This window comes from Bradyrhizobium sp. RD5-C2 (assembly GCF_019972155.1).
In the GTDB taxonomy this organism is placed as follows: domain Bacteria; phylum Pseudomonadota; class Alphaproteobacteria; order Rhizobiales; family Xanthobacteraceae; genus Bradyrhizobium.
Map to the genome: position 1 here is coordinate 173855 of NZ_BOVL01000012.1, position 57254 is coordinate 231108.

At 64.3% G+C, this 57254-nt stretch carries 52 protein-coding genes (1 of these 52 cut by a window edge); 23 read left to right on the plus strand and 29 right to left on the minus strand.

The genetic code is table 11. From position 1 onward, the window contains the following. Positions 1-408 (minus strand): VOC family protein (locus BraRD5C2_RS15100; RefSeq protein ID WP_223969505.1); only part of this gene is annotated, 408 nt, incomplete at its 3' end. 285 nt (positions 409-693) lie between these two features. Between BraRD5C2_RS15100 and BraRD5C2_RS15105 the strand changes: the two genes are divergently transcribed. Then, positions 694-2655, plus strand: a complete 1962-nt coding sequence (locus tag BraRD5C2_RS15105) for a putative bifunctional diguanylate cyclase/phosphodiesterase (protein ID WP_223969807.1) — start codon at positions 694-696, stop codon at positions 2653-2655. Between the two features lie 15 nt (positions 2656-2670). Here BraRD5C2_RS15105 and BraRD5C2_RS15110 read toward each other — a convergent pair whose 3' ends face one another. The 3 genes from BraRD5C2_RS15110 to BraRD5C2_RS15120 are packed head-to-tail and all read right to left on the minus strand — an operon-like array spanning position 2671 to position 5468. Then, a complete protein-coding gene (locus BraRD5C2_RS15110) occupies positions 2671-3651 on the minus strand; it encodes a PDR/VanB family oxidoreductase (protein WP_223969506.1) in 981 nt (326 codons plus the stop codon). 12 nt (positions 3652-3663) lie between these two features. Continuing rightward, complete coding sequence (locus BraRD5C2_RS15115) at positions 3664-4410, minus strand: GntR family transcriptional regulator (protein ID WP_223969507.1); 747 nt, start codon at positions 4408-4410, stop codon at positions 3664-3666. Positions 4411-4418: 8 nt separating this feature from the next. Further along, positions 4419-5468, minus strand: a complete 1050-nt coding sequence (locus BraRD5C2_RS15120; RefSeq protein ID WP_223969508.1) for an aromatic ring-hydroxylating dioxygenase subunit alpha — start codon at positions 5466-5468, stop codon at positions 4419-4421. A 192-nt stretch (positions 5469-5660) separates the two neighbouring features. On the opposite strand from BraRD5C2_RS15120, the gene BraRD5C2_RS15125 reads away from it, so the two are divergent. Genes BraRD5C2_RS15125 through BraRD5C2_RS15160 form a run of 8 tightly spaced genes read left to right on the plus strand, consistent with a single transcriptional unit; the run spans position 5661 to position 12368 of the window. After that, positions 5661-6374: a GntR family transcriptional regulator gene (locus BraRD5C2_RS15125; RefSeq protein WP_223969509.1), complete on the plus strand. Its 714-nt coding sequence runs from the start codon at positions 5661-5663 to the stop codon at positions 6372-6374. A gap of 59 nt (positions 6375-6433) precedes the next feature. Then, the gene (locus BraRD5C2_RS15130; protein ID WP_223969510.1) at positions 6434-7399 is read left to right on the plus strand and encodes an ABC transporter substrate-binding protein; all 966 of its coding nucleotides are present in this window, start codon (positions 6434-6436) and stop codon (positions 7397-7399) included. A 1-nt stretch (position 7400) separates the two neighbouring features. Beyond that, positions 7401-8156, plus strand: a complete 756-nt coding sequence (locus BraRD5C2_RS15135; protein ID WP_223969511.1) for an ABC transporter permease — start codon at positions 7401-7403, stop codon at positions 8154-8156. Then, positions 8135-8941: an ABC transporter ATP-binding protein gene (locus BraRD5C2_RS15140; RefSeq protein WP_223969512.1), complete on the plus strand. Its 807-nt coding sequence runs from the start codon at positions 8135-8137 to the stop codon at positions 8939-8941. Before BraRD5C2_RS15135 ends, BraRD5C2_RS15140 begins: the two co-directional genes overlap by 22 nt. Before the next feature lie 7 nt (positions 8942-8948). Next, positions 8949-9749 carry an ABC transporter permease gene (locus BraRD5C2_RS15145; protein WP_223969513.1) on the plus strand — a complete coding sequence of 267 codons (801 nt, stop codon included), beginning with the start codon at positions 8949-8951 and terminating at the stop codon, positions 9747-9749. 11 nt (positions 9750-9760) lie between these two features. Continuing rightward, positions 9761-10426 carry a polysaccharide deacetylase family protein gene (locus BraRD5C2_RS15150; protein WP_223969514.1) on the plus strand — a complete coding sequence of 222 codons (666 nt, stop codon included), beginning with the start codon at positions 9761-9763 and terminating at the stop codon, positions 10424-10426. Then, positions 10423-11292, plus strand: coding sequence for a fumarylacetoacetate hydrolase family protein (locus BraRD5C2_RS15155; protein ID WP_223969515.1), 870 nt, complete (start codon positions 10423-10425; stop codon positions 11290-11292). The genes BraRD5C2_RS15150 and BraRD5C2_RS15155 overlap by 4 nt, the downstream gene beginning before the upstream one ends. 32 nt (positions 11293-11324) lie before the next feature. Beyond that, entirely contained in the window at positions 11325-12368 is a 1044-nt protein-coding gene (locus BraRD5C2_RS15160) for a uroporphyrinogen decarboxylase family protein (RefSeq protein ID WP_223969516.1), read from the plus strand. A gap of 60 nt (positions 12369-12428) precedes the next feature. On the opposite strand, the gene BraRD5C2_RS15165 is transcribed toward BraRD5C2_RS15160, so the two are convergent. The 4 genes from BraRD5C2_RS15165 to BraRD5C2_RS15180 all read right to left on the minus strand — a co-directional run bounded on the left by BraRD5C2_RS15165 (position 12429) and on the right by BraRD5C2_RS15180 (position 17261). Next, the gene (locus BraRD5C2_RS15165; RefSeq protein WP_223969517.1) at positions 12429-13388 is read right to left on the minus strand and encodes a DUF2778 domain-containing protein; all 960 of its coding nucleotides are present in this window, start codon (positions 13386-13388) and stop codon (positions 12429-12431) included. 290 nt (positions 13389-13678) lie between these two features. Continuing rightward, positions 13679-16060, minus strand: a complete 2382-nt coding sequence (locus BraRD5C2_RS15170; protein WP_223969518.1) for a putative bifunctional diguanylate cyclase/phosphodiesterase — start codon at positions 16058-16060, stop codon at positions 13679-13681. 146 nt (positions 16061-16206) lie between these two features. Beyond that, positions 16207-16617, minus strand: a complete 411-nt coding sequence (locus tag BraRD5C2_RS15175) for a DOPA 4,5-dioxygenase family protein (RefSeq protein WP_223969519.1) — start codon at positions 16615-16617, stop codon at positions 16207-16209. A gap of 23 nt (positions 16618-16640) precedes the next feature. Next, the gene (locus BraRD5C2_RS15180) at positions 16641-17261 is read right to left on the minus strand and encodes a class I SAM-dependent methyltransferase (RefSeq protein WP_223969520.1); all 621 of its coding nucleotides are present in this window, start codon (positions 17259-17261) and stop codon (positions 16641-16643) included. A 185-nt stretch (positions 17262-17446) separates the two neighbouring features. Here BraRD5C2_RS15180 and BraRD5C2_RS15185 point away from each other — a divergent pair, with 185 nt between their 5' ends. Next, entirely contained in the window at positions 17447-18151 is a 705-nt protein-coding gene (locus BraRD5C2_RS15185) for a hypothetical protein (RefSeq protein ID WP_223969521.1), read from the plus strand. Between the two features lie 228 nt (positions 18152-18379). Here BraRD5C2_RS15185 and BraRD5C2_RS15190 read toward each other — a convergent pair whose 3' ends face one another. Further along, positions 18380-19471 (minus strand): SphA family protein, encoded by a 1092-nt coding sequence (locus BraRD5C2_RS15190; RefSeq protein ID WP_223969522.1) that lies wholly within the window; start codon positions 19469-19471, stop codon positions 18380-18382. A gap of 429 nt (positions 19472-19900) precedes the next feature. On the opposite strand from BraRD5C2_RS15190, the gene BraRD5C2_RS15195 reads away from it, so the two are divergent. Then, a complete protein-coding gene (locus BraRD5C2_RS15195; protein ID WP_223969808.1) occupies positions 19901-20884 on the plus strand; it encodes a formylglycine-generating enzyme family protein in 984 nt (327 codons plus the stop codon). Next, entirely contained in the window at positions 20881-22596 is a 1716-nt protein-coding gene (locus BraRD5C2_RS15200; protein ID WP_374707996.1) for an arylsulfatase, read from the plus strand. The genes BraRD5C2_RS15195 and BraRD5C2_RS15200 overlap by 4 nt, the downstream gene beginning before the upstream one ends. Positions 22597-22837: 241 nt before the next feature. Here BraRD5C2_RS15200 and BraRD5C2_RS15205 read toward each other — a convergent pair whose 3' ends face one another. Further along, positions 22838-23254 carry a hypothetical protein gene (locus BraRD5C2_RS15205; RefSeq protein ID WP_223969523.1) on the minus strand — a complete coding sequence of 139 codons (417 nt, stop codon included), beginning with the start codon at positions 23252-23254 and terminating at the stop codon, positions 22838-22840. A gap of 445 nt (positions 23255-23699) precedes the next feature. On the opposite strand from BraRD5C2_RS15205, the gene BraRD5C2_RS15210 reads away from it, so the two are divergent. Next, positions 23700-26195: an arylsulfatase gene (locus tag BraRD5C2_RS15210; RefSeq protein WP_223969810.1), complete on the plus strand. Its 2496-nt coding sequence runs from the start codon at positions 23700-23702 to the stop codon at positions 26193-26195. A gap of 259 nt (positions 26196-26454) precedes the next feature. Further along, positions 26455-27753 (plus strand): TAXI family TRAP transporter solute-binding subunit, encoded by a 1299-nt coding sequence (locus BraRD5C2_RS15215; RefSeq protein WP_223969524.1) that lies wholly within the window; start codon positions 26455-26457, stop codon positions 27751-27753. A gap of 202 nt (positions 27754-27955) precedes the next feature. On the opposite strand, the gene BraRD5C2_RS15220 is transcribed toward BraRD5C2_RS15215, so the two are convergent. After that, on the minus strand, positions 27956-29140 hold the full coding sequence (locus BraRD5C2_RS15220) for an acyltransferase family protein (protein WP_223969525.1): 1185 nt from the start codon (positions 29138-29140) through the stop codon (positions 27956-27958). Positions 29141-29575: 435 nt separating this feature from the next. Then, entirely contained in the window at positions 29576-30226 is a 651-nt protein-coding gene (locus tag BraRD5C2_RS15225; protein ID WP_223969526.1) for a PilZ domain-containing protein, read from the minus strand. A gap of 409 nt (positions 30227-30635) precedes the next feature. On the opposite strand from BraRD5C2_RS15225, the gene BraRD5C2_RS15230 reads away from it, so the two are divergent. Continuing rightward, positions 30636-31448 (plus strand): enoyl-CoA hydratase, encoded by an 813-nt coding sequence (locus BraRD5C2_RS15230; protein ID WP_223969527.1) that lies wholly within the window; start codon positions 30636-30638, stop codon positions 31446-31448. A gap of 298 nt (positions 31449-31746) precedes the next feature. Here BraRD5C2_RS15230 and BraRD5C2_RS15235 read toward each other — a convergent pair whose 3' ends face one another. The 8 genes from BraRD5C2_RS15235 to BraRD5C2_RS15270 all read right to left on the minus strand — a co-directional run bounded on the left by BraRD5C2_RS15235 (position 31747) and on the right by BraRD5C2_RS15270 (position 39412). Then, the gene (locus BraRD5C2_RS15235; protein ID WP_223969528.1) at positions 31747-32529 is read right to left on the minus strand and encodes an SDR family NAD(P)-dependent oxidoreductase; all 783 of its coding nucleotides are present in this window, start codon (positions 32527-32529) and stop codon (positions 31747-31749) included. Between the two features lie 86 nt (positions 32530-32615). Continuing rightward, positions 32616-33539 (minus strand): DUF1932 domain-containing protein, encoded by a 924-nt coding sequence (locus BraRD5C2_RS15240; RefSeq protein ID WP_374707997.1) that lies wholly within the window; start codon positions 33537-33539, stop codon positions 32616-32618. Next, positions 33539-34408 (minus strand): hypothetical protein, encoded by an 870-nt coding sequence (locus BraRD5C2_RS15245; protein WP_223969530.1) that lies wholly within the window; start codon positions 34406-34408, stop codon positions 33539-33541. The genes BraRD5C2_RS15240 and BraRD5C2_RS15245 overlap by 1 nt, the downstream gene beginning before the upstream one ends. Positions 34409-34428: 20 nt before the next feature. Then, complete coding sequence (locus tag BraRD5C2_RS15250; RefSeq protein ID WP_223969531.1) at positions 34429-35175, minus strand: TetR/AcrR family transcriptional regulator; 747 nt, start codon at positions 35173-35175, stop codon at positions 34429-34431. A gap of 57 nt (positions 35176-35232) precedes the next feature. After that, entirely contained in the window at positions 35233-36111 is an 879-nt protein-coding gene (locus BraRD5C2_RS15255; RefSeq protein ID WP_223969811.1) for an SMP-30/gluconolactonase/LRE family protein, read from the minus strand. Between the two features lie 35 nt (positions 36112-36146). Further along, positions 36147-37217, minus strand: coding sequence for an aldose epimerase family protein (locus BraRD5C2_RS15260; RefSeq protein WP_223969532.1), 1071 nt, complete (start codon positions 37215-37217; stop codon positions 36147-36149). Between the two features lie 2 nt (positions 37218-37219). Next, the gene (locus tag BraRD5C2_RS15265; protein ID WP_223969533.1) at positions 37220-38149 is read right to left on the minus strand and encodes a Gfo/Idh/MocA family protein; all 930 of its coding nucleotides are present in this window, start codon (positions 38147-38149) and stop codon (positions 37220-37222) included. A gap of 237 nt (positions 38150-38386) precedes the next feature. Continuing rightward, positions 38387-39412: a histone deacetylase family protein gene (locus BraRD5C2_RS15270; protein WP_223969534.1), complete on the minus strand. Its 1026-nt coding sequence runs from the start codon at positions 39410-39412 to the stop codon at positions 38387-38389. A 151-nt stretch (positions 39413-39563) separates the two neighbouring features. Here BraRD5C2_RS15270 and BraRD5C2_RS15275 point away from each other — a divergent pair, with 151 nt between their 5' ends. Next, complete coding sequence (locus BraRD5C2_RS15275; RefSeq protein ID WP_223969535.1) at positions 39564-40175, plus strand: TetR/AcrR family transcriptional regulator; 612 nt, start codon at positions 39564-39566, stop codon at positions 40173-40175. 3 nt (positions 40176-40178) lie between these two features. Here BraRD5C2_RS15275 and BraRD5C2_RS15280 read toward each other — a convergent pair whose 3' ends face one another. Together BraRD5C2_RS15280 and BraRD5C2_RS15285 are read right to left on the minus strand one after the other, a co-directional pair. After that, positions 40179-41129: a fatty acid desaturase gene (locus tag BraRD5C2_RS15280; RefSeq protein ID WP_223969536.1), complete on the minus strand. Its 951-nt coding sequence runs from the start codon at positions 41127-41129 to the stop codon at positions 40179-40181. 14 nt (positions 41130-41143) lie between these two features. Beyond that, positions 41144-42175 (minus strand): alpha/beta fold hydrolase, encoded by a 1032-nt coding sequence (locus tag BraRD5C2_RS15285; protein WP_223969537.1) that lies wholly within the window; start codon positions 42173-42175, stop codon positions 41144-41146. Positions 42176-42388: 213 nt separating this feature from the next. Here BraRD5C2_RS15285 and BraRD5C2_RS15290 point away from each other — a divergent pair, with 213 nt between their 5' ends. The 6 genes from BraRD5C2_RS15290 (at position 42389) to garD (ending at position 50530) form a co-directional block, all read left to right on the plus strand. After that, on the plus strand, positions 42389-43726 hold the full coding sequence (locus BraRD5C2_RS15290; protein ID WP_223969538.1) for an MFS transporter: 1338 nt from the start codon (positions 42389-42391) through the stop codon (positions 43724-43726). Positions 43727-44057: 331 nt separating this feature from the next. Further along, complete coding sequence (locus tag BraRD5C2_RS15295; RefSeq protein ID WP_223969539.1) at positions 44058-44963, plus strand: LysR family transcriptional regulator; 906 nt, start codon at positions 44058-44060, stop codon at positions 44961-44963. Between the two features lie 127 nt (positions 44964-45090). After that, on the plus strand, positions 45091-46032 hold the full coding sequence (kdgD, locus tag BraRD5C2_RS15300) for a 5-dehydro-4-deoxyglucarate dehydratase (protein WP_223969540.1): 942 nt from the start codon (positions 45091-45093) through the stop codon (positions 46030-46032). A gap of 31 nt (positions 46033-46063) precedes the next feature. Then, entirely contained in the window at positions 46064-47419 is a 1356-nt protein-coding gene (gudD, locus tag BraRD5C2_RS15305; protein ID WP_223969541.1) for a glucarate dehydratase, read from the plus strand. A 17-nt stretch (positions 47420-47436) separates the two neighbouring features. Further along, on the plus strand, positions 47437-48885 hold the full coding sequence (locus tag BraRD5C2_RS15310; RefSeq protein ID WP_223969542.1) for an aldehyde dehydrogenase family protein: 1449 nt from the start codon (positions 47437-47439) through the stop codon (positions 48883-48885). 106 nt (positions 48886-48991) lie between these two features. Next, on the plus strand, positions 48992-50530 hold the full coding sequence (gene garD / locus BraRD5C2_RS15315) for a galactarate dehydratase (RefSeq protein WP_223969543.1): 1539 nt from the start codon (positions 48992-48994) through the stop codon (positions 50528-50530). A gap of 203 nt (positions 50531-50733) precedes the next feature. On the opposite strand, the gene BraRD5C2_RS15320 is transcribed toward garD, so the two are convergent. Beyond that, a complete protein-coding gene (locus tag BraRD5C2_RS15320; protein ID WP_223969544.1) occupies positions 50734-50991 on the minus strand; it encodes a hypothetical protein in 258 nt (85 codons plus the stop codon). Positions 50992-51195: 204 nt separating this feature from the next. Between BraRD5C2_RS15320 and BraRD5C2_RS15325 the strand changes: the two genes are divergently transcribed. Next, on the plus strand, positions 51196-51399 hold the full coding sequence (locus tag BraRD5C2_RS15325; RefSeq protein ID WP_223969545.1) for a hypothetical protein: 204 nt from the start codon (positions 51196-51198) through the stop codon (positions 51397-51399). Positions 51400-51452: 53 nt separating this feature from the next. On the opposite strand, the gene BraRD5C2_RS15330 is transcribed toward BraRD5C2_RS15325, so the two are convergent. The 6 genes from BraRD5C2_RS15330 to BraRD5C2_RS15355 form a co-directional block, all read right to left on the minus strand. Beyond that, complete coding sequence (locus BraRD5C2_RS15330; protein WP_223969546.1) at positions 51453-53612, minus strand: xanthine dehydrogenase family protein molybdopterin-binding subunit; 2160 nt, start codon at positions 53610-53612, stop codon at positions 51453-51455. Further along, positions 53609-54070: a (2Fe-2S)-binding protein gene (locus BraRD5C2_RS15335; protein WP_223969547.1), complete on the minus strand. Its 462-nt coding sequence runs from the start codon at positions 54068-54070 to the stop codon at positions 53609-53611. The genes BraRD5C2_RS15330 and BraRD5C2_RS15335 overlap by 4 nt, the downstream gene beginning before the upstream one ends. A 126-nt stretch (positions 54071-54196) precedes the next feature. Continuing rightward, positions 54197-55066, minus strand: coding sequence for a helix-turn-helix domain-containing protein (locus tag BraRD5C2_RS15340; RefSeq protein ID WP_223969548.1), 870 nt, complete (start codon positions 55064-55066; stop codon positions 54197-54199). A gap of 125 nt (positions 55067-55191) precedes the next feature. Next, on the minus strand, positions 55192-56064 hold the full coding sequence (locus BraRD5C2_RS15345) for an ABC transporter permease (RefSeq protein WP_223969549.1): 873 nt from the start codon (positions 56062-56064) through the stop codon (positions 55192-55194). After that, positions 56061-56894 carry an ABC transporter ATP-binding protein gene (locus BraRD5C2_RS15350; RefSeq protein ID WP_223969550.1) on the minus strand — a complete coding sequence of 278 codons (834 nt, stop codon included), beginning with the start codon at positions 56892-56894 and terminating at the stop codon, positions 56061-56063. Before BraRD5C2_RS15350 ends, BraRD5C2_RS15345 begins: the two co-directional genes overlap by 4 nt. Then, positions 56891-57254, minus strand: partial view of an ABC transporter substrate-binding protein gene (locus BraRD5C2_RS15355; RefSeq protein ID WP_223969551.1) — the final stretch only. It continues 698 nt past the right edge of the window; 364 of the gene's 1062 nt are visible here — the last part of the coding sequence; the start codon falls outside the window, past its right edge — the gene reads right to left on this strand; it ends in the stop codon at positions 56891-56893. The genes BraRD5C2_RS15350 and BraRD5C2_RS15355 overlap by 4 nt, the downstream gene beginning before the upstream one ends.

Sequence of the window (57254 nt, forward strand, 5' to 3'; positions counted from 1 at the left end):
GGTGATCATGCGCGGCTCGATCGGCATGGTCGCGCAGAACTCGAGCGGCGTGCCGGCCGGATCGGTGGCCTGCAGCGTGCGGCCCTGGTAGGGAGCCTCGGCCCAGGCGGCCGCGCAGCCATGCGCTTCGAAGAAGGCCTTGAGCCGGTCGAGGTCATCATCCCTGAACACCCGCAGGCCGAGCCGCGCGCAGACGGCGTCTCCGCCCTTGCGCAACACAAGGCTGTGATGACAGGCCTCCTCGACGCCGCGGAAATAGAGCGCATCGCCCTCCTCCGCGGTCAGGATTAGCCCGATCACCTCCTCATAGAACCGCCGGCTCGCTGCGAGGTCACGGACGGTCAGCACGACGTGGCTGGCCCGCGTGATCCGAAACCCGGGATCGTGGTTCGTGATCGGGAGGCTCATACGCACCTTCTGGTTCTTGCCGTTCGCGGGAACTCAAGTCATTGCGAAAAACCGGCGGAGGATCAAGCCGCGCAGGTCCCACCTTTGCTGGTCCGTGACACCGGTCACGGCCCGCCGTGATACCCGTCACGCATTTCTATCGATTTGTTAGCAATGCTGCCGGCGGGAACCAAAACGTGAGCCCGCCGTGGCACGGTTCGTTCCAATAGTTCATAGTTTGTCAAAGGTTTGCAGAGAATTCTTGGTCCCTGCGCATGGTCAAACCACGCAGGCAAATGTAGCGAGATGCGTATCGATCTCAGATCATATTTCGCGGCCCTGTTCGCGGGTGACCTCGCGGCCTTCGGCGCACCACCGACCGACGAAGCGCTTGCCGGCCACATCCGCGCCGAGCAGGTTTCGCTCGTGCTCGGCTATTCCTTCGGCATCATGCTGGCCAACGCCTGCAACGCGCTGGTGCTCGCGGCTGCGCTGTGGCAATCGCCGGATTGGGCCTTCGCGCTGGTGTGGGCCGCCGCCGTGAGCAGCGCGGCGCTGTTCTTCGGCCTGCAAGCGCGCGCCTCGCGCCGCATCGCCAAGCCGCAATTCGTATCGCGCCGAACCATGTACCGGCTGGTGCGCAACGCATTCGCGCTCGGCGCCGCCTGGGGCGTCGTGCCGGTCGCCTTCTTCGCCGGCGCATCGAGCGGCGCACAATTGGTGATCACCTGTCTCTGCGCCGGCATGCTGGCCGGCGGCGCCTTCGCTTTCTCCACCATCCCGATCGCCGCGATCGCCTTCACCGGGCCGATCTTCGTCGGCACCGCGATCTGCCTCGGCAGGGACGGCGACTTCATCTATCTCTTGATGGCCGTCCTCGTCCTGGTCTACGGCTCCGTGCTGCTGCGCGGCGTCTTCCTCAACGCATTCGAGTTCAGGCGCCGCATCATCGCCCAGCACGAGGCCGAACGGACGGTGCGGCAGGATCCGCTGACGCATTTGCCGAACCGCGTCGCCTTCAACGAGGCGCTCAATGGCGCGCTGAGCCGGCTGGAGCGCTCGGGCGAGGAATTCGCGGTGCTGCTGCTCGATCTCGATCGCCTCAAGGAGATCAACGACAGGTTCGGCCATCCGGCAGGCGACGAGCTCCTGGTGCAGCTTGCGGCCCGGTTGCAGCGCTGCACGCGCGCGGCCGAACATGTCGCACGGATCGGCGGCGACGAGTTCGCGCTGATCATGTCCAATTTGACGCGGCCCGAGGATGCGCTCGCGATCGCCGAGCGGTTCGTCGCGGCATTCGCCGATCCGTTTGCGATCGACGGGTTCGAAATCACCAGCGCCATCAGCATCGGCATCGTGCTCGCGCCGCGGGACGGCAACACCTCCCACGAACTGCTCAAGCATGTCGACATCGCGCTTTACCGGGCGAAGAAATCCGGTCCCGGCACGATCTGCTTCTTCGAGGCCAGCGACGACCAGTCGGCGCGGGACCGCCGCGCCCTGCAGCGCGACCTGGAACAGGCCATCGAGGCGGACCAGCTGTTTCTGGTCTACCAGCCATTCCTCGACATCCGCAAAGGCCGCGTCACCGGCTTCGAGGCGCTGTTGCGCTGGCAGCATCCGACGCGTGGTCTGGTCCCGCCAAGCGTCTTCATTCCGATCGCCGAGGAGAGCGGACTGATCCACCAACTCGGCGAGTGGGTGATCCGTCGCGCCTGCACGATGCTGTCACGCTGGCCTGACGACATCAGGATCGCGGTAAATTTCTCCGCGGTCCAGTTCCAGAACGTCGGCATCCTGCAGACCATCGTCGAGGCGCTTGCCGAGGCCAATGTCGCGCCGAACCGGCTGGAAATCGAAATCACCGAATCGATGCTGATCTCGAAATACGGATCGGCGGCCGCGATCCTGAACGGGCTGCTCGAGCTCGGCCTCACGGTCGCGCTCGACGATTTCGGCACCGGCTTCTCGTCGCTGACCTATCTGCGCAAGCTGCCATTCAGCCGCATCAAGATCGATCAATCCTTCATCCGAGACATGTTGACCCAGCCGGATTGCGCCGCGATCGTCAAATCGGTGATCGGCCTCGCGCAGGACCTGCAGATCGGCGTCGTGGCCGAAGGCGTCGAGACCGCCGATCAGCTCGAATATCTGCGCCAGACCAGCTGCGACGAGGTGCAGGGCTATCTGATCGGCCGGCCGATGTCGGGCAGCGATATCTCCGCGCTGCTCGATCGCAATCCGCAGCACTCGGAGCACGCGGCGTAACCCCGATCCGCCGCGTCAGAGCGTATCGGCACGATGCAGGGTGTCGACCGTGATGGTGCCGCGGGCACGCGAGACGCACGCGCAGATCTTGCCGCTCGCCTGCTTCTGGTGATCGCTGAAGAAGACGTCGCGGTGGTCGATTTCGCCGTCGACAGCGACCACGTCAATCGCGCAGACGCCGCATTCGCCGCGCCGGCAGTCGCTCATCACCTCATGGCCGGCTTCGTTGAGCACGTCCAGCATCGAGCGGTCGCGCGGGATCACGAACTCGGTTCCATCACCCTTGAGCCGGACACGGAACGCCTCGGTCGGCAGCAGCCCGCTCGATCCAAAGGTCTCGTAACGCAGATCGGTCAGCGGGCGGCCGGACGCTTCCCACGCGCGCCGCGCCGCATCCAGCATCCGCATCGGGCCGCAGAACAACGTCATGGTATCCTGCGGTAGCCTTACGAAGACGCTGTCGAGGTCGAGCCGTCTACCCTCGTCACCGGCATGGACGATGAGGCGGTCGCCGAGCAGACGATCGAGCGTATCGAGGTACGCCGCATCGCCGCGCGTGCGCACGGCATAGTGCAAGGTCACGCCGGCATCGCGGCGGACCAGCGCCTCGGCCGCACCGACGATCGGCGTAATGCCGATGCCGCCCGCGACCAGGCAGAATTGCCGCCGCGTCCAGTCGAGCTGCACCAGTGAGGCGGGCTGCGTGATGGCGAGCCGCGCCCCCGGCACAAGCGACCACATATAGCGCGAGCCGCCGCGGGAATCCGCTGCGTGCCGCACCGCGATCCGGAAACCTTGCGGATCGACTTCGCCGACCAGCGAATAGGACCGGGTCTGCGGCTGGCCGTCGATGGTGACGCCGACGTCGATGTGGCTGCCGACGGGATAGGGCGCGCCGGTGAAATCATCCGGCCGCAGCAGGAATTCGCGGATGCCGGGCGTGAGGTCGCGCACAGCAAGCAGCGTGGCTGACGTCCAGGTGTCAATGAATCGCATAGCGCGCTCCGTTCAGCCGGTCGTGACCAGCGCCAGCGCCGGCAGCAGATCAAGGTGCGTGCGGTTGCGCAGCGCCAGCCGCAGATTGCGAGCCGCAAGCCGGGCATGCTCGCGCATGATCGCTTCGGCACGCGCACCCTCGCGGTTCTCAATGGCGTCGACCACGACGCGATGATGGTCCTGCGCGATCAGCAGGATCTGGCGCGCCTCGGGCAAGGCCGATTGCGCCATCACGAAGCCGCTCGGCGAGGCGAACGGCAGCGCCGAGGCGCGGTCGATCTGCCGGATCAGCGGCGGACTGCGCGACAGCTCGGTGAGCAGCGCGTGGAAGCGTGCATTGAGCGCGACATAGGACGAGAACGCTTCGACCGAGATCGGGTCCTGCCGCACCAGGCCGTCGATCTCGTTGAGACACTCTTTCAGCGGCTCGAGATCGCGCGACGACACGCCGCGCTCGGCGGCAAAGCGCGCGGCGAGCCCTTCCAGCGTGCCGCGCAGCTCGATCGAATCAAGAATGTCGCGCTCCGAAAATGCCTTGACCATGAAGCCGCCGGACGGGATCGCCTCCAGCAGGCCTTCCTCCTCCAGCCGGACCAGCGCCATGCGCACCGGCGTGCGCGACACCCCGGTGATCTCGACCGCCTGCAGCTCCGAGATGCGCTCGCCCGGCCGCAGCCGGCCCGAGAGAACCAGGTCGCGCAACGCGAGCTGCGCCCGCACGGTGTGCGATACTGAGCGATCGGCTTCGCGTTCCGCCATGGCCCGGCCTACTCCGCCGCCTGCAACTGCTGCGGCGGAGTTTCCTTCGCCACCATGCGGTCGACGACGCGCCGCGCCCACATCGCGCCGGCATCGATGTTGAGATTGTAGAACACACGGTCCGGATTCTCGTCCATCGCGCGCTGCTGCGCCTCCAGGATGATCTCGTCCTCGTGGAAGATGCCGGCGACGCCGTCGCGGATTTCGCTCGTGAGGCGCTGCTCGGTGATGCGGTGATTGCGGACGAAGGCCCAGAAATAGTGGCAGGTCTTCTCGGTCTCCGGCGTGATGGTGTTGAGCACATAGCCGTTGACGCCCTGCGAGCGATCGCCCTCCGGCGCGCCCGATCCGGCCGGCGCGACGCCGACGTCGATATTGACGGTGCACGGCGCCTCGAAGCGGATGATCTGCCAGCGATCGACCGGGCCCGGCTTCTGCAGTTGTTTGGCCCAGAACGGCGGCGCCTCGATGCCCCTCATCCAGCGCGTGACGGTCACGGTCTTCTCGCCATGGGTGACGTCGAACGGCGCTTCGGCGACCGCATCATTGCCGATGCTCGAGCCGTGCACGAAGGTCTCGTGGGTCAGGTCCATCAGATTGTCGACGACCAGGCGGTAATCGCATTTGACGTGAATGGTCTTGCCGTCGCCGGCCCATGCCGGATCGTGATTCCAGTGCATGTCGGGCACCAGCGCGGGATCGGCGAGCGCGGGATCGCCCATCCAGAGCCAGATGAAACGATGGCGTTCGACGACCGGATAGGCGCGCACGCAGGCCGACGGATTGATGGTTTCCTGCGAGGGCATGAAGGTGCAGCGGCCCTGAGCATTGTATTTCAGGCCATGATAGCCGCAGACCACGGTATCGCCGTCGAGCCGGCCCTTGGAGAGCGGCACGAGGCGATGCCAGCAGGCATCTTCCAGCGCCACGACCTCGCCGTCGCCCTTCCGGTACATCACGACATGCCTGCCGCAGATCGTCCGCGGCAACAGCGCGTGCTTGATCTCGGCATCCCAGCCGGCTGCGTACCACGCGTTCATTGGAAAGGGTTTTGGCAAGCGATCCTCCGTCCTTTGAATTCACCGTGTATACATTATCTTCGAAATATAGGCAATTCACACTAGAAACCAATCGGTATTCCCGATCTTGGTATACATACATGCAATAGTTTCTCGCATTTCCGGAAAAAAATCGATTTTCGATTGACGGTAATACGGCCGTCAGCCAGTCTATCGCGCATGAATATCGGGTTGAGTTTTCGCGAGGGCTTGTCCGGCGAAGGGCCGCGAAGCCTGACATCGGCGGTTCAGGAGCGGCTGCGGGCCGACATCCTTTCGACCCGGCTGCTTCCGGGCCAGAAGCTGCACATCGCCGGCCTCGCCAAGCAGTTTTCGGTCAGCCTCGCCGCCGTCCGCGAGGCGTTGTCACGATTGGTGGCTGACGGTCTGGTGCAAGCCTCCGACCAGCGCGGCTTTCGCGTCTGCCCGGTCTCGCTCGCCGACCTCGCCGACGTCACGCAAACCCGGATCGACATCGAGGGACTCGCGATCCGGCGCTCGATCGAGCGCGGCGACAATGCCTGGCTCGCCTCTGTCGCGGCCGCCTGGGAATCGCTCAAGGCCGTTCCCCATCGCTACCCTGACGATCCAACCGTGCACTACGAGGAATGGGTGGTCCGTCACCGCATCTTCCATCGCGCGCTGGTCAACGCCTGCGGTTCGCAATGGCTGCTCGGCTTCCGCGACGTGCTGCATGAGCAGAGCGAGCGCTATCGGCGGCTTTCGATCCGCCGCGAGGTCGGCAGGGCGCGCGATGTCGAGGCCGAGCACGCCGCGATTGTAGACGCCGTTCTGGCGCGCGATGCGGATGCAGCAGTTCGCGCATTGTCAAAGCACTTTGGCATCACCAAGGAATTCGTCGAGCTCGCCGCTCCGCGTATTGCGGAGGTCAACGGCAAGACGTGACTCTCCGGCGCAAAGCGCGCCGAAAATAACAACAATCGATTCCCGGGAGAAACAACACCATGAACATCACGCGTCGCCGCGCGCTGGCAACCCTGATCGCCACCACCTTGCTGGCCGGCCCGGCCTATGCTGCTGACACGATCCGCGTCGGCCTGCCCACCAAGACCTATTGGCCGACGACGATCGCCGAGACCGCGGTCCGGCAGAAGCTGTTCGAGAAGGAAGGCATCAAGGCCGAGCTGACCGTCTACCGCAGCGGCGCCGAGACCTTCGAGGGCATGGCCGCGGGCGCAGCCGACATCATCCTCGATCCGCCGTCGCTGGTGTCTGCCGGCCGCAAGAAGGGCGTGATGTCGCGGATCGTCGCCAATGCTGCGATGGGCAATTTCGGCTGGCAATTGATGGTGCCGGCCAAGTCGACGCTCGAGGTCAAGGATCTCAACGGCAAGAAGGTCGGGATCACCGCAGCCGGCTCCGGCTCAGACCTGCTGGCGCTCTGGACCATCCAGGACCGGAAGATCGACTTCACCCGCGTGCCGGTCGGCGGCGGCGGCCTGGTGCCGAACCTGCTCGCCGGCAATGTCGATGCCGCCGTGGTCTATTCGCCGCTCAGCTTCCAGGTCGCCAAATCGGGCGAGGCGAAGACCATCCTCGACTACGCGACCGCGGCGCCGCCGAACCTCACCGCAGGCTGGATCGTGCTCGACAAGTTCGCCGAGGCCAAGCCGGACGTGGTGCAGAAGGCCGTCAACGCGCTCTATGGCGCCGTGCAATACATGCGCGCCAACCGCGACGTCACCGTGAAGCTGATTGCCGACCTCTATGAGATGCCGGCCGAGATCGCCGCGATGGAATACGACAACACCATCATGAAGCTCGAGACCGACGGCAACATGGGCGCGGCCAATGTGCCGGCGGCGGTGCAGCTGTCGCTTGACCTCGCCAAGCTCGGCGGACTGAAAGACATCGTTCCGGTCGAGGATGTGATCTCGACCAGGTTCAAGCCGGTTCCGACCAAGCCATAAGATGCAGGCCACCCTCACCATCAAGCTCGCCCGGATCGCGATCGTGATCGCGAGCTTCGCGCTGTGGGAGATCCTGTCGCGGACCGGGCTCGTCAATCCGCGCCTGCTGCCGTCGGCATCGGACACGCTTTTGACGCTCGGCGACCTCCTGCAGCGATCGAGCGTCCGGACCGACCTGATGGTGACCGCCACCGAGGTGCTGGCCGCGTTCGCGCTCGCGGTACCGATGGGGGCGCTGATCGGCTTCCTGATCGCGGAGAACCGCTATTTTGCCGATGTCGCAAAGCCGCTGCTGTTCTTCGCCTTCAGCATCCCCAAATCGATCTTCCTGCCGATGTTCATCCTGGTGTTCGGCGTCGGCTTCGCCCAAAAGGTCGGCTTCGGCTTCTTCTCGACGATCTTCATCGTGATCATGTCGACCACGACGGCCGTGGAATCGGTCAAGATCGAGCACCTGACGGTGGCCCGTTCCTATGGCGCCACGCGCACGCAGACCGCATTCCGCGTCTACCTGCCGAGCATGCTGCCGGTGCTGCTGGAAGCATTGCGGATTTCGATGATCTTCAACCTCACCGGCGTGATCCTCGCCGAAATGTACGCCTCGCGCGACGGCATCGGTCACCAGATCGCGACCTGGGGCGAGAATTTCCAGATGAAGCAGCTGCTCGCCGGCGTCGTCATGGTCGCCGCGATCGCCATGACCTTCAATGAACTGATCAGATGGGTGGAAACACGATGCAGCCATTGGCGAACGTGACACCGTTGAAGCCCGCGTCGCGCGCCGGCGCGATCGAGGTCAGGAATGTCGGCCAGGTGTTCCGGACCAGGTCCCAGGACGTCGTCGCGCTGGAGGATGTCTCGCTCGACATCAAGCCGGGGCGCTTCGTCGTGCTGGTCGGCCCGAGCGGCTGCGGCAAGTCCACGCTCCTGATGATGATGGCCGGGCTGCGTACGCAGACCTCGGGCACCATCACCATCAACGGCGCGCCGATCCCGCAGCCGGACCCGAACCGCGTCGGCGTCGTGTTCCAGGAGGCGAGCCTGTTTCCGTGGTTGACGGCGGAAGACAATGTCGAGTTTCCGCTGGCGCTGCGGGGCGTCGCCAAGGCGGAGCGCCGGGCCAAGGCGCAGGACGCACTCAAGCTGGTCGGCCTCGAAGGCTTCGGCAAGCGCCACCCACACGAACTTTCCGGCGGCATGAAGCAACGCGTTTCGATCGCGCGTGGCCTGGTGCAGGATCCGCCGGTGCTGTTGATGGACGAGCCGTTCGCCGCGCTCGACGAGCAGACCCGCATGACGATGGGCGACGAGCTGCTGCGGATCTGGGCCGCGACCGGCAAGACGGTGGTGTTCGTGACCCACAGCCTGACCGAGGCGGTCTATCTCGCCGACGAGGTGATCGTGATGTCGCCGCGGCCCGGCCGCATCGTCGATCAGCTGCAGGTCAATTTGCCGCGGCCACGGACCTACGAGATGCTGAGCGGCGACGCCTTCGGTGCGCTGCGCGACCGCATCTGGCGCCACATCCGCAAATCGGCGTGAGGCGACGATGAGCGCGAAAACGCTTCGCCATCTGATCGTCGTCGGCCTGCTCGCGCTGTGGGAGCTGCTGCCGCGCACCGGGCTGATCCCTGAATTGTTCCTGCCGTCGCTGTCCTCTACCCTGCTCGCCGGCTGGAACGAGGCCGCCGAATATGGCCATGCGCTCGCGGTGACGCTCTACGAGGTCGCGGTCTCAATGGCGTTCGCCTGTGGCGGCGGCATCCTGCTCGGCGCCATCGTCGGCAGCCTGCCGCGCCCTCGCCTGCTGATCATGCCGATGGTCTCGAGCCTCTATGCGGTACCGCTCGTGATCCTCTATCCGGTCTTCACGGTGTGGCTCGGCATCGGCTCGGAGTCCAAGATCGCCTTCGCCTCGATCTACGGTTTCCTGCCGACCATGCTGGCGACCGCTGCCGGAATTCAGACCATCGACCCGCAACTGCTGCTCGCCGCCCGCAGCATGGGCGCGACGCTGAGCCAGCGGCTGGTCCGCGTCATCATCCCCGCGGCGATCCCGACCGTGCTGTCGGGCCTGCGGGTCGGCGGTGCGCTCGTCATCGTCGGCGTGGTGGTCTCGGAGATGCTGATTTCGTCGGCGGGCATCGGCTATCTGATCTCGCGCTACCGTACCATTCTCGACAGCCCGCACGTCTTCGCCGGCGTGCTGCTGGTGTTGTTCATGGCGATCGCCTTCAACGCCGCGATCCGCTGGGTCGAGCGCAAGGCCGCGATCTGGCAGACCGGAACGCGCGCCGGCCAGCGCACGGCCGACGAGGTCGGGCCCAGCGCGATGCAGCCGGCGACATAGGGGATCGCGACGTGTTCGACCTGACCTTGACGTTCGACAATGGACCGGAGCCCGACGTCACACCGAGGGTACTCGATATCCTTGGCGAACGCGGCATCAAGACCACGTTCTTCGTGATCGGCGAGAAGCTCGACGACCCCGCACGTCGCCGCCTCGCTTCCCGCGCAGCCGACGAAGGCCACTGGATCGGCAATCACACCTATACGCACAGCGTGCCGCTCGGCCGGCAGCCCGGCGCGGAGACGGCCCAGCGTGAGATCGGCAGGACGCAAGCCGCGATCGGCGAGCTCACCCATCCCGACCGCTGGTTCCGGCCGTTTGGCGGCGGCGGCAATCTCGACGATCGGCTGCTGAAACCCTCTGTGGTCGATTATCTCGCCCTCAACAAGCACAGCTGCGTGCTCTGGAACGCGATCCCGCGCGACTGGGACGATCCCGACGGCTGGACAGACCGCGCGCTCGACCAATGCCGTGCGCAGCCATGGACGCTGCTGGTGCTGCACGATCTGCCGACCGGTGCGATGGCGCATCTCGAGCGCTTCCTCGAACGCGCGGAAACGAACGGCGCTCGCTTCCGCCAGGATTTTCCGCCGCAATGCGTTCCGATGCGCAACGGCGAGATTGCGCTTCCCATCCAGTCCTATGTTTCCTCGATCGAAGAGAGTGAGAGACCATGAAGATCGCAAGTTTCAAGGCGGCGGATACCGCGAGCTATGGCATCGTGACCGACGCGGGGCTGATCGACGCCAGCAAGCGGCTGAAGGCGCAGCCGACGCTGAAGGCGCTGCTGACGACGGGTTCGCTGGATGAACTGAAGAAGCTGCAGGGCGAGCGCCCCGACTATGCGCTCAAGGATGTCGAGCTGCTGCCGACCGTGCCCGATCCCGACAAGATCTTCTGCATCGGCGTCAACTATGCGACGCATCTTGCCGAGAGCGGCCATCCGACGCCGCCATATCCGATGATCTTCACCCGCTTCGCCAACAGCCAGGTCGGCGCCGGGCAGCCGATGATCCGGCCGCTGGAGTCGGAGCGGTTCGACTATGAGGGCGAAATGGCCGTCATCATCGGCAAGGCCGGCCGCCGCATCTCGCGCGAGGCTGCGCTCGGCCATGTCGCCGGCTATGCCTGCTACAATGACGGCAGCATCCGCGACTGGCAGCGCCACACCTCGCAATTCGCGCCCGGCAAGAATTTCGTCGGTACCGGCGGCTTCGGACCTTGGATGGTGACGACCGACGAGCTTCCCGACATCACCAAGCAGCACATCGCAACCCGCCTCAACGGCGTCGAGGTGCAGGCCGCGCCGATCTCGGACCTCGTGTTCGACGTCGCGACCCTGATCGCCTATTGCTCGACCTTCACCGAGCTGGTGCCGGGAGACGTCATCGTCACCGGCACCACCGGCGGCGTCGGCGCCTATCGCACGCCACCGTTGTGGATGAAGGATGGCGACGTCGTCGAAGTCGAGATTTCCGGCATCGGCGTGCTGCGCAACCCGGTGAAGGACGAAGCTGCGGCAACCGCAACGCGCGCGGCCTGATTGGGCCGCACAACAACAAGAAGGAGGATATCATGAACCTGCCCAGGCATCTGCTGCCGACCACCGTCGTCGGCAGCTACCCGCAGCCGGAATGGCTGGTCGATCGCGCCATGCTCTCGAAGTCGGTGCCACGGACCCGCATGCACGCGATGTGGCGCCTGCCGGCCGAGCATCTCGAGGAAGCACAGGACGACGCGACCATCGTGGCGATCAGGGACATGGAGCGCGCCGGCATCGACATCGTGACCGATGGCGAGATCCGACGCGAAAGCTACTCCAACCGGTTCGCCACCGCGCTTGAGGGCGTCGATGCCGACAATCCCGCTGTCATCACGGCGCGCACCGGCAGCACGCAGACGCCGGTGCCGCGGGTCGCCGGCCCGGTGAAGCGCAAGGGCCCGGTCGAGCTGCATGACATGCAGTTCCTGCGCAAGAACACCGACCGTGCCGCCAAGATCACCCTGCCCGGCCCGTTCACGATGAGCCAGCAGGCGAAGAACGAGTTCTACAAGGACGACGAAGAGCTCGCGATGGCTTTCGCCGCCGCCGTCAACGCCGAGGCGCGCGACCTCGAGAAGGCCGGCGCTGACGTCATCCAGCTCGACGAGCCCTGGGTGCGCAACAATCCGGATCTCGCCAGGCGCTATGCGGTGAAGGCGATCAATCGCGCGCTCGAGGGCATCACCATCCCGACCGTGGTGCATCTCTGCTTCGGTTATGCAGCTGTCGTGCCGGGCTCGACCAAGCCGGCCGGCTATTCCTTCCTTGCCGAACTCGATGAGACCATCGCCGACCAGATATCGATCGAGGCGGCCCAGCCGAAGCTCGATCTCGGCGTACTCAGGGACCTGTCCTCGAAGAAGATCATGCTCGGCGTGCTCGACCTCGGCAATCCCGAGATCGAATCCGCAGCCGTCGTCGCCGATCGCATTCGCAACGGCCTGAAGCATGTGCCGGCGGAGCGACTGGTGGTCGCGCCGGACTGCGGCATGAAGTACATGCCGCGGCACGTCGCATTCGGAAAGCTGAAGGCGATGTGTGACGCCGCGGCGACGGTCAGGAAAGAGATCGGCTAGCTATCTTCCGCGGCCAGCACAGGATCTGTCGCCAGCGGCGCTGGCGACGGCGCTCGCGGCCTACGAGTTCGACGCCGCGCGGGTCGAGGCCGACTTGACGTCCTTGATGCTGACCACGACGGCGATGCGCTTGATCGAGCCGCTGCGATAGGCCTGCAGGAATTTGTCGTAGTGCTTGACCGAGATGCAGCCGTTCGAGTCGCCGTTCGGCCCGAGCATGTAGCTATGGACGAGCAGGCCGACACGCCCGAACGTATCGCTGCCATCGACCGGGGTCATGCGCAGCGCGGGCACGCCGTGGAACAACTTCTCGCGCGGCTTCATCTCGTAGACGCCGGGCGGCGTCGCACCGGCGTTGCGGGCGGTCACATGCGACGGATCGTCGAGCAGATTGCCGAGCCCCGAATGCGCTTCGAACTTCGTGCCGTCGGGCATGTACACGATACGGCCGGTGATGTCGTAGACCGCCGTGGTGCTGTCATAACCGAGCGCACCGAGATCGAGGCTTGGGCCGGACAACAAGCCATCATTCGGATCGATCGAGGCCAACTGCAGCTTGCCCGGCATCATGTCGGCGATTTTCTGCAGGAACGTCCGGTTGTCGCCCTGCTGCACCGGCGCCTGCGGCGGCAGCGGCTGATCGTTGCGCGCGAGCAGATTGGCCTCGACCGGCCGCGATCGCGGCATCGGCACGGCGGAAGCTGCGGTCGAGGTCGTGGCCGCGACCGATGCCGTCGCCGGCTGGCTGGCCGGCAGTTCGGTCTGGGTGTCACGCAGCTGGCCCGACAGCGCGTCCTCGATCTGACCGAACTCGGAATCGAAATCGCCGCGGCTCGAACGGAACCCGCGGCGCAGAGGATAATAGAGCGAAGCCGTGTTGATCGTGGAGCGAGAGCCGAAGCGATCGTCGAAATTCAGCGAGGCCGTGGTGTTGGCGAGTGCCGGTCCATGCAGCCAAGCGGTCGGGTCGATGCCGACCATCCAGGCGGCAAGGCCAGACGACAGGACGAGCGCGGTCACGGCGAACGCCGTGCTGCCCACCAGAGACACGCCGCGGTTCGACTTACGCGCGGCTGCTTTCGTCGTACGTTGACCCATCATCCCCAAGTCGGTGCTCTGGGGCCTGTTACCCGGCCCACGTTGGATTCACCGTTCACACATCATATCAGGGAATTAGAGTAAGGCATAATCGAGACGAAGCGGGCAACGACAGGATTTTTAAACGTTTTTCGGATGGAAAGTGCCGGCGAATCAGCCCCGGGCGGGGCGAAATGGCCGAAAAAGTCCCGTTTCGGGACAATTTCGGCGACTCAGGCGATCTTTTCTTCCCGGAGGGTGAGCACCGGAACCGGCTTCCCGATGGCGTACCCTTGGGCGTAGTCGACCCCGATCAGGCGCAGCTCGTCCAGGATCGCGAGGCTCTCGACGAATTCGGCGACCACCTGCTTCTGCATGATCTTCGCGGTCTTGGTGATCATCTCGACCATCGCGCGATCGACCTTGCTGTTCAGGATCTCCTTCACGAACGAGCCGTCGATCTTGATGATGTCGACCGGCAGGTGCTTCAGATAGGCGATCGAGGACATGCCGGTGCCGAAATCGTCGAGCGAGAAGCTGCAGCCGATCTCGTGCAACCGCGCGATGAATGTCTGCGCCTCATCGAGATTCGAGATCGCGCTGGTCTCGGTGATCTCGAAACACACCAATGCCGGCGAAAAATCATGCTGCGCAAACAGCTCGGCGACGAAGTCGACGAAGTCGCCGTCGCCGATCGTGGCGCCGGAAAGATTGATGGCGTAGCTCGCCACCCTGCGTGCGTGGTGTTTGCGCTCGGCGATGATCTCGAAGGCGCGGCGAACCACCCAGCGGTCGATCAGCGGCATCAGCCCGTAGCGTTCGGCCGCGGGCAGGAAGCTGCCGGGCGGCACCAGCGCACCGTTCTCGTCGCGCAGCCGCAGCAGCAGTTCGCGCCGCTCGTTGCCCCTCAGCGCACCGTTGATCGGGCGGATCTCCTGCTCGTAGAGGCAGAAGCGCCCCTCGTCCAATCCCCTGCGGATTCGATTGACCCAGCTCATCTCGGCGACGCGCACCGCCATGCCGGTATCGGACGGACGGTGCTCCTGGACGCGATTGCGTCCCTTGTCCTTGGCGAGGAAGCAGGCGACGTCGGCAAGCCGCAGCGCGTCCTGCACGCCGGCGCTGTCGCAAAGCGCGACCAGGCCGATGCTTGCGCTGATCCGGAAGCTCGAGCCCTCATGGACGAAGCTCGACTGCTCGACCACCGCCCTGATCCGCTCCGCGACATCGGCCGCAACGTCGTGCGTGGCGGAGCCATCGTCGCGCAGCAGAATGCCGAATTCGTCGCCGCCGAGACGCGCAACCAGCCCGCTGTCGCCGACCTCGGCGGCCAGCATCTTCGCCACCTGCTTCAGCAGCCGGTCACCCGCCATGTGGCCGCAGGTGTCGTTGACGATCTTGAACTGGTCGAGGTCGATCAGCATCAGATCGGCGCCCACGACCGGCGAGCCCGACATCGCCTTGTGCAGTTCGAACTCGAATTGCCGCCGGTTCGCAAGGCCGGTGAGCGCGTCATGGGACGCCGCCCAGGCCAGTTCCTCGACCAGCCGCCGCTCGGCGGTCATGTCGTGAATGATCATGACGCGGCCGGCCGGTTCGCGGGCATGCACGATCGCCGTCTCGACCACCGAGACCGGCACGCTGGAATGATCCGGCCGCACCAGCAGCCGCTGCTGCGGCCGGCTCTCGTCGTCGGCATCGGTGCTCTGGAACGATCCCCGCACCGGCTGCTCGGCAATGTTGAACAGCGATGAAAGCTGCCATCCGGTCACGTCCCGCCCCGGCGCGATCAGCCGCTGCGCGGCGCCGTTCATGTAACCGACGCGATCGTCCTGCGTGGTCACGATGACCGCGTCGCCGATCGAGGCCAGCGTGAGCTGGGCGCGCTCCTTCTCGACCGCGAGCGCGGTCTCGGCAAGCCAGCGGCGCCACAGCATCCGCCTTGTGTGGAACAGCACGATGCCGGCAAGGCAGGCCGCGATCACGAGATTGACCAGCTGCAACAGCGCGGAGACCTGACGCGACGCCTTCCCCAACTGGTCGGAGAAATCGACGGCGAGCGTGCTCAGTGCGGCGTCGACCGCACCGATCCGTTCGGCCCAGTGTTTGATGGTCGCAGCCGAGGGATCATGCAGCGCGACGTCGCTCGCGGCCTCGTTCCTGATTTCGATCAGCTGATCGAGCAGTGCATCCGAATTCCGCCAGGCCGTCACCGCGCCAGCCACGTGGTGCATCGTGCGGAAATATTTGAACAGCCAGATCAGGCCGCCGATGTCATCGTCATGATTGCCCGCTTTGGCGAAGCCACTCCTGGCCACGGCGTCGTTGTTGCCGGGCGCTTCCAGCCCGCGCCGCGCCGTGCGATCGGCCAGCGGCACCGCGATCGCGGCATCGAACTTCTGCAGATAGAGCGGCGCGCCGGTGCTGACATAGGTCTGAAGGTAGTAGATGGCGTCCTTCTGCCCCTTCGACCACAGGCTCTCGCCCGCCACATAGGCACGCACCGCGGACATCACCTGCAGGCTGCCGGCCGACAGACCGCCCAGCAGCAGCACGATGGCGAGCAGAGGCCCGACCACCCGCCACAGTGACCAGCTTCGAAACGAAAAGAACATGCCCAATGCGCCCGACCCTGAAATGTCGGGTAAGCCTAGGAATGCCGGCTTAACCTCACGTTGCAAAACGCGATGAGTTTGAAACGACTTGGCTGTAACGCAATTGCGTCAAACTTTACCCGTCCCGTCCGACCGCAGCCGGCCGCTCAGGGACGCAATGTCGGCGACGTGTTCGGAGCCGGCGCCTGCTCCATTTCGGCGTCCTCGGGCAGCTTGTCGGCATGGACGGCAAGCGGCGTGCCGATCCAGAGCGGATCGTCGCGATGATCGCGGCGCGGATTGGTGGTGTTGGGATGGACCAGGATGCTCAGGCTGCCGTGGTTCAGCATCAGCCACGGTACCAGGGTCGGAAACAGCTCGGCCGCAAACGCCACCTGATACATCGCCTGATCGTGCGGCCCGACCTTGACGTCGTGCCAGCGCCCGAGCGTGACCAGGAAACGCTCGCCCATCCAGTCGCGCAGGCGTTCGGCCTCGCCCCGGCTGGTGGCGGGGTCGTAATAGACATGGGCGTGATAGCTCGCGATCTCGCCGATCGCCCGTGGCGCGTCCGTCATGTCACCTCTCCTTCGGCGGCCGGTCACGTCCGCCGCAGCACACTGAACTGGAACGACTGCGTCGCGCCCCAGGGCGTGACGTGCCGGTGCGCCTCATGCGCGATCAGCTCGAATGCCGGACCGACGATCCGGCTGAGCGTTGCCGGATCATAGCGCTGCACCGGCAGGCCGCTGCACTTTTCCGGACCGTCCAGCGCGAAGGTGCCGATCACGGCGTGGCCGCCTGCCTTGACGCCGCGATGCAGTCTCTCGAGATAGGCCGCGCGGTCGCTCTCCGCGACGAGAAAATGAAACGCCGCGCGATCGTGCCAGATGTCGAAAGCCTGCGGCGGCTGCCAGACCGTCGCATCGTCGGCAACCCAGCGCACCACCGCGCCGGCTGCGCCGATCCGCTCCCGCGCGCTCGCCAGCGCAGCTTCCGAGAGATCGAGCACGGTCAGATCATGAAAGCCACTCGTCAGCAGCGCATCGATGAGGCGCGAGGCTCCGCCGCCGATGTCGATGATCGACGCGGCGCGGCCGGGCGCAACGGATTCGATCAGACGCAGCGACGGCTGCGGGTCGGCCTGCGACCAGCTCACCTGCTGCTCGCCCTTGGTCAGATAGACGGTCTGCCAATGCGACTGGCGATCAGAAGCGGTCACGGCGATAGGTCCCGAAAGCGGCAGCAACCCTCGTTGCGCACCATTAACCATGAGCTAGGCGCGGCGGTCTCCCGCGTCAACCGGCAGCAGCGGACACGCACGGCCGCGCAGCGGCAAATGCCGCATTTGCATCGCGGCATTTTCCATTTAACCTGATGGCGAGGTTGAGATCGGGGCGTCCGGGGATGGCCAATTTCGGCTGGACACGCGGCAACAAGCCTGCACAGACGGACGACGCCGCCAGCGACTTGCGCGGCCTCACCGATCCATCCGCGTTTCTCGCCGCGCTCGACAAGGTGGTGCCGCGCTATCTCGATCTCGCCGACAACGACGTGCTGGTCTATCCGGCCTGCAAGCGCAAGCCCGGCGACCTGCTCGGCGATGTCAGGGCGATCTGGGAGCACACGCGGCTCGAAGCGGTGCGCTATGTCCCGATGGTGCCGCGGAAAGACACCTCGCTGCTGGTCGATCCGGCGCGCCAGGCCGAGATGATCGACGCCTTCCTGCGCCAACGCGCGCATGACAACACCGTCGTCGATTTCACGGGCACTGCGATCGAGGATTACGGCATCGCGATCTATGCGGCGCTGAACTGGCTGAACCATTGCGGCACCATCGTGGGTGCCGATCCGCAAAAATTCTCCGGCACGCTGCGCAGCTTCCGCAAGGTCATGGTCGTCGCCCGGCAGTGGTGGGCGCTCGATGGCGCCGCCGAGCGCTGCCGGCAGATGCTGGAGGCGCGCGAGCGGCCGCCGCTGGTGTTCTTCCTGCTGTGGGCCGAATGCACCAATCTGGCGCGCGAGATCGCGATCGCGGCGGCCGGCGAAGCTGCGACCGAAGGCAGCATCGCGCGCCTGCGCGCGGCCGACGATCCGGATGAGCTGGCGTAATGCGCGGATCTGACGCGCGGCCGCAGACTAGGGTGCGTACTCCTAAATTCAGGATGTCCGCTTTCGAGCAGTAAAGCGGACTCGCGGCCTCGACCACAGGGATATCGCCTTTTGACCCAGCTCGGACATGTCCGCACGCCTGCGGAGTGTCTATTCGCTGATTGCGTTGCTACCGCCGCGCCAGATTGATCCTTCAGCGCGGCGCCGGTGGCAGCGTCACCGGCGCTGCTACTTTGTGAATCTGGGCCTTGTGGATGTCGGCGGCGTTGGCGCCGCGGGCTGAAGATTGAACGTCAGCCAGACGTTCCAGCCTGCTGGCCGATTTTCATTGGCGAATTCGCCGTAGCCCTTCAGGTTCAGATATCCCTGCATGTCCCCCACCGGGAAAATGTAGCCGACCTGCGGGCCGACGCCGGCCACGCGCGACCGAAAGCAGCCGACGCGATCGCCGGAGCCGCTGTCGCATCCGAGCCCCTGATAGAGGTAACCGACGAGGCCGACCTGCCACTGCTTGGTCAGGAATTGCGACGCGCCCCAGTCGAGGTGCATGTCGACGCCGCTTTGATATTCAGTGGAGGGGTTGACGAAGTTGTAGGTGAACCCCAGCACTGCCGAAAATTCGTGCCCGGTCTTTGGATCGAAATAGGTGTAGCCGCCGCCCGCGTCGATTGCCCAGTGCCCAATCCCCAAATTCGCGAGGCGGGTCGACTGGTAGGCGCCGGCCGGGAGGTCGGCGGTAATGTACGTCATGTAATTGTTGACACCGGCATTCCAGCGCAGCGCGAACTGCGGGATCAGGTCGCCGAATGCAATGAGCGAGCTGTCGATGCTGTCAAACCGGGAGAAGGGGGACGTGGCGCCGCCCGGTCCCGTCAACGTCCCCACAAGCGATCCAGCGAGCGAGGTGGAGTTGGATCCGTAGGCCGCCAACAGGGTGGCAGAGGCCTGACCACCAAGCACCGGTGTCGCAAAAGTATAAGTCCCGGCCAGAAAGCCAAGGTTCACATTCGCATTGACGTTCGCGCTCACGTTGGCTGTCAGATTCGCGGGAAAGCGACCGAGCGTGATTTCGCGCGACCGCGCCACGTCGGCGCCGGCGGAAACAGAGGTGTGATAATAAATCGAGGTCACCGACCAGCCCGGCGCCTGCTGAGGAACAGCCGCGAGGCTGCCAAAAAATCCGGGCACCCAAAAGCTGATGCCATTTTCATCGGCGCGAGCCGCTGGGGTGGAAAGCACCAGCAGAGCGGCAAGCGCCCCAACACTCAAATGCCACTGCGAAAAAAATCTGCGTCGCAAACCCGGTCCAAGGTACCACATCGCCGATCCCCCGACTCTCGCGATCCCGCCATTGCTCCGGCGGGGTAGAAACTCGGAAAGAGTAAGCTGACGCTGCCGTTGGTCCATGCGAAATCGCAATACTTGCGTTCAGCCGGCCTTTTTATTGATGGGCTGTGTCGATGACACCACAGCGTTGGCACTTTTTGCATAGTCGTCAGGGGCTCTTGATAAGGAAGACGCGACCTGACTCGATTGACCTAGATCAACATAGAAGGATGCCTTGCTGGAGCATCTTATCTTGTCTAGTTCGTAGACGCCTTGTAGTCGCGTTTCAGATACTCGATCGTCTTTTGACTGACCAAGGCGTTAAGCCGTTCCCCGAAGCAATCGGCGAACTAGAAAGCTGCCGAGAGCTTCTTGCTCAGGGCGGCGTCGGTAACCTTGAAACTCGTTCACTGCGGGCAGCCCATGCACGACGTTGGCGTTGCGGCAGGCGTGCCTTTGTCGGATGGGCCCGGCCAAAGGTGCATGATCTGGATCCCCGGCGGCACGTTCCGCATGGGCTCCGACAGGCACTATGCCGAAGAGGCGCCGGTCCATCGCGTCTCGGTGAGCGGCTTCTGGATGGATGCAACGCCGGTCACCAATCGCGATTTTCGCAAGTTCGTCAACACAACAGGCTACGTGACACTCGCGGAGACGCGGCCTGACGCAAAAGACTATCCGGGCGCACTGCCGCACATGCTCAAGGCAGGCTCGCTGGTTTTCACGCCACCGAAGCATCCGGTCGATTTGCGCGACTGGTCGCAATGGTGGAGTTTCAAATTTGGCGCCAACTGGCGCCGGCCATACGGCCCCCGCAGTTCGATCAGCGGCCTCGACGATCATCCCGTGGTCCACATTGCCTATCGTGATGCTGAGGCCTACGCGGCGTGGGCTGGCAAGGACTTGCCGACCGAAGCCGAATGGGAGTTTGCCGCGCGCGGCGGACTCGACGGCGCGGAATTCGCATGGGGTGACGAGCAACTTCCCGGCGGCAGGCACATGGCGAATACCTGGCAGGGCAATTTCCCGCACCAGAATCTGGTGGCTGATGGCTTCGAACGCACCTCGCCCGTCACCGCGTTCCCGGTCAATGGCTACGGCCTTCATGACATGATCGGCAATGTCTGGGAATGGACGGCCGATTGGTATTCACAGAGGCACGACGCAGACGCCCCGAAAGCCTGCTGCATTCCGCAAAATCCTCGCGGCGGGTCCGAGGGCGCGAGCTACGACTCTGGTCAGCCGAACCTCAGAATTCCGCGCAAGGTGCTTAAAGGCGGCTCGCATCTTTGCGCGCCCAGCTACTGCCGCCGCTATCGTCCGGCCGCGCGTCATGCCGAGCCGATCGACACCTCAGCAAGCCATGTCGGCTTCAGGTGCATCACCAGGAAGAGGATCACGTCATGAGTAACGATACGATTCCGGAAAAGCCTGAGATGAGCACGGGACCCACCAGCGCAGGATTGAAACGCCGCGATCTGTTGTTGAGCGGTAGTTCGCTCGTCGCCGCTTCAGCACTCTCTGCCGTTGGTGCGACAAGCTTCGCACAAGCGCAGCAACCAACGTCGGCCCCGGTGCCCGCGCCGGCCGGACAGCGGCCCAATATCGTCGTCATCATGGGTGACGACATCGGCATCTGGAATATCGGCGCCTACCACCGCGGCATGATGGCGGGCCGGACGCCGAATCTCGATCAGATCGCCGCCGAGGGCATGCTGTTCACCGATTACTACGCCGAGGCGAGTTGCACAGCGGGCCGCGCCAACTTCATCACCGGCGAGCTGCCGATCCGGACCGGGATGACCACGGTCGGCCAGGCCGGCGCACCCACAGGCATACCCGCGCAGGCCGTAACCATCGCTACCGCGCTGAAAGGAATGGGCTACGCCACCGGCCAGTTCGGCAAGAACCACCTTGGCGACAAAAACGAGTTTCTGCCGACGGTGCACGGTTTCGACGAGTTCTTCGGCTACCTGTATCACCTCGATGCGATGGAAGATCCAGCGCATCCCGCCTATCCTCAGGAGTTGCTGAACACCGTCGGTCCACGCAACATGCTCCATTGTTATGCGACCAATGTCGACGACGCTACCGTGGATCCGCGCTGGGGCAAGGTCGGCAAACAGAAGATCGAGGACGCGGGCACGCTCTATCCCAAGCGGATGGAAACCGTGGACGACGAAATCCGCGACTTTGCGCTCAAGTTCATCGACAAGGCCAAGGCCGACAACAAGCCGTTCTTCCTGTGGCTCAATCCGACCCGCATGCACATCGTCACCCATCTGTCGCCGAAGTACGAAGCGCTGCGCAACTCCAAGAACGGCTGGACCATCCATGAGGCCGGCATGGCGCAGCTCGACGACGACGTCGGCATCGTGATGAAGAAACTCAAGGACATGGGCGTCGACGACAACACCATCGTGATCTTCACTACCGACAACGGCACCGAGGTATTCACCTGGCCTGATGGTGGACAGACGCCATTCGCGCAGAGCAAGGGCACGGTCTTGGAAGGCGGCTTCCGCGCGCCGGCGATGATCCGCTGGCCGGGCAAGGTGCCGGCGGGCAAGGTCGAGAACGGCATCATCTCCGGGCTGGACTGGTTTCCGACCCTCCTTGCGGCGGCCGGCAACCCGAACATTGTCGAAGAGCTGAAGAAGGGCAAGCAGATCGGTGACACGACCTACAAATGTCATCTGGACGGCTATAACCAGATGGACATGATTACCGGCAAGGGGCCGTCGAACCGGCACGAAATCTGGTACTTCGGGGAAAGCGAACTGGGTGCCGTGCGCATCGACGACTACAAGTATCGCTTCATCGACCAGCCTGGAGGCTGGCTGGGTGAAAAAACCAAGCCTGACGTGCCCTACCTGATTAACCTTCGCCTCGATCCTTTCGAGCGAACGGGATGGCCCGATAGCGGGACCAAATACGGCGCGCAACAATACTTTGACTGGTTCAAATTCGAATTCTGGCGCTTTGTGTTTGTTCAGCAGCAGGTGGAAAAGCTGGCGATGACGGCGATCGAGTTTCCGCCGATGCAGAAAGGCGCGAGTTTCAATCTCGATGCCGTGAAGGCGAAAATCGAGGCCGCCAGGACGGCGATGGCAAAATAGCATGTATTCATGATCGGCATGGTGCGAGCGGCCTCTAGGCCGCCCGCGCAGCACCGGGAAAGTGTCTCCTCCTGGCCCTGAGCGGCCGACCCGGCATGTCCGCTCCATACCCGCTCCTTGGGGGTGAAGTGGACTTGATAAGCTTAACCCGAGTTCTTCCGGATCTGACCCAGATCGGAAGTCAAGCCTACGACGCTATGCTCCTAGGCTCCCACGGCCGGATCATTCATCCACGTCTTACTCAAGTCTTCCCCGCGGACGTCACATCGCAGCGAACATACTGCGTTTCCATTGGCACCGGCTTCTTGGAGCTGAGTGTGATGCTATTCTCTCCGGTGATTTTCACGTCAAATGGCACATCTGAAACCGCGACGCCGTCAGAGCACGACGCAATCACTTGCAGATCCGCCCCGTCATCGTGCAACGATTTGACAGTGCATTTTTGAAATGTGCCAGTTATTTGCTTTCCTTGAACGATTAAACCGCCCGCGTGGAGATCAGCATCTTGCTTGAATGCAAGTTTGTTGTTCTTTTTGGTGAAGATCTGACTGCAGGCCGACGCGTCGTCGGTCCAAGCTCCGTTCAAATCCGCAGCCTGTGTCGAGGCGGATTGCGTAAGGAGAAGTGCTAACAGCACCAACGGATTGAAGGCTCTCATGAAACCCTCCTCAAATGGTCAATTGGCTACCGGAGTCCAACACGAGAGAGCAGAGGCTGTCCCGCCGCAGCAAGTTGCAATAACAAAAAAGCGCATGCGATCTTGACCTAGATCAAGCTTTGTTCGCGGCATTCTGTCCCGGTAGTCGTTCAGAGTGGCGCCGCTTCGGCACTCCGTGCCGCGACATCAATTCAAGCAGCTCAGGCACAGCAAACGGCGGGTCAAAAGCCGAACATTCTGTTCAATAGGCGACTTTTGACCCGAAGCTGACGTTTCAGACCCGTGGGCGGAATGTTGATCTGGATCACCAGAAGCGTTGCTGCATTGTGTCGCAGATCGGCGCCGACAGGGTTCTGACCTCTCCAAGAGGGAACTTCCAATGTCCCGCATCCGTCAGAATGGCGATAGCTTAAAGCCAGACAGCCGCTTACTATACCGTCGCAACATGCTGCTTTGCGGCACCACACTCACCGCCGCTTATTTGCTGTGCGCGCTGGGAACAACCAGCCTCGCGCAGCAAACCACCGGCACGCCGGGCTCACCCGGCGCCACCACGACGATCGATGGAAAGTATCTTCCGCCGCCACCGTCAAAGTTCGGCGGTGACATCAATCTACAGGCCAGCCAGTCAAAACCGTATTGGCCCGCCCGAGTGGTGCCGCCCAAGGATGCACCCAACGTTCTCCTGATCATGACCGACGACCAAGGCTATGGAGTTTCTGGGACGTTCGGCGGCGTCATCCCGACACCTGCGATGGATCGCATTGCGCAGATGGGGCTGCGCTACACTCAGTTCCATTCCACAGCATTATGCTCGCCGACGCGGGCAGCGCTGATCACTGGCCGTAACCACCACTCGGTGGGGTTTGGCGTCATTTCTGAGCAATCGACGGGCTATCCGGGTTACGACAGCATTATTGGACCGGAGAACGCCACCATTGGCACGATCCTGAAGCAGAACGGCTACGCCACGTCCTGGTTCGGCAAGAACCACAACACGCCCAGCTATCAGTACAGCTCGGCCGGTCCCTTCGACCAGTGGCCAATCGGCATGGGCTTCGACTATTTCTACGGCTTCATGGGCGGCGAGACCGACCAGTGGACGCCGTATCTGTTCCAGAACACGACGCAGGTTTTCCCCTGGGTCGGAAAGCCCGGCTACAATCTGACTACGGACCTGGCCGATGATGCGATTGCCCACTTGCGGCAGCTCAATGCCGCCGCCCCCGATCAGCCGTTCTTCGTCTACTACGTGCCCGGTGGCACCCATTCGCCGCATCAGCCGACCAAGGAATGGATCGACAAGTTCAAGGGCAAGTTCGACATGGGCTGGAACGCCCTGCGTGACCAGATTTTCGCCAATCAAAAGCGGCTTGGCGTCATTCCTGGGAACACCCAGCTCACAGCCTGGCCGGACGTCCTGCAGAAGTGGGAGACTTTGACGGCCGATGAAAAGAAGCTTTTTGCAAGGCAGGCTGAAGTGTTCGCCGGTTATGTCGCCTACACCGACCATGAGATCGGCCGCGTGATCCAGGAAGTCCAGGACGAAGGTAAGCTCGACAACACACTGATCATCTATATCAGTGGTGACAACGGCACGAGTCCTGAAGGCACAGCGCGCGGGACGCCGAACCAATATACCGCTTACAACGGCATATTGGATCTTCCGATTGCCGAGCAGTTGAAAGTCTATGACGCCTGGGGCTCGGCGGTTACATACCCGCACATGGCGGTGGCCTGGTCATGGGCCTTCGACACGCCGTTCAAATGGACGAAAGAGGTGGCGTCGCACTTCGGCGGCACCCGGCAGGGCATGGCGATCTGCTGGCCGAACCGCATCAAGGATGCCGGCGGCATCCGCACCCAGTTCCACCACATGATCGACATCGTGCCGACCATCCTTGAGGCAACCGGCATTCCCGCGCCGGTGATGGTCAACGGCATCGCACAGAAGCCGATCGAAGGGGTGGGTATGGCGTACACCTTTGACAAGGCAAACACCAACGTTCCGTCCGCGCGCACGACGCAGTATTTCGAGATGTTCGCCAACCGCGCGATCTATCACGACAGCTGGATCGCGGCGACAACACCGCCCGCGCCGCCATGGCTCATGGGCACCGCCAAGCTGCCGGAGGACGTGGTCAATGGCTACAAGTGGGAACTCTACAACATCGCTGAGGACTACTCGGAGAGCAACGACCTCGCCGGAAGTATGCCTGACAAGCTGCGCGAGCTGCAGGAGCTATTCATGGTAGAGGCGACGAAGTACAATGTGTTTCCGCTGGACAACTCGGTCCTTGCGCGCGTCATCGCACCAAGGCCCAGCGCGACCGCCGGTCGGAACATTTTCACCTATTCGGGTGAGGTGGCGGGTATCCCCGCAAGCGATGCGCCCAGCATCCTGAACAGGTCCTTTACGATCACCGCCGAAGTGGACGTTCCGAGCCGTGCAGGCGTTACCGTTGGGAATACGAGCCCACAGGGCAGCAGCGAAGGGATGATCGTCACCCTCGGCGGCCGTTTCGGTGGCTATGGCCTGTATCTGCTCAAGGGCAAGCCGGTTTTCGTCTATAACTTCGCCGACCTCGAACGCTTCCGCTGGGAAGGCAAGGATGCGCTCACGCCGGGCAAGCACACCATCGTGTTCGACTTTAAATACGATGGACCCGGCTTCGGCAAGGGCGGCACAGGCGTGCTGAAGGTGGACGATAACGAGGCTGCGACCAGCAAAGTCCCGCACACCCTTCCATTCATCATGTCAATTGACGAAACCTTCGATGTGGGTGTCGATACCCGTACCCCCGTTGACGACAAGGACTATCAGGTGCCCTTCCGCTTTACGGGCAACCTTGACAACCTCACCTTCAAGGTCGGCCCGGTGCAACTCACCAGCGAGGAGCATCAGGTCATTCGACACGCGCGCGCTGGCGCGAACAACTGATGCCTCAGCAGTCCGGCCGGGCGTCCCTTTCCTCGAGAGGGCCCGACCGGACGTGGGCCCGCCGATGTCCAGCAAATCCATCGAACTTCGCACGGCGTGTCATCTCAGCTTCTGGCCCTGAGCGGCCGACCCGGCATGTCCGCTCCTTGGGGGTGAAGTGGACTTGATATGCTTAACCCGAGTTACGCAGCGTACCCCCGGTCGGTAATATCCCACGTTCAGCGCGTTGGGGCTGGCATGAATATCGAGGGACGGTTTCATGGCTGCCAAGGAATTTCTGCGAAACAATTGGCCTGCGATCACGATCGGCGTGACCGCCGCCGCGATCGCGTTGGCGGCTATTGTGATGCTGATCAATATGCCTCCACGTACGGTTGTCATGGCGACCGGTCCCGAGGGAGGCGCCTACCAAGAGCTTGGTAAGCGCTATCGCGCGGAACTCGCGAAGGAAGGCGTAGAGGTGCGACTGATGCCGACTGCAGGTTCGCCCGAAAACCGGGCGCTGCTGCTCGACCAGCATTCGGGAGTAAGCGTCGCGCTGATCCAGGGTGGCACTATGAGCCAGGAAGATGGTTCGAAGCTTGCCTCACTCGGAACGCTCTACTACGAGCCCTTGTGGTGGTTCCGCAGGCGCGAGATCCAAGTTGATGGAGCCGCTTATCTCGTGGGCAAGAGACTGTCGATTGGGCCCGAGGGCAGCGGGACTCGAGCGCTATCGCTCGAATACTTCAAAATCCTCGGATTTGACCAGCAGGTCGGTGAATGGCTAGCCCTGCCTACGCAAACTGCTGGAGAAAGTCTCTTGGCCGGTCAGATCGATGCAGTATCGATGGTGGCTGCATGGGACGCACCCGAGGTGCAGCAACTTCTCGGCGACGAGCGCGTCACCCTCACGGGTTATCGGCGCTTGAATGCCCTTATCGCGCGCCTTCCATTTTTGAGCAAGGTGGTGGTGCCAAGGGGAGTCAGAGACCTAGCAAAGGATCTGCCGCCAACGGATGTGACCTTGATCGCAGTGAAGGCCAACTTGATAGTGCGAAACGATCTGCATTCGGCCCTTCAGTACCTGCTGCTCGACGCGGCGGAGCATATCCACTCGTCACCGAGTATTTTTCAACGCGCCAATGAATTTCCCGCTGGCGAAGCCGTCGATGTTCCACTGAGCAACGAGGCGCTGCGATTCTACAAATCGGGGCGGCCTTTCCTGCACGATTATCTTCCGTTCTGGGTCGCGGAGCTGACTGGCAAGCTGTTTATCCTACTCATTCCGATCCTGGGCGTGCTCTACCCAATGACGCAATATCTGCCTCGCCTATATGACTGGGCGATGCGATCGAAGGTATTGCGCATGTACGGAGAACTGCGGTTTCTGGAAGATGAGATCGCGGACGCCCGACGCACCAAGCGTGATACGAGGGAAATGGTCTTGCAGCTCAATGGCCTCAAGGAGCAAGCAAACCGACTAAAGGTTCCGATTGCTTATGCGGATATGCTGTACTCTCTGCGAGCTCATATCGACCTCGCACACGAAAAAGTACGCCGACAATTAGCTGAATAACCGGCGGGTCCAATCCGATGTCGGCGATCCAGCGGGATAGGGGGCGGGAATACTGACGGGTCGTCATGTGTCCAGTCCAATTCGAGCGATGAGAGGGCTGATTTTGACCCGTAGCGGAAGTGAGGCGGGCGGGCTGGGCATCCACCTGATCGCCGCGCCCCGAACGGAGAACGCCGCGGTGCGACGCAAGATCGCGGCGTCGCTACAGCACGTATTTGGCGCCCGGCAGCTTGCGCAGCACGGCGGTGGCGGCCCAGCTCAGCGCCACGGTGGCGAAGAACACGATCGCGGCCTTGGCGATCGCCGGCAGGTCGAAATCGAACAACCAGTATTGCAGCCACAGCACGATCGGATAGTGCACCAGGAACATGCCGTAGGCGTCGCCCTGCATGCGGTCGAGCAGCGTCGGGCCCGACGATTTCGATTGCAGGAAGTAGGCCAGGATCGCGAACAGGATCGAGGCACTGAACAGCACGAAGAAGGTGCCATAGATCGAAAGATACCAGCCCGGCAGCGGATTGGGGTTACCGATGATCTCGCGCTTGATGTAGATCATCACCCACATCAGGCCGTAGGGGATCACGGTGATGCCGGTCCAGAACCAGCGCCGCTCGGTCAGCCGTCCGTGCGCGCTGAGCAGGCCGCTCTCGAAGTTTGCGGCACCGATGCCTGCGCCGACGAAGAAATAGGCCGCATACAGCAGCACGCGGCTGGCCTGCACCGAAAACGGTCCGAACTCGAACCAATAGTACGGACCGTAACGGACCAGCAACGGCACGTAGACGGTGGCACTGACGACGACGAGAAACAGCCAGAACTTCCAAGGATGATCAAATCCCTTGATCGACAGCCGGTTGATCGGCTCGAGCAGACGCGACGACACCCGGTATAGCAGGCTTGCCGTCAGGTCGAAGGTCATCAGGACATAGACGAACCAGATCGGCCCGCTCGGCCAAGGCCCGAAAATCATGGTCTTCCGCCAGAACTCGGAGAAGGTCAGCTCCGGCGTCTCGCGCAGCGCGATCGCGTAATAGGCGATGGGAATGACGGTGACCGCACAGATCACAAACGGCAGGCCGAGCCGCAGCAGCCGGTCGCGCAGGAAGATCAGCCACGGCTTGTGGCCGAGCCCGGGCCAGACGAACAACCCGGACAGGAAGAAGAACATCGCCATGAAGAAGCTGTCGGTGGCGAGCACGACGCAGTCGAAGCCGATCCACGATGTCGGGTCGGTGTGCCCGAAATGGGTGTAGGGGATCACGGCGTGATGCAGCAGCACGACCAGCGTCAGGAAGGTGCGCGCACGGTCCAGCGCGACATTGCGCTTGTGGAGCTTCGGTGCTGCCTGGACGTCGACGGCCGGAGCCGCGTGAGCAATTGACTTCATGGCACCCCCGCCGGGGTATGCAGCTCATAGTGCAGTCGAGAACCCGATTAGCAAGGCCAATTGCTCACTAGATTAGACCCCGAACCAACATTTTACCATCCACTCCTCCTCGTCCCTGGTTGTCAGGCTGCGAGAGAGGCCCAAGCAGGATATGTAATTTGTGCCATTGCAGCTCAGACGTCTCCCTCTGTAAGTCAGACTGTATGTCCCAAAGGGACGCCTCAATAGAAGCAATCCCGGCCTCTTCGATCCCGATCAGACGGCAGGAAACTAGAAATTGAGGCCCGTCTCATGCGCGGTGCTATTCCAATTGCTGCGATGTCGGCTTCTGGCCCTTTGCGGACATTCACTTAGGCGTCCGTCGATGTCTGCTTTGGAGGACAACTCGGACCTCGCTATCTCTGGACGCGCGTACCAGATTTATGATTACACGCCCTAGGCAACAGGATCCGCGTCGGCGGACACCAGCAGGTCCTTGGATTTGCGCGCGATGAGGCGGCCGAGATCGCCCTGCTTGTAGGTCTCGACGAACTTGATGGCGAAGCCGTTCGGCAGATGCCGGACCACGCGGCCGACGCAGGCGCCGATCGCCAGCGGCATGCCGATCGGCGGCTGCAGCTCGGAGGACACCGCCGCGCCTGACAGCGACATGTCGATGATGAAGCAGCTCTGCATGGTGCCGTCCGCCAGCGTCAGCATGGCATGCGGCGCGACGGGCACGAAACGCGGATTGTTGCGCGCCTCGCGGACGCTCGGATCCTTCTGCTTCTTCTCGATCCAAGTCAGCTTGTCGGCGAACTTCTCGCGCCTGGCATGCGTCATCTCGAGCTCGACCAGGAAGCTGCCGCTCATCGTGTCGGTGATGCAGCCTTCGAACTTGCCGAACTCCTCGAAATACGACGTCAGCCGGTCGCCGACCTTGCCGACAACAGGCACGTCCACGATCATCCGGAACGGCGAGACGCGCGTTGTGCGGCAGGCGAAGGTGCGCAGCTTGCCCTGCGCATCGTACCAGTTCGGCAGCGTGTAGCTGCCGTTGACGATGATCCTCACCGCGCGTTGCTTGAGAAACTTTTCGACAGACACGACTGGACCTCGCCCGAGGCGATCTGAGTGCACGGAGGTCTGGGGTTGACCGACATCCGTGGTCGGTCTGGTGGCGGGGACATCCGTTACCGACGCGGTACCAGCGGGAAGGCTGCGGGTTGCGTCCCAGCGCGTCGCGCATCGTCCTGGCGCGCAGGTGCGTACAGTCGTACCGTCGAAACACTAGGGAAAAGTTAAACCGGGACAGAGCGCGGGCGGCGCACTCTATGGCGCGACCCTTACGCGTCAGTTTATTTTGCGAGCCGTACAACTACCGGGAGAGTTGCGGCACGTCGTTGCAATCGCGCCGTGCTCCAAACGGCCTGCCTCGGCTCACAACCGGGTGCTAGCCTTGATCGTAGCCTCAACCTTGAAACCAGCCTTGGCCGAAATCAGACCGGATCCTCATATGCCAACCATCTCAGACGAGTCGCTTGCCGACGGCAAGATCCTGCAAAGCGTGGTCGACGGCGTCGGCGTCATCACCTTCAACAATCCCGAAAAGCGCAACGCGATGTCGCTTGAGATGTGGGAAGGGCTCGGCGAGGCGCTGACCGCGTTGCGCGACGATCCGGCCGTCCGCGTCGTGATCCTGGTCGGCGCCGGCGACAAGGCGTTCGTGTCCGGCGCCGATATCAGCCAGTTCGAGAAGACCCGCCACAATGCGGAAGCCTCCGAGGAATACTCACGGCGCAGCGCCGCCCAGCGCGCCCTGCTCGCCGACTACCCGAAGCCGACCATCGCCTGCGTCCGCGGCTTCTGCCTCGGCGGCGGCATGCAGGTCGCGATGCTGACCGATATCCGCATCTCCGGCACCAGCGGCCAGTTCGGCATTCCCGCCGCCAAGCTCGGCATCGCCTATGGCTACGACGGGCTGCGCCATCTGGTGTCGCTGGTCGGCCCGTCCTGGGCGCGGCTGATCATGTATACCGGCATGCGGATCGACTCCGCGGAAGCGCTGCGGATCGGCCTCGTTGATCGCGTGCTGCCGGAGGCCGAACTGTGGGACGCGACCATGGAGATCGCGCGCACGATTTCGGGCAACGCGCCGCTGGCGATCAAGGCCGCCAAGATCACCATCGCACAGGTGCTGAAGGATCCAGCCGATCGCGACATGGCCGCGATCAAGCAGATCGGCATCGACTGCATGGACAGCGCGGATTTCCGCGAAGGCCGCAACGCCTTCATGGAAAAGCGCAAGCCGCAGTTCAAGGGGCGGTAGCCATCCGGTGTCATCACCCGCGCATGCCTTCGCGGACAATGACAGCTGAGAGTGCGGTAACAGCGGTGGTCCATCCCCCGTCGTCGTTGCCACGCAACACACTGTCATCGACCGGCTTCGACCGGGCGATGACAGGTGAGGATGGGGATGCCGCTCACGCTATTTCTGAATAATAGAATAATACCGCCGATTTGCCTGACATGTCAAGTTGCCGTGTCGAACGCCGGGCAGCCGCCGGCTACTTTGCATGGGGTTGTTTTCGATATTTTGGCGATGCGCTCGCGATCGAACCTGCCGCCTACTTCTTCTCGTTGACCGGCACCGTGTAGTTGAGGATCAACCGCCCGCCGTCTGGATAGATGGTCTGACCGGTGATGTAGGAGGCATCGTCGCTGGCAAGGAACGCCACGACGGACGCGACCTCGCTCGGCTCGCCGCAGCGCCCGGCCGGGGTGCGCGACAGCACGCTGCGCCGCGCGTCCTCCGACGAGAAGATCGCCGTCGCCACCATCTCGGTCAGGATCGTGCCGGGCCCGACCGCCACGACGCGAATGCCGTGCGGCGCCAACGCCACGGCGGCCACCGAGGTGAGCTGCTTCATCGCGCCCTTCGACATCGCATAGGTCGCAAGCGAGGGGATCGCGAGCAGCGCGTTGACCGAGGACATGTTGACGACGACGCCGCCACCGCCCTGCGCGATCATCTGGCGCGCCGCGGCCTGAACGCCGAAGAACGCGCCCTTGAGGTTGATCCCCATCACGTCGTCGAATTCGGCCTCGCTGATGTCGAGGAAGTCGCGGTTGCGCGCGACGCCGGCATTGTTGACCATGACGTCGAGCCGGCCGAACTCCTTCACCGTGTGAGCCACGATACGATCGACGTCGGCGCGCTTGCTGACGTCGGCCTCGACGGCCCGCAACCGATCCTCATGTCCGAGTTCCTGGGCGGTGTGGACGAGCCCCGCAGCGTCGACATCCGAGATCACGACCCTGGCGCCATCGGCCAGGAAGCGCGCCGCGCAGGCCTTGCCGATGCCGCGCGCCGCCCCGGTGATGGCGACGACCTTGCCGGAATTCTTCATGGGAGTGCCTCCAGACCAAAACTATTCGCAGAGCAATAGCGCATTGCGCGTCGGCAGGGAACGCGGCGGATTCTCCGCGCGAGATTTCAGGACTTGATGCGCGCGAGGATCCGGTCGGCTTCGGTGCGCCAGTCGGCGCTGCGGGCGAAGTCCGGCGTTCCCTTCGGTCCGAAAACCCCCTCGTCGGCAAGATCGGCGATCCAGCCCTGCCGCTCGGCGGTGCCGGACGCGGACCATGGCGTCAGGTGGGCCTCACGCACGGTCTCCGCCACCTCGCGCACCTCCTCGGCACGCCGCCGACCATGCTCGATCATCCGCTGGAAGAAATAGGCGCCCTGCTTCTCCCAATCGATGCCCGGAAAGGTCTCCTTGAGCGAGGCGAGCACCGCATCCTCGACGCCATAGGCGCGTGCGGTGGTAAAGCTCTCGATCACCATGGCCTCGAGGCCCTTGATCATGATGCTGCGGCACATCTTGACCGCCGAGGACACGCCAAGCTCGTCGCTCGCGACCTTCGCCGCGAACCCGAGCGCGACCAAAAGCGGCGCCAGCTCGCGCGCGCCTTCGCCGCCGAGCAGCAGCGGCACCTTGATCCGGTACGGCGGCAGCGAGGTCATCACCGCGCCCTCGACATAACGGCCGCCGGCACCATCGATGTGGGCCGCCGCGCGCCGTTTCGCGCCGGGCGAAGCCGAATTGAAATCAAGAAACCAGGCACCGTTCCGGATCGCAGGCGCGCAGGCCTCGGCCACCGGCACCGCCTGGCTCGCCGTCACCGCCGAGATGATGAAATCGGCCCGTGCTGCGAGATCGGCATGCGATTGCGCGAGCGCGACGCCGATCTCCGCCGCATGCGCACGCAGCGGCGTGCCCGCCTCGCGGTCGAGCTTGATGTCGTAGGCAGCGACCTTGATGTCCTGCTTGCGCAGGTCTTCGGCGAAGATGCGTCCGACCTCGCCATAGCCGAGCATGCCGACCTGCCACTGCCGCGGATCGCTGGAGATTGTCATCAATTCAAGTCCCGTGTTGTGTCGTCGAACAGCTCGTCGACCGTGACGCGCCGGGGGATCAACGCCTGCTGGACGCAATAGGCGATCATCCGTTCGAGCGGCCTGCGGTTCGCCTCGACGCCGAACGGCAGCAGGTCGGGCACATCAGCCGGACCGGCGTTCACCTTGGCGCGCTTGAGGAGTTCGTAGAGGGTTCGCACCACGTCCGGGCGCGACATTGCGAGCTGCTTCGTCACCACCACCAGATGATTGACCGGCACGACACCATGCCGCGCGTACCACCGCTCAGCCTCTGCGGCCGGATCGGCGAACAACGGCCTGAGCGCCGGATCGCTGGAGGTCTCGCCCAGCACGGCATCGAGCTCGCCGTCCTTCAGCATCTGGATGATGGCGCTGCCTTTCGGGGCCCGTTCGGTGCTGTCGGCATATTCGGCGACATGCGGGTCCTCGAACGTGACCCAGTTGATCCGGTCGAGGTTCACGCCATGATCGTTGGCAAGGATGCCGCGCATCCATGCGCCGGTCGTGGTGGTGAACGAGCGGATGCCGACCCGCTTGCCTTCGAGTTCGGCAGGCATGAGCGTGCCGCGGTCGGCGCGATAGAGCGCATGGCCATGCTGAAAGCGGCCGACCATCGGCGCCGGCAGCAGCACCAGCGGCTTGCCGTGCGCCCTCGCCATCAGATAGGTCACGATCGCCATCTCGCAGACATCGAACGCCTGCTCGCGCACCATTGGCTTGAACGCGGCGTTGGTCGGCGTGAACTCGGTGAAGTCGAGATCGAACAGCTCCGAGCGCAGCTCACCGCGCTTCACCGCCTGGACATGCGGGTGATTGCCAAGCACCGTTCGCAGCCGAAGTTTCTCCATGGCGACGAACTCCGCGGGGGTCAGGTCAGCGCGCGCCCTGGATTCACGCCTGCGGCCTTGCGCGGCACGGGCGTTGGTTGATCGAGCGGCGCGGCCTGCAGCGCGGCAACCGTCGCGCACACCAGCTCCTCGATGGCGTGGCCGGCATCGGTGCCGTCGGCGCTGCCGCGCGACAGGCGCGAGACGCGCTCCGGCGTCACCAGCGTGTAGTAGAGCGCGCCGAGCAGGAAGTGGCCGCGCCAGACCAGATCGGTACGTGGAATGTGCGGCAGGCTTTCATGGATCGCGTCGATGAAGGCATGGCTGGTGTCGTCGAAGGTCTGCGCGATGATCTTGCGCACGACCTCGTTGCCCTCGGCCGACATGATCGCACGCAGCCGCGTGAACCGCGTTCCACCGCCGGCGAGATCGCTGCCCGAGGTGAAGGCCGGCAGCACATAGGCGCGCACGATCGCCTCCAGCCGGTCCTGCAGGTCGCGCACCCGCCGCGCCGCCGCCAACAGCTCCGAGCGCCGCCGGTTCATCGGGCCGCAATGGCGCCGATAGATCTCCAGCAGCAGGCCGTCCTTGGTCTTGAAGTGATAGGTCACGCTGCCGGGATTGGCGCCGGCCGCCTGCGCGATGTCGCGCACCGAGACGGCGTTGAAGCCGTAGGTCGAGAACAATTCCTCCGCCGCGGCGAGGATCGCCTCGCGCATGTTCGGCTTGCGGGTGCTGGCGACCTTGGCGTCGGCCTTGATGCCGGACTTGGCAGGTTTGCGGACCATATTTGTACTATCGTCCAAATATTCAGGTCGCGTCAACAACGCGGCGCCAACCCGCATTCAGGTCATTTTGACGTCAGGCTCGGCACGGCCGCGCGCCGCGGCATCGAGCAGAAAGGTTTGACCGTGGCCGGGATCGGCCGCGCGCTGGGCCTCATCCATATCCTGCCACGCCGACGTAACGAGCACGCGCGCAAAATCGCGGCCGACAAAGGCCGGGCAGCTCGACTGCTTCGCCGGCACCTTCAGCGAGCGCAAATGCCGGCCGCTGGGGTCGTAGACATCGACGCAGCCACCGCCCCAGCGCGCGTTCCAGATCATTCCATCGGCATCGACGATCGCGCCGTCGAGCCCGCCGGTGCCTTGATGTCTGATCAGGTCGACAGGCTCGCCGGTCGGCAATCCCGTCGATGGATCGAGCGGCACGCGATGCAGCACATTGGTCGCGGTATCCGCGAAATAGCCGACGTCGCCTGCGGGCGAGAAGCAGATCGCATTGGGGATCGTGATCCCGGGATAGAGCCGCGTGATGCGGCCGTGATGCAGCGCGTAGATCGCGCCGGCGCCGTGCTCGGCCTGACGCCCCATCGTACCGAGCCAGAACGTCCCCGACGGATGCACGCGCGCATCGTTGGAGCGCGTCACCGGATTATCGGCTTCGAGTGCGGCGAACAGTTCCAGCCGGCCGCCGGCGACCTGCCGGACGTAAAGCCCATCCTCGGCGAGGATGAGCTGCCGCTCGCCATCGATCCGCGCCAACGCGCTCGCCATTTTCGGCAACTCGTGAATGATGGTGCCGCCGCTTGCAAAACGATGCTCGAACAGGCGGCGCTCGCGGATGTCGAACCACCATGCGGTGTCGGTCGCCGCGTCATAGGTCGGGCCCTCGCCGAGATGACAGCGCTCGGCTGATAGCACCGATGTCGGCACCTGTTCGATCAGCGGTTCGGCGGCACGGTCGGTCATGGCGTCACTCACATGGTCGAGAATCGATAGATCGCGGTACGGCGATAGATCTGCCCGGGATCGAGCCGCGCCGACGGGAAGTCGGGCCGGTTCGGCGTGTCCGGCCAGGCGTGCGGCTCCAGACAGAGCGCGTCGGATTGGCGATACAGCCGATCGCCCTTGCCGGCGCTCGAGCCGTCGAGGAAATTGCCGGAATAGAACTGCAACCCCGGCTGATCGGTGAACAGCTCCATCACGCGGCCAGAGTGCGGCGCCTCGAGGCGCGCGGCGAAGCGAACGCCCGTCCCCGCGGCCAGACAGAAATTGTGGTCGTAGCCGCGCCCGAGCCGCAGCTGCTCGTCATTCATCCTGATCCGCGCGCCGATCGCGGTGGGCTTGCGGAAGTCGAACGGCGTGCCGTCAACCATCCGCGGCGGCTCTGGCAACGGGATGGCCGTGGCGTCCACCGCGAGGAAATGATCTGAGGCGATCGTCAGCCTGTGATCGAGGATTTGCGTGCCCGAGCGCGCGCCGTCGAGATTGAAGAAGCTGTGATTGGTGAGGTTGACGTAGGTCGGCCGGTCGGTGGTCGCCTCGTAGGTAACCGCGAGTTCCATCGGGTTGCGCACCTGATACGTCACCCGGGTCTGAAGATTGCCCGGATAGCCCTCTTCGCCATGCGGGCTTTCGCGCTCCAGCACCAGCGCCGGCCCCGGTTGATCTGACAGTTCGACGATTCGCCACAGCTTGCGATCAAAGCCCTGCAACCCGCCATGCAGCGCGTTGGGGCCGTTGTTAGCGTCAAGTTTCACCATCTCGCCATCGAGCATGAAGCGCGCGGCGGCGATCCGGTTGGCGTAGCGCCCGATGGTCGCGCCGAAGAATTTGCGTTGCGCGAGATAGCCGTCGAATTCGTCATGGCCAAGCACGACGTCGTCACAATGCCCGCCGCGATCGGGTACGAGCAGCGCTTGCAGCGTGGCGCCGAAGGTGAGGATGCTGGCCTCGAAGCCGCGTTCGCCGCGCAGCGTCACGCGCTCGACCACAGTGCCGTTGGGCAAGGTGCCGAAGGGCACGCGAGCAATGCTGGCTGATGTCATCGTCAGTCCCCGAACGCCTCGACAAGACGCCGTCGCCCCAGCATGAAGCTATCGGCGACGAGCCGCAAGGGCGCGAGGTCGACGTCGGATTTTTCGTCCGACGTCAGCGCAACGAAGCGGCGATACAGCGCGGGATACTCTTCGTCCGTGGCATCGACCACCAACCTGTTGCCGTCGCGCAGCTGCCGTCCGCCTTTCGACAGCGCCACAGGCCCGGCCTCGGTCTCGCACAGGATGTCCCAGCTCGGCGGACCGGTCTGGCGAAAATCGAACTCGGCGTGGATCGGCAGGCCGTTCTCATCGGACAGCTCGACAGCTGCAGCAATCGGCGCCTCCCGGTTGGAAGGAACGTCCAACATCGCGCTCCTGACGAAGACGGGATGCGGCAGGATCTCGGTCAGGATCGACAGCGCGTTGATGCCGGGATCGAACACGCCGAAGCCACCGGCCTCGAAGATCCAGGCCTGGCCCGGATGCCAGACGCGGACGTCTTCCTTCCAGATGATCGTTACCTTGCTGATCGTGCGGCCGGCGAGCAATTGCCGCGCCGGCCCAACCGCTGGTGCGTAGCGCGAATGCCATGTCGCAAACAAAGTCCGGCCCGCCTCGCCCGCAGCAGCGATCAATGGGGTGAGTTCGCTGAGCGTAGACCCAGGCGGCTTCTCCAGCAGCACATGTTTGCCCGCAGCCAGTGCCGTGGCGGCCTGCGCGTGACGCGCCTGCGGCGGCGTGCACAGCGCAACGGCATCGATCTCCGGCCCGTCGCGCAACAACTCCTGCAGGTCGCGGAAATGCGGCAGGCCGGATGGGCTCTTGGTCGGATCGGCCACGGCGACGAGTGCAGCGCCTGATGTCTTGGCGATCGCAGGCACGTGCTGCCGGCACGCGATCTCCCCGAACCCGACGATGGCGATGCGGAGCAGATCGCTCATGGCCGTCCTCGCGTTGCTGCCCGCCCGGACGGCAGATGCCGCCAGGCAGGATCATAGGCCACCGCCGGATACCAACGGCATGATCCGCTTTTGGTTGCAAACGTGCAACTCCACGACGCCTTGTTGTGCAGCGCACGGCGGGGGCATCGGTTCCGATCAATCACAACCGATGCTCCAGACTGTTGATTTGACGGGTTTTCTTCACGCGAACCGATCACCACGCCATTCGAAACCGGGCTAGCGCGCGGCTTCGAATCCGCCGAGCACCGCCGTCAGATTGGCACCGAGGATGTCGGAGAGATAGCCGCCCTCCTGCACCAGCACCGTCGGCAGGCCGAACCGGGCCAGCGCTTCGCCGATCCGGCGGAAGCCGTCGGTGGTGACGGCGAGGCCCGCGAGCGGGTCCTTCTCGGAGGCGTCGAGCCCGAGCGCAACCACGAGCGCGGTCGGCGCGAAGGAACGGATCGCCTTCTCCGCCGCCGCGAGCGCCTTGATGTAGTCGTCGTCGCCGGTGCCCCTGGCGAGGGGAATGTTGAGATTGGTGCCGAGGCCGGGCCCGGCGCCGCGCTCATGCGCATAGCCCCAGACGAACGGATAGAAGAACGACGGATCGGCATGGATCGAGACGGCGAAGACATCTCCCCGCTCGTAGAAGATGCCTTGCGTGCCGTTGCCGTGATGCACGTCGACATCGAGGATCGCGACACGCTCGTGCTTCTGGCGCAGATGCTCGGCCGCGATCGCGCTGTTGTTGAGGAAGCAGAAGCCGCCGGCAAGATCGCGATAGGCGTGGTGGCCGGGCGGACGACACAGCGCGTAGACCGCGTCCTCGCCATCGAGCACCATCTGCGCGGCGGTGACCGCGACGTCGCTCGAGGCGCAGGCACCGGCCCAGGTGCCGGGGCCGATCGGCGCCGCGGTGTCGACCGTATGCCAGCCGAGCTTGCCGACGATGTGGGTGGGATAGGTACCGGCGTTGCGCACCGGATGCATGTTCGCGATCATCTCCGGTCCGGCGTTGCCGAGCGCCGACCATTCCTCCCAGGCTCGTTCGAGAAAGCTCAGATATTCCGGACTGTGCACCCGCGCCCGCGGCCCCTGCCCGAATTTGGTCGGCTCGATCAGCGTGTGCTTGCCGGCCTTCAGCCCCGCCAGCAGGCGGTCGGCGCGCTCGGGCTGCTCGGTGGTGCGCTGGACCACACCGCGGACCAGGAAGAATTGCGGATCATGGCTGCGGTGCAGATCACTGTAGACGGCCTTCACGGGATACTCCTGTTCGATGAGCAGTTGGGCTGAGCCTTCGCTGGCGGATTGTACCGTATCAGCGGCGGCGATGATCTGAAACAGCGCGCGATTTCATGCTATGTCCGCAGGCAGCGTAATGATTCAAGCACGCAGGATACCAATCCCGGCCATGGCGGGAAGCAGGGCGGAGACGGAGGATACGACTACGGGGCGGCGCGGCCGGCCGCGCTCCGCCGCGACCACGGCCGCGATCCTGCACAGCGCCTATGCGCTGATGGCGACCACCGGCCTTGCCGCCACCACCATCGACGCGATCGCGAGACACTCCAACGTCTCGAAGATGACGATCTACAAATGGTGGCCGTCGCGCGAGGCCTTGCTGATCGATGCCTTCCTCGACCAGGCCTCGCGCGCGGTGCCGCTGCCCGAAGCGGGCCATCCGGTGGCCCGCATCCGCCGACATGTCGCGACCTATGTCGAGGCCTTGCAAGGTGAGTTCGGGCGGGTACAGCTCGCGGTGATCTCGGAATGCATCTCGCAGACCGGCACGGCCGAACTGTTCTATGAGCGCTACCTCGGCCTTCGCCGCGCCAGGATGCTGGAAATCATCGCCGCCGGCCAGAAGGACGGCAGTATCAGCGCGCCGGGCGTGCCCGGCGATATCTATGACGCGATCTACGGCAGTCTGTTCTACCGCTATGCCTTCGGCATCAAGCCGCTGACGCCGGCCTATGCCCGCAACCTCGTCAATCTGGTGCTGCGGCCGCACGCCGACGCGTGAATATCAAGCCGAGCGCTGCCGCTGACGGCGGAACCAGGCCCAGGTCTCACGCGTCACGGCGCGGTAGTTGCTGCCGCGATACATGATGTGGCCATCGACGATGGCATTCAGCTTCGGTAACGCATGGAACGGCACCGTCGGATAGGCGTGATGCTCGACATGATAGGGCATGTTCCAGGCGAACCATTTCATGATCCGGCCGGTCATCGTGGTGCGGGTGTTCTCGAACGCACTCCGCGTCCGCTCGCAACCGGTGTGCTCCGCGTAAAGATAAGGGCGCAGGATGAGCTGACCGGCCAGCAGCGGCACGATCCACACAAAGAGCAGGATCGCGCTGTGCAGTGCGAGCGATGCCGCGAGCAACAGCAGGTAGCCTGCAAGATAAAGCCGGGCTTCAAGCACGATCGCGGCGCGCTTGTGCTGCGGAATCCACGGCACGATCACCTTCCCGGTGAGGGCATGCCGAAACATCAGCCGAATCCGGACCAGCACCTGCAATAGTCCCGAATAGGCGATTGCGAGCTGGGTGTCCGACGCCGGCTTGGGACCGACGATCAGCTCCGGGTCCTTCTCCGGATCCTGGGTGTAGCGATGATGGTCCCAGTGAAACAGGCAGTAATATTGGTAGGGCAATCCGATCATGAAGGCCGACAGGTTGCCGACCACAAGATTGAGTGCGTGACTGCGAAACGCCGTCTTGTGCGCGGTCTCGTGCACGACCATGAACAAGAACGCGACGAAATAGCCTTGGATCGCAATCAGCGGCAACGCCCATAGCAAGCCGTAATGCGACGAGACCAACCAGATCAGCGCGCCGACCACAGCGATCATCCCGTAATGGCTTGCCGCGCGCGCCGCACCGGCAAGGTTCGACTTGGTCGACAGATCGCGCAAGGTCAGCGGGTTGAGCGGCTTCAGGCGGGGTCCGGCATCACTGGTCTCTGCGGTGCTCATGGTCGTCTCACCTGTCAGCGTTGCAGGAGCGCCGAGATTTCGGCGTTGATGAAGGCGCGGTCTTCGGGGTTGTTGACGGGATTGCCGGCGCGGTGCCCGTGGATCGAGGGGATCGCGTGCAGCGCCGCGGAGCGGGCATTGACCAGGCGGCCGAGTTCATCCTCGTTGTCGCGCGGGTCGAAATAGCGGTCGGTGCGACCGGGCATCAGCAGGACGTGGGCCTTGATTGCGGCCAGCGCCCGGTCGAGATCGCCGCCGAATTCGTCGCAGCGGCTGATATCGCCGGCCTGCCAGATCGCAATCTGCGCCAGCAGATTGTTCGCATCGCGCCGCGCGAAGGCACCGTCCCACGATCCCGCGAGGTAGTCTTCCAGCGAGTTGAAGCCGGCCTCGCGCCAGACTTCCTCGCGATAGAACTCATGCGACATCGCCCAGCCGGCATAGACACGCCCCATCGCGCGAAGGCCCGCTGTCGGCTTGGTGACGAAGCGGCCATCCTGGTAGGCCGGGTCGGTGGTCAACGCAGCCTTCACACCTTCGAGGAAGACATGATTGTAAGGCGAGCACCTCGCGCTGCCGCAGACCACCGCTGCACGCTCCACCATGTCGGGATAGCGCGCGGCCCAGTGATAGGCCTGCATGCCGCCCATCGACCAGCCGTAGACCAGCGCGAGCTTGGTCACGCCAAACCGCTCGACCAGCAGCCGCCGCTGGATGGCGACGGCGTCATGATAGGTGAAGGCCGGGAACGGTGCGTCGCCGAGCAGCTCGCTCGAATTCGACGGCGAAGACGACAGGCCATTGCCGAACAGGTTCGCGATGATGATGAAGTAGCGCTCGGGATCGAGTGCCCCGCCCGGCTGCACCAGCCATTCGATGTCGTAATGCTGCGCGGCGAACGACGTCGGATAGAGGATGACGTTGTCTTTGGCCGCGTTCAGCGTGCCGTAGGTCTTGTAGGCGAGCGCAAGCTGCGGAAACACCGCGCCGTCCTGCAAGGTCACCCTGCCTGCCTCGAACACTTCATAGTCGCGTGACGTGGTCATGCGCATTCGACCTCGATCGCAGAGCGCGACGCTGCGCCCCCTCAATAACTGTACTTATCGTACACTAATTAGGAACCGAAGCAAGAGCGGCAAAGGTGGAATGACACCGGGCCGATCCATTCAAAATCGGCATCGATCAATACCCGTTTCGGCTTGGACCCATTGCCGTCATCTCTCTAGGACAGACCCCGAGGAAATCTTAAGGAGGCGCGAATGAGCGCAATTGTGTCCGCCACGGACGCGCGGCGATCCCGCGTCCGGCTGTTGATCGTGACGATGCTGTTTCTCGTCACCACCGTGAACTATGCCGATCGCGCCACGCTCTCGATCGCAGGCCCAGCCCTCTCCAAGGAACTGCATCTCGACCCCGTCGCGATGGGTTACGTGTTTTCGGCCTTCGGCTGGTCCTATGTGATCGCGCAGGTGCCGTGCGGCTGGCTGCTCGACCGCTACGGCTCCAAATGGGTCTATGCGATCAGCATCATCGTCTGGTCGATCTTCACCGCGATGCAGGGCCTGACCGGGTTCCTCTCCGCGGGCGCGGCCGTGGTCCTGCTGTTCGGGTTGCGCTTCCTGGTCGGCTTCGCCGAAGCGCCATCGTTCCCGGCCAACGCCCGCATCGTCGCGGCCTGGTTCCCCGGCAACGAGCGCGGCACCGCATCGGCGTTCTTCAACTCCGGACAGTATTTCGCGACCGTGATCTTCGCACCGCTGATGGGCTGGATCGCGCATGAATACGGCTGGCGCCACGTGTTCTACGTGATGGGCGGGCTCGGCATCATCATGGGCATCGCCTGGATCAAGACGATCTACGAGCCGAAGGACCATCCTGGGATCAACGAGGCCGAATTCGACTACATCAAGCAGGGCGGCGCACTGGTCGACATGGATGCGGCGAAGGCCGGCAAGACGCCGGACAGCGGCCCCGGCTGGGACCATATCCGCCAGCTGCTCGCCAACCGCATGATGCTCGGCGTCTATATCGGCCAGTATTGCATCAACACGCTGACCTACTTCTTCCTGACCTGGTTCCCGGTCTATCTGGTGAGGGAGCGCGGGCTGTCGATCCTGCAGGCCGGTTTCGTCGCGACGTTGCCGGCGCTGTGCGGCTTCGTCGGCGGCGTGCTCGGCGGCGTGATCTCGGACTACCTCTTGCGCCGCACCGGCTCGCTGACCATGGCGCGCAAGATCCCGATCGTCGGCGGCATGCTGCTGTCGATGGTGATCGTCGCCTGCAACTACGTCGACAGCCAGGCGCTGGTGGTCGGTTTCATGGCGCTCGCCTTCTTCGGCAAGGGCATCGGCGCGCTCGGCTGGGCCGTCGTCTCCGACACCTCGCCGAAGGAAGCCGGCGGCGTCTCCGGCGGCTTGTTCAACACCTTCGGCAATCTGTCCTCGATCACCACGCCGATCATCATCGGCTACATCCTCGCCGCCACCGGCTCATTCAACGGCGCGCTGGTGTTCGTCGGCGCCAACGCTCTGGTCGCGGCGATCGCCTATCTGTTCATCGTCGGCGAGATCAAGCGGGTGCAGCTGAAGGCGGCCTGAGCCAGGCCTGAACGCGCTTCACCTCTCCCCGCCCTTCCGCGGGGAGAGGTCGAAATTCGCACAGCGAATTTCGGGTGAGGGGCGAAGCAATACGTCTCGGCACAAGCTGTCCTTCCGACTCGTTCGGATCGCGCGTGCAAATTGAGGCGGCCGTTGCGCGGAGAGAGCCCCTCACCCCAACCCTCTCCCCGTAAGAACGGGGAGAGGGAGCAGAAAGCCAAACGGCGGCTTCGGCCGCCGTCTTTGTCTGCTTTTTTGTCTTCTTGGCCAGTGGGAGGCATCGATGCTAGAACGTACAAATCCTCGACCGATCCATTCCAGGCTAGCATCGATGTTCGACCTGAACCAGCTCCGCTGTTTCGTCACGGTGGCCGAGGAATTGCACTTCGGCCGCGCCGCGGCGCGGCTCAACATGACGCAGCCGCCGCTCAGCCGGCAGATCCAGGTTCTCGAGCACATCATCGACGCGCCGCTGCTGGAGCGCACCAGCCGTTCGGTGCGGCTGACCCCGGCGGGACGCAGCTTCCTGCCCGAGGCGCGGCGCATCCTGAAGCTCGCGGAATCCGCCGCGCAAGTCGCCCGCCGCATTGCGCTCGGCAAGACCGGCTCGCTCAAGATCGGCTTCACGGCCGCGGCCGCCTACGGCTTCCTGCCCGATCTGATCGCGGCTGCCCGCTCCCGCCTGCCCGAAGTCGATTTTTCCCTGAAGGAGATGGTGTCCGGCGATCAGTTCGAGGCGCTGACCACCGGACAGATCGATGCCGGTCTGCTGCGCCCGCCGATCGCGCGGCCGGAATTCGCCAGTCGGCGCGTCGTGGCCGAGCCGCTGCTCGCCGCGATCCCGAAGAAGCATCCGCTGGCCACGGCCGACACCGTCAGCATCAAGGATTTCGACGACCAGCCCTTCGTGATGTATTCGCCCTATGAGGCGCGCTACTTCCACGACCTGCTGGTGTCGCTGTTCACGCGCGCCGACGTGCTGCCGCGCTATGTGCAACATCTCAGCCAGATCCACTCGATCCTCGCCATGGTTCGCGCCGGGCTCGGCGTCGCGATCGTGCCTGAGGCCGCCGCCAGCCTGAAGATCGCGGACGTCCGGCTGAAGCCGCTGAAGCTGCGCACGCCGGTGCCGGTCGAGCTGTTCATGGTGTGGCGGCGCGATCACGAGAACCAGTTGCTGCCGTCCTTGATCGATATCGCAACCGAAATCGCGGCGCCGCATCTGCGCGGCGATTGATGCAGATTGTGCATCGCTCGATACCGCGTTTGGCTTGGACGCGCATCGAAGCATTCCCTAAGAATTCGGCCATGGACGCGCGCTGCTCGCGCATCCCTCATCCCAACATCATTCAAGGAGTGGCGCCATGAGCAAGATGACCCCTCGGGAGATGGCCGCGACAATCGGTGGCGGCCTCCTGTCTTTTCCCGTGACCCCGTTCAAGCCGGACTATTCGTTCGACGAGGCGACCTATCGCGCCAACATGGACTGGCTGTGCGGCTATGACGTCGCCGGCCTGTTCGCCGCCGGCGGCACCGGCGAGTTCTTCTCGCTGACGCCAGCTGAAGTTCCGCATGTCGTAAAGATCGCGGTCGAAGAGACCAAGGGCCGCGTGCCCGTGCTGGCCGGCACCGGTTACGGCACCGCGATCGCGCGCGAGATCGCGATTGGCGCCGAAAAGGCCGGCGCCGACGGCCTCTTGCTGCTGCCACCCTATCTCACCCATGCCGAGCAGGACGGCCTCGCCGCCCATGTCGAGGCGGTGTGTTCGTCGGTGAAGATCGGCGTCATCGTCTACAACCGCGACAATGCGATTCTGCAACCGGACACGCTGGCGCGCCTCTGCGAGCGCTGCCCGAACCTCGTCGGCTACAAGGACGGCATCGGCGACATCGAGCTGATGACCCGCGTCTACACCCGGCTCGGCGACCGCCTGACCTATATTGGCGGCCTGCCGACGGCGGAAACCTTTGCGCTGCCCTATCTCGACATGGGCGTCACAACTTATTCGTCGGCGGTGTTCAACTTCGTGCCGGAATTCGCGACCCAGTTCTACGCCGCGGTGCGCCGGCGCGATCATCAGACCATCCATGCAGGCCTGAAGGATTTCATCCTGCCGCTGATCGCGATACGCAATCGCAAGAAGGGTTATGCCGTGTCGATCATCAAGGCCGGCATGAAGGTGATCGGCCGCGATTCCGGCCCGGTGCGGCCGCCGCTGACCGATCTCACCGCGCAGGAGATCGCCGAGCTCACGGCGCTGGTGGCGAAGCTGCCGCAGACCGCGACCCGGCAGGCGGCGGAATAAGCCGAACGGCAAACGACACAGGGAGGAGCAGATGATTCAAGACATGATCCGCACCGGCTTTGCCGGCGCCCCCGTCGTCACGGCGATGGAGGTGATCCCGGTCGCCGGCCGCGACGGCATGCTCCTCAATCTGAGCGGCGCACATGCGCCGTTCTTCACCCGCAACCTCGTTATCCTCACCGACAATTCCGGCCACACCGGCGTCGGCGAGGTGCCGGGCGGCGAGAAGATCCGCAAGACGCTCGAGGACGCCCGCGACCTCGTCGTCGGCCAGAGCATCGGCGCCTGCAACAACATCCTGGCATCGATGCGCCAGACCTTCGCCGACCGCGACGCCGGCGGCCGCGGCAAGCAGACATTTGACCTGCGCGTCACCATCCATGCAGTGACCGCGGTGGAATCCGCGCTGCTCGATCTGCTCGGCCAGCATCTCAATCTCCCGGTCGCGGCGCTGCTCGGTGAAGGCCAGCAGCGCGCGAGCGTCGAGACGCTCGGCTATCTGTTCTTCGTCGGCGACCGCAAGAAGACCAGCCTTCCTTATGTGGAGGGTGAGACCGGCAAGCCCGACTGGTTCAACCTGCGCCATCAGGTGGCGATGACGCCGGAGGCGATCGTGCGCCTCGCCGAGGCGACGCAGGCGCATTACGGCTTTGCCGATTTCAAGCTCAAGGGCGGCGTGCTCGCGGGCGAGGAGGAGATCGAGGCCGTCACCGCAATTGCAAAACGCTTTCCGAACGCGCGCGTGACGCTCGACCCGAACGGCGCCTGGTCGCTGGACGAGGCGATCCGGCTTTGCAGCAACATGCATGGCGTGCTCGCCTATGCCGAGGACCCCTGCGGCGCCGAGGCCGGCTTCTCCGGCCGCGAGATCATGGCCGAGTTCCGCCGCGCGACGGGACTGCCGACCGCGACCAACATGATCGCGACCGACTGGCGCCAGCTCAGCCACGCGCTGCGGCTAGGGGCGGTCGACATTCCGCTCGCCGATCCGCATTTCTGGACCATGCAGGGCTCGGTGCGGGTGGCGCAGACCTGCCGCGACAACGGCCTCACCTGGGGCTCGCACTCCAACAACCATTTCGACATTTCGCTGGCGATGTTCACCCATGTCGGCGCCGCCGCGCCCGGCAAGGTGACCGCGATCGACACCCACTGGATCTGGCAGGACGGCCAGGCGTTGACCAGGGAGCCGCTGCAGATCAACGGCGGCAAGATCGCGATCCCGGATCGGCCGGGCCTCGGCATCGAGCTCGATCGCGGTGCCATCGAGGCGGCGAACGCGCTATACAAGCAGCATGGCCTCGGCGCCCGCGACGACGCGCTGGCCATGCAGTTCCTGATCCCGGGGTGGACGTTCGACGACAAGCGTCCCTGCCTCGTGCGCTAACAAGAAAGGTTGGAAACATGACCGCTCACCAGAAGAACTTCATCGCCGGCGAATGGGTCGACGGAACAAGCATTACGCGGGACATCAATCCCTCCAACACGGCCGACGTGGTCGGCGAATACGCCAAGGCCGACAAGGCGCAGGCCGAAAAGGCTATCGCCGCGGCGAAGGCCGCCTTCCCGGCCTGGGCGCGCTCGACGCCGCAGGAGCGCTTTGACGCGCTGACCAAGATCTCCGTCGAAATCCTCGCCCGCAAGGAAGAGCTCGGCCGCCTGCTGGCGCGCGAGGAAGGCAAGACGCTCCCCGAGGGCATCGGCGAGGTGGCGCGCGCCGGGCAGATCTTTGCGTTCTTTGCCGGCGAGGCGCTGCGGCTGATGGGCGAGAAGGGCGCGTCGGTGCGCCCCGGTCTCGATGTCGAGATCACCCGCGAGCCGGTCGGCGTCATCGGCATGATCACGCCGTGGAATTTCCCGATCGCGATCCCGGCCTGGAAGATCGCGCCTGCGCTCTGCTACGGCAATTCCGTGGTGTTCAAGCCGGCCGAGCTGGTGCCGGGCTCCGCGCACGCGCTGTCCGAGATCATCGCGCGCTCCGGGATTCCGGCCGGCGTGTTCAACCTCGTGGTCGGCTCGGGCTCGGTGGTCGGCCAGACCCTGCTCGATCATCCCGATGTCGCCGCGACCTCGTTCACTGGGTCGGTTCAGACCGGCCGCAAGATCGCGCAGGCTTGCGTGCTCTCCAATCCGATGAAGAAGTTCCAGCTCGAGATGGGCGGCAAGAACCCGCTGGTCGTGCTCGACGACGCCGACGTCAAGGTCGCGGTCGAGGTCGCCGTCAACGGCGCCTATTTCTCGACCGGCCAGCGCTGCACGGCGTCTTCGCGCCTGATCGTCACCGCGGGGATTCACGACCGCTTCGTCGCCGCGATGACCGAGCGGATGAAGGGGCTTTCGGTGGACGACGCGCTGAAGAGCGGCGTGCATGTCGGCCCTGTGGTCGACCAGAGCCAGCTCGACCAGGACCTCCGCTACATCAAGATCGGTCAGGACGAAGGCGCCCGCCTGCACTGGGGCGGCGAGCTGTTGAACCGCGAGACGCCCGGCTTCTATCTGCAGCCGGCGCTGTTCACCGAGGCGAACAACCAGATGCGGATCGCCCGCGAAGAGATTTTTGGCCCGGTCGCCTGCGTGATCCGCGCCAAGGATTATGAGGAGGCGCTGGCGATCTCCAACGACACCGAGTTCGGCCTCGCCTCGGGCATCTGCACGTCAAGCCTGAAATACGCCTCGCATTACAAGCGCAACAGCGAGGCCGGCATGGTGATGGTCAATCTGCCGACCGCCGGCGTCGACTATCACGTGCCGTTCGGCGGACGCAAAGGCTCGAGCTACGGCGCGCGCGAACAAGGCGCCTATGCCCGCGAGTTCTACACCACGGTGAAGACGGCTTACACGTTCCCGGGTTGAAATGCGTAGGGTGGGTTAGCGTCAGCGTAACCCACCATCGGCACCGCACATCAAACATGGCGGGTTACGCCTTCGGCTAACCCGCCCTACAACTTCCGGAGTCCCCATGGACCAGTCGATCGGCGCGCAGGAGCCCCGCTACATCAAGCTCAACACGCGCGACAATGTCGCGATCGTCGTGAATGATTTCGGCTTGCCTGCCGGCTCGCGTTTCGCCTGTGGCCTGACGCTGCGCGCCATCGTGCCGCAGGGCCACAAGACGGCGCTGGAAGACATCGCCGAGGGCGCGCCAATCATCCGCTATGGTGAGGTGATCGGCCATGCGCTGTCGCCGATCCTGGCCGGCGAATGGGTCGACGAGGCGCGCATCCGCATGCCCGACGCGCCGCCGCTCGATCAGCTCGAGATCGCAACCGCGGTGCCGCCGGCGCTGCCGCCGCTCGAAGGCTTTACGTTCGAGGGCTTTCGCAATCTCGACGGCTCGGTCGGCACCAAGAACATCCTCGGCATCTCCTCCTCCGTGCAATGCGTCAAGGGCACGATGGAGTATGCCGTCAAGCGCATCCGCGCCGAGTTGCTGCCGAAATATCCCAATGTCGACGACGTCGTGCCACTGACCCATGCCTATGGCTGCGGCGTCGCAATTACGGCGCCCGACGCCGTGGTGCCGATCCGCACCCTGCAGAACCTCGCGCTCAATCCGAATTTCGGCGGCGAGATCCTCGTCATTGGCCTCGGCTGCGAGAAGCTCGCGCCGGAACGGCTGGTGCCCGAAGGCGTCAGCGATGCCATCGTGCGGATGCAGGACGAAGCCTTTGACGGCTTCGGCGCCATCGTCGATGCCATCATGACCCAGGCCGAGACCCGCCTGAAGGTGCTCAACGCCCGCACGCGCGAGACCTGCCCGGCCGCCGATCTCGTGATCGGCCTGCAATGCGGCGGCAGCGATGCGTTCTCCGGCGTTACCGCGAACCCCGCGGTCGGCTTCGCCGCGGACCTCTTGGTTCGCGCCGGCGCGACCGTGATGTTCTCGGAAGTGACCGAGGTGCGCGACGCGATCCAGCTTCTGACCCGCCGCGCCGTCAATGAGGATGTCGGCCGCGCGCTGATCCGCGAGATGGCCTGGTATGACGCCTATCTCGCCCGCGGCGGCGCCGACCGCAGCGCCAACACCACGCCGGGCAACAAGAAGGGCGGGCTTGCCAACATCGTCGAGAAGTCACTCGGCTCGATCGTGAAATCTGGCTCCGGCCCGATCGCGGGCGTGCTGTCGCCGGGCGAGAAGGCGCGGCAGAAGGGCATGCTGTTTGCCGCAACCCCGGCCAGCGACTTCATCTGCGGCACCTTGCAACTCGCCTCCGGCATGACCTTGCAGGTGTTCACGACAGGCCGCGGCACGCCCTATGGCCTTGCCGCCGCGCCCGTCATCAAGGTCGCGACCCGCAGCGAGCTGGCGCGGCGCTGGAAGGACCTGATCGATTTCGACGCCGGCTGCATCGCGACCGGCGAGAAGACCATCGAGGAAACCGGCTGGGACCTGTTCCGCCTGATCCTCGACGTCGCGAGCGGGCGGACCAAACCGTGGTCGGACCGCTGGGGCATCCACAACGATCTCGCGCTGTTCAACCCGGCACCGGTGACCTAGGCCCGTCGTCATTGCCCGGTGCGCAATTGCGCACCTGAGGGCGCGCCGCTTGGCGCGAGCCCGGGATCCATTTATCTCGAGATGCGGTTCGATGGATTCCGGGCTCGACGCTTACGCGTCGCCCCGGAATGACGGCAGAAGAATGAAAGTCCGCCGCGACGACGTCAGCGGCAGACTTTCATCTTCACGCCAAGCAAGCGCGATCAGTCGTCGTCGTGATGGATCACGGTCTTGCTGCGATTGCCGAACTCGTCCTGCTTCTTGATCACCGTGGTCCGGTCACTGCGCGGCTCACGCTCCTTGATCACGGTGGTGCGGTCACGATCGCGGTCGCGATATTCATGCGACTCGCCGACGGTCACGCCGGCGCCGACGGGACCGGCACGAACACCGATTTCATCGGCGAATGCAGGCGATGCGATTGCGGTCACCATGGCCGCGGCAAACAGATACTTTCTCATAATGTCTCTCCTCCTCGAGTGGCGATGTGGAGGAGGAACGTCGGGTGCGACAAACCGTTCCTATGTCGCACGCTCCAGCGCAGATGTGGAATGCGCAGGGAACCTCGCTGAACAGGCATTCACCTGTGTGGCGAAATGCTCATGTTCCACGCGTTGAATAGCCCGATTTGATGGCCCACGTCCTCATCAACAGGAGGACATTCCATGAAGCAATCGCAGCACTTCCTCGACAATGCGGAGAACTGCGCGCAGCTTGCCGAGCGCGCGGACGACGAGCCGACCTACAACCGCTACAAGCGCATGGAAGCGGCATGGCGCGCGCTGGCCAAGGAGCAGGATTGGCTCGACGGCGAGACCTCACCGTCGGAACCGCAGCGCGAACTCTCCGCCGTGCCCCCTCGACCATGAACCCTTGGCCGTGAACTCTCACCGATGCATCGCGGCCTTCGTGGCCGCGATGCTTAGACCTCCTCGATCGGCAGCTTTCTGATGCGCCGCCCGGTCGCCGCGAAGATCGCATTGGTTACCGCCGGCGCAACGATCGCCGTGGCGGCCTCGCCGAGGCCTCCGGGATTTTCGGTGCTCGGCACGATGTGCGTCTCGATCCGCGGAACTTCGTCGATCCGCATCGGCGGATAGCTGTCGAAATTGGACTGTTGGACTCGGCCGTCCTTGATGGTGATCGCGCCGCGCAGCGCCGCTGTCAGCCCGAAGATCGTGCCGCTCTGCACCTGTGCCTCGATCATGCTCGGGGTCACGGCGATACCGCAGTCCACCGCGCAGACAATCCGCTCGACCTTGACCTTGCCGTTTGCATCGACCGCGACTTCGGCGACCTGCGACAGATAGCTGCCGAACGCGAACTGCAGCGAGATGCCGCGCGCCTTGCCGGCCGGCATCGTCTGCCCCCAGCCGGCCTTGTCAGCGGCAAGGTTCAACACCGCGAGCGCGCGCGGATTGTTTGACAAGAGGCGGCGCCGGTAGTCGACGGGGTCCTGCCTGGCCGCGAACGCCAGCTCGTCGATGAAGCTCTCGACGATGAACACGTTGTGGACCGGACCAACCCCGCGCCAGAAGCCGGTCGTGATGCTGGCCGGATCGACGCGCACATAGTCGACCAGGATGTTGGGAAACGCATAGGGCGGCTCGGCGGCGCCCTCCACCGCGTCGAAGTCCAGCCCGTTCTTGAACAGCGGCGGCGCAAAGCGCGCTACCACCGACGAGCCGCAGACCCGATGGTGCCACGCGACCGGATTGCCTGATATGTCGACCGCAGCCGATATCCGGTCGTAGTAATAGGGCCGGTAGATATCGTGCTGGATATCCTCCTCGCGGCTCCAGATCACCTTGACCGGGCCATCGACATGCTTGGCGATCTTGACGGCGAGCAGCGTGCCGTCGGGCTCGAGCCGCCGCCCAAAGCCGCCGCCGAGAAACTGGTTGTGCAGAATGACCGCGTCCTTCGGCAGTCCGGTCAATGCAGCCACCCTGCTCTGCGTCGTCGTCGGCACCTGGGTGCCGACCCAGATCTCGCAGGTGTCCTTGCGGAGGTGGACCGTGCAGTTCATCGGCTCCATCGCAGCGTGCGCCAGGAACGGCAGTTCGTAGACGGCATCGAACCGCCGCGCAGCCTTGGCAAAGGCCTGCTCGACATTGCCGTCGTTCCGCGCGATGACGCCCGGCGTCTCCGATCCAGCCTTGAGCTGCGCGACGATGCCCTGGCTATTGATCTGCGCATTCGGACCGTCGTCCCACTGGATCGCCGCGGCCTCCAATCCTTTCTTCGCCGCACCGGTGTGGTCGGCAACGACGGCGACGGCCTCATCGATCGCGACGACCTGGCGGACGCCCTTGACCGCCAGCGCCGCGGCCTGGTTCACCTGCTTCGGCTTGCCGCCACCGACCGGCGAGATCGCAATCGCAGCAAACTTCATCCCCGGCACGATCGCATCGATGCCAAATTGCGTGCGGCCGCTGACCTTGCCGGCGGCCTCCAGCCGCTTCGGCGAAGTGCCGATCAGCGTGAACTGACCGGGCGCCTTCAGCTTGATCTGGTCGAGTGCCGGCGGCTTGATCTGCGCCGCCGCCAGCGCGACCTCGCGATAGGCCAGCGAGCGCTGGCCCGAGGGATCGCGGATCACGCCGTCCTTTGCGGTGCATTGGGCCGGATCGACCTTCCAGCGCTGCGCCGCCGCGGTCACCAGCATGATGCGCGCCCCCGCGCCCGCCTGGCGCAGCGGCAGCCAGAAGCCGCGGGTCGAGGCCGACAGGCCGGTCGACTGCTCATGCAGGATCGGATTGGCATAGAGCGCGTTATTCGGCGGTGCGTGCTCGGGCACGATGCTGTCGAGCTTCACCTCGAGTTCCTCGGCGAGCAGCATCGCAAGCGAAGTGTAGGTGCCCTGCCCCATCTCAACCATTGGAATGGTGAGATGGATGCGTCCGTCCGGCTCGATGCGAACGAAGCCGTTCAGCGCCGCGCTCTCGGTACCCGCGGCTTCGGATCGGCCCGGCACGACAAAGCCGAGCGCGAGGCCGCCGGCCGCGGTCGCGCTTGCCTTCAGGAAGGCGCGGCGCGACAGCGCAGCCGAGTCCACGCGATGAGCAAAGGTTAGCGTCATGGCTTTGCTCCGGCGGCAAGCTTGATCGCGTCGCGAATCCGGTTGTAGGTGCCGCAGCGGCAGACATTGCCCGACATCGCATCATTGATGTCGCTGTCGCTCGGGTGCGCATTGGACATCAAGAGCGCGGTCGCCGACATGATCTGGCCGGACTGGCAATAGCCGCACTGCACGACATCAAGATCGAGCCAGGCCTGCTGCACCTTGCGGCCGGCGTCGCTCTGGCCGATCGCCTCAATCGTCGTGATCGCGGCATCGCCGACGCTGTCGATCGTGGTGATGCAGGCACGTGTCGCGGCGCCGTCGAGATGCACGGTGCAGGCGCCGCACAACGCCATGCCGCAGCCGAACTTGGTGCCGGTCATCTGCAGCACGTCGCGCAGCACCCACAACAGCGGCGTGTCGCCGTCCGCGTCGACCGTATGCGACGCGCCATTTATCTTGAGAACATAGGCCATTCTGCACCCAGCGAGATTCCGTCCGGCGGAACGGCATATGACAGCGCTGGGCTCGATCGTCTCTCGCGGGATTGCCGTGGCGCCCGCGCAATTGCCGCGACCGCTCACATTCCGCTGAATGGCGGGTTATCGCCGGTAGGCGGCCGGCGACACGCCGACGACCCGCCTGAACGCGGTGGCGAAATGCGATGGGTTGTCATAGCCGCATTTGGCGGCGATCGCCGTCACCGGCTCGTCGCCGTGCTTCAGCAGCCGCTTCGCTTCTTCCATCCGCAGTTCGGCGAGGCGCCGCAGCGGCGTCTGTCCGAAATGCTTCTTGTAGAGCCGCAACAGATGGAAGCGACTGACGCCGGCCTCCTGCGCCAGCATCTCGAGGCTGACCGAAGCGGCGAGGTTATCGCGCATGAACGCATCGACCTGGCGCAGCCGACCGCTGTTGCCGCAGGTCTGCGGCTGGGTATCGAACCGGCCGTGACGGACCAGCAGATGCGCGGCGAGCATCTCGGCGGCGGTCTCGGCGTAGAGATCGGGCGCCCCCGCCCTGAACGCGCGGTCGAGACTGAGCATGACCTGGCTGACCAGCGGATCGACGGTGCCGAGGCCGCTCGGCAATACCGGCCCCGTCTGCCGCCGCTGTGGCAGGTCCTGCGCGACGCGGTCGAGCGTCTCCGCGGGCAGATGAAGCTGCAGCGTGCTGTGGGTGGTGTCGCCGCGCCAGCGCAGCATCGCGGCCTCGCCCGGCGCCGTCATGCCGATATGGCCGACCTCGGAGCGAGACCTTTGCCAGCCGCCGCGATAGCGCACCTCGACATCGCAGGCGCCGCCTGTGACCAGCACGATCAGAAGGTCACGCGTCGCGGGGGTCACGAATTCGTTAGCCTCAGTGGGATCGTCATAAGCCCGCAACAGCAGCGAGCGCCAGCCGGCCTTCCAGCTGCACGCGGTCAACGAAGCGCGCAGATATTTATGGGCATCGAGGCTCGAGATCAGGGCCAAGAGAGGGCTCTCCATGGATCGGCCGGAGCTTACGGCGCCGGCCACCCCGCGCTTTTATACCGCCGCCCCCGGCTCAGCCACTCGATGGCCGGCAGCCCCACATGCCAAAACGCCGTGCCGCAGGCCTATTCGGCGCCGCGCTGCCGCTGCCAGCGCAGCAGGTAGGCTTGCAGCCGCCAGATGATCGTCGACAGCACGACGCCGACCAGCATCAGCACCACGACCGCGACCATCATGCCGGAGGCCTCGCCGCGGGCCTCCGACTCGATGATCAGGCGGCCGATGCCGCGCTCGGCGCCAATGAACTCGCCGACGATGACGCCGATGAGCGCGAAAGAGATCGCAGGCGTCAGCGAGGCGAACACCCAGGCCATGGTCGAGGGGATCACCACGGTGCGGGTGATCTGCCACTCGCTGGCGCCGAGCAGCCGCGCCGCATTGGTGAAACCCTCGTCGATCGACCGCGCGCCCTCGAAGGTGTTGAAGAACACCAGGAACACGACGACGATCCAGGAGGTGACTATCTTCGACATGTCGCCGATCCCGAACGCCAGCACGATGATCGGCGCCAGCGCAATCCGCGGGATCGAATTCACCGCGGTGATGAACGGCTGGAAGATCGCGCTGAGCCGATCGGATCGCCCGAGGATCAGCCCGGCGGCGAAGCCAGAGACCACGCCGGTGACGAAGCCGAAGAAGGTGTTCTTCAGGGTGATCGCCGTCGCGGCCCAGAGATTGTTCTCGTTGCGTGCCAGGCACTTTGCGAAATCGCCGTTGAACCAGCCGTTGAAGACGCCGAGCTTCGATTTCAGGCAGCTCTGGATCAGGAAGTTGTCGAAGATCATCGACGGCTTCGAGATGAAGTACGGATCGAGCAGGTCGGGCACCAGCCACGGCAGCTTGGTGCGGAGATCATAGCCCCATTGCCAGACCGACAGCACGATGGCGCAGATCAGGACCTGCCAGCCGACCGTGCCGAGCGTGCTGTATCGCCTCATGCGCTGCGGCCCTTGACGAATTCCTCGCCGAGCGAGTGCCAGATGTGCTGGAACAGCTCGGCATAACGCGGGGTCTCGCGCACCTTCACCGCATCGCGCGGGCGCGCGAAGTCGACTTCGAACATGTCCTTGATGCGGCCCGGCCGCGCCGAGAACAGGATGATGCGGTCGGCGAGCGTCAACGCCTCGCCGAGATCGTGGGTGACGAACAGCACGGTCTGCTGCTCGCGCTCCCAGATCCGGAGCAGCACCTCGTGCATGTCGATCTTGGTGTGGGTGTCGAGCGCGCCGAACGGCTCGTCCATCAGGAGGATCTGCGGCTCGACGATCAGGGTCCGCATCAGCGCCGCGCGCTGCCGCATGCCGCCCGACAGCGCCGACGGATAGGCGGTCTCGAATCCCTTGAGTCCGGCCTGCGCGACGCATTGCGCGATGCGCTCTTTCCGTTCCGGCGCCGGCACGCCGGATAGCTCCAGCCCATAGCCGATATTGTCGCCGACGGTCCGCCACGGGAACAGCGTGTCGCGCTGGAACACGTAGCCGACATCGGGCGTCGCCTTGCCGGGGACGACGCGCTTGCCGTCGATCAGGATCTCGCCGCCGGTCGGGCGGATCAGCGAGGCGATCATGTTGAGCACCGTGCTCTTGCCAGAGCCCGACGGCCCGAGCAGCGCGACGAATTCGCCGCGGCGGACGTCGAAGCTGACGTCGCGCACCGCCTCGATCGTGGTCTTCGCAAGCTGGAACGACTTGCTCAGGCCCTTGACCTCGACGCGGCGATCGGCCGAGGCGCGCGGCGACAAGGGTGCGCTCGTCTCGAGCGCGCTCAACCCGGATAGGCCTTTCGCGCCGCGCCGATGAGATCGGAGTTGACCACGTCGGCGATCTTGAGCGGCTTGATGCCGGTCATCTCGCGAAACCAGACCTTCTCGCCGCGTGCGAAGCTCGCCGCATCGACAATGCCCTCATAGTCCGCGACCTTCTGGATCGCCGATATCTCCAGCAGATTGGCATCGCGCGAGGTGCTGCCGACATAGGGCTCGATGGCATCATAGACCTCGGTTGCCTTGTGGGTCTTGATCCATTGCGAGGCGCGCCACAGCGCGGTGACGTAGGCCTGCATCTTGGCCGGATCCTTGTCGATGGTGGCCTGCAATGTGAAATGCGCGGTCACCGGCACTTTGCCGCCG

Excerpts from the sequence above, each read along its gene's own strand:
- BraRD5C2_RS15170 (WP_223969518.1), bottom strand. The coding sequence starts at position 16,060 with ATGTTCTTTTCGTTTCGAAGCTGGTCACTGTGGCGGGTGGTCGGGCCT.
- BraRD5C2_RS15245 (WP_223969530.1), bottom strand. The coding sequence starts at position 34,408 with ATGGAGAAACTTCGGCTGCGAACGGTGCTTGGCAATCACCCGCATGTC.
- BraRD5C2_RS15295 (WP_223969539.1), top strand. The coding sequence starts at position 44,058 with ATGTTCGACCTGAACCAGCTCCGCTGTTTCGTCACGGTGGCCGAGGAA.
- BraRD5C2_RS15280 (WP_223969536.1), bottom strand. The coding sequence starts at position 41,129 with ATGAGCACCGCAGAGACCAGTGATGCCGGACCCCGCCTGAAGCCGCTC.
- BraRD5C2_RS15105 (WP_223969807.1), top strand. The coding sequence starts at position 694 with ATGCGTATCGATCTCAGATCATATTTCGCGGCCCTGTTCGCGGGTGAC.
- BraRD5C2_RS15275 (WP_223969535.1), top strand. The coding sequence starts at position 39,564 with ATGGCGGGAAGCAGGGCGGAGACGGAGGATACGACTACGGGGCGGCGC.
- BraRD5C2_RS15145 (WP_223969513.1), top strand. The coding sequence starts at position 8,949 with ATGAGCGCGAAAACGCTTCGCCATCTGATCGTCGTCGGCCTGCTCGCG.
- BraRD5C2_RS15260 (WP_223969532.1), bottom strand. The coding sequence starts at position 37,217 with ATGACATCAGCCAGCATTGCTCGCGTGCCCTTCGGCACCTTGCCCAAC.
- kdgD (WP_223969540.1), top strand. The coding sequence starts at position 45,091 with ATGAGCAAGATGACCCCTCGGGAGATGGCCGCGACAATCGGTGGCGGC.
- BraRD5C2_RS15155 (WP_223969515.1), top strand. The coding sequence starts at position 10,423 with ATGAAGATCGCAAGTTTCAAGGCGGCGGATACCGCGAGCTATGGCATC.
- BraRD5C2_RS15160 (WP_223969516.1), top strand. The coding sequence starts at position 11,325 with ATGAACCTGCCCAGGCATCTGCTGCCGACCACCGTCGTCGGCAGCTAC.
- BraRD5C2_RS15325 (WP_223969545.1), top strand. The coding sequence starts at position 51,196 with ATGAAGCAATCGCAGCACTTCCTCGACAATGCGGAGAACTGCGCGCAG.
- BraRD5C2_RS15130 (WP_223969510.1), top strand. The coding sequence starts at position 6,434 with ATGAACATCACGCGTCGCCGCGCGCTGGCAACCCTGATCGCCACCACC.
- BraRD5C2_RS15205 (WP_223969523.1), bottom strand. The coding sequence starts at position 23,254 with ATGAGAGCCTTCAATCCGTTGGTGCTGTTAGCACTTCTCCTTACGCAA.
- BraRD5C2_RS15210 (WP_223969810.1), top strand. The coding sequence starts at position 23,700 with ATGCTGCTTTGCGGCACCACACTCACCGCCGCTTATTTGCTGTGCGCG.
- BraRD5C2_RS15320 (WP_223969544.1), bottom strand. The coding sequence starts at position 50,991 with ATGAGAAAGTATCTGTTTGCCGCGGCCATGGTGACCGCAATCGCATCG.
- BraRD5C2_RS15135 (WP_223969511.1), top strand. The coding sequence starts at position 7,401 with ATGCAGGCCACCCTCACCATCAAGCTCGCCCGGATCGCGATCGTGATC.
- BraRD5C2_RS15330 (WP_223969546.1), bottom strand. The coding sequence starts at position 53,612 with ATGACGCTAACCTTTGCTCATCGCGTGGACTCGGCTGCGCTGTCGCGC.
- BraRD5C2_RS15195 (WP_223969808.1), top strand. The coding sequence starts at position 19,901 with ATGCACGACGTTGGCGTTGCGGCAGGCGTGCCTTTGTCGGATGGGCCC.
- BraRD5C2_RS15240 (WP_374707997.1), bottom strand. The coding sequence starts at position 33,539 with ATGACAATCTCCAGCGATCCGCGGCAGTGGCAGGTCGGCATGCTCGGC.
- BraRD5C2_RS15345 (WP_223969549.1), bottom strand. The coding sequence starts at position 56,064 with ATGAGGCGATACAGCACGCTCGGCACGGTCGGCTGGCAGGTCCTGATC.
- BraRD5C2_RS15215 (WP_223969524.1), top strand. The coding sequence starts at position 26,455 with ATGGCTGCCAAGGAATTTCTGCGAAACAATTGGCCTGCGATCACGATC.
- BraRD5C2_RS15265 (WP_223969533.1), bottom strand. The coding sequence starts at position 38,149 with ATGAGCGATCTGCTCCGCATCGCCATCGTCGGGTTCGGGGAGATCGCG.
- BraRD5C2_RS15290 (WP_223969538.1), top strand. The coding sequence starts at position 42,389 with ATGAGCGCAATTGTGTCCGCCACGGACGCGCGGCGATCCCGCGTCCGG.
- gudD (WP_223969541.1), top strand. The coding sequence starts at position 46,064 with ATGATTCAAGACATGATCCGCACCGGCTTTGCCGGCGCCCCCGTCGTC.
- garD (WP_223969543.1), top strand. The coding sequence starts at position 48,992 with ATGGACCAGTCGATCGGCGCGCAGGAGCCCCGCTACATCAAGCTCAAC.
- BraRD5C2_RS15285 (WP_223969537.1), bottom strand. The coding sequence starts at position 42,175 with ATGACCACGTCACGCGACTATGAAGTGTTCGAGGCAGGCAGGGTGACC.
- BraRD5C2_RS15190 (WP_223969522.1), bottom strand. The coding sequence starts at position 19,471 with ATGTGGTACCTTGGACCGGGTTTGCGACGCAGATTTTTTTCGCAGTGG.
- BraRD5C2_RS15235 (WP_223969528.1), bottom strand. The coding sequence starts at position 32,529 with ATGAAGAATTCCGGCAAGGTCGTCGCCATCACCGGGGCGGCGCGCGGC.
- BraRD5C2_RS15230 (WP_223969527.1), top strand. The coding sequence starts at position 30,636 with ATGCCAACCATCTCAGACGAGTCGCTTGCCGACGGCAAGATCCTGCAA.
- BraRD5C2_RS15175 (WP_223969519.1), bottom strand. The coding sequence starts at position 16,617 with ATGACGGACGCGCCACGGGCGATCGGCGAGATCGCGAGCTATCACGCC.
- BraRD5C2_RS15310 (WP_223969542.1), top strand. The coding sequence starts at position 47,437 with ATGACCGCTCACCAGAAGAACTTCATCGCCGGCGAATGGGTCGACGGA.
- BraRD5C2_RS15115 (WP_223969507.1), bottom strand. The coding sequence starts at position 4,410 with ATGGCGGAACGCGAAGCCGATCGCTCAGTATCGCACACCGTGCGGGCG.
- BraRD5C2_RS15185 (WP_223969521.1), top strand. The coding sequence starts at position 17,447 with ATGGCCAATTTCGGCTGGACACGCGGCAACAAGCCTGCACAGACGGAC.
- BraRD5C2_RS15335 (WP_223969547.1), bottom strand. The coding sequence starts at position 54,070 with ATGGCCTATGTTCTCAAGATAAATGGCGCGTCGCATACGGTCGACGCG.
- BraRD5C2_RS15110 (WP_223969506.1), bottom strand. The coding sequence starts at position 3,651 with ATGCGATTCATTGACACCTGGACGTCAGCCACGCTGCTTGCTGTGCGC.
- BraRD5C2_RS15250 (WP_223969531.1), bottom strand. The coding sequence starts at position 35,175 with ATGGTCCGCAAACCTGCCAAGTCCGGCATCAAGGCCGACGCCAAGGTC.
- BraRD5C2_RS15200 (WP_374707996.1), top strand. The coding sequence starts at position 20,881 with ATGAGTAACGATACGATTCCGGAAAAGCCTGAGATGAGCACGGGACCC.
- BraRD5C2_RS15220 (WP_223969525.1), bottom strand. The coding sequence starts at position 29,140 with ATGAAGTCAATTGCTCACGCGGCTCCGGCCGTCGACGTCCAGGCAGCA.
- BraRD5C2_RS15140 (WP_223969512.1), top strand. The coding sequence starts at position 8,135 with ATGCAGCCATTGGCGAACGTGACACCGTTGAAGCCCGCGTCGCGCGCC.